The sequence below is a fragment of the Paenibacillus sp. 1A_MP2 genome (assembly GCF_052244825.1).
Taxonomy (GTDB): domain Bacteria; phylum Bacillota; class Bacilli; order Paenibacillales; family Paenibacillaceae; genus Paenibacillus; species Paenibacillus vandeheii.
In genome coordinates, this window is the sequence record NZ_JBQQCS010000001.1 from 3861633 (window position 1) to 3919303 (window position 57671).

At 47.9% G+C, this 57671-nt stretch carries 52 protein-coding genes and 5 pseudogenes (2 of these 57 cut by a window edge); 12 read left to right on the top strand and 45 right to left on the bottom strand.

What is annotated here, in order from left to right; genetic code table 11:
* The 5 genes and pseudogenes from ACTWJ7_RS19000 to ACTWJ7_RS19020 form a co-directional block, all read left to right on the top strand.
* Positions 1–33, top strand: a pseudogene (locus tag ACTWJ7_RS19000) (GntR family transcriptional regulator); it begins 646 nt to the left of the window's first position.
* A gap of 52 nt (positions 34–85) precedes the next feature.
* Positions 86–1153 carry a mannonate dehydratase gene (gene uxuA, locus ACTWJ7_RS19005; RefSeq protein ID WP_079344667.1) on the top strand — a complete coding sequence of 356 codons (1068 nt, stop codon included), beginning with the start codon at positions 86–88 and terminating at the stop codon, positions 1151–1153.
* Positions 1150–2013, top strand: a complete 864-nt coding sequence (locus ACTWJ7_RS19010) for an SDR family oxidoreductase (RefSeq protein WP_079344665.1) — start codon at positions 1150–1152, stop codon at positions 2011–2013. Before uxuA ends, ACTWJ7_RS19010 begins: the two co-directional genes overlap by 4 nt.
* A 245-nt stretch (positions 2014–2258) precedes the next feature.
* A complete protein-coding gene (locus ACTWJ7_RS19015) occupies positions 2259–2987 on the top strand; it encodes a DUF421 domain-containing protein (protein ID WP_079344663.1) in 729 nt (242 codons plus the stop codon).
* Positions 2988–3013: 26 nt separating this feature from the next.
* Entirely contained in the window at positions 3014–3385 is a 372-nt protein-coding gene (locus ACTWJ7_RS19020; protein ID WP_079344661.1) for a DUF4363 family protein, read from the top strand.
* Positions 3386–3476: 91 nt separating this feature from the next.
* Here ACTWJ7_RS19020 and ACTWJ7_RS19025 read toward each other — a convergent pair whose 3' ends face one another.
* The 7 genes and pseudogenes from ACTWJ7_RS19025 to ACTWJ7_RS19055 form a co-directional block, all read right to left on the bottom strand.
* The gene (locus ACTWJ7_RS19025; RefSeq protein ID WP_079344659.1) at positions 3477–4184 is read right to left on the bottom strand and encodes a M50 family metallopeptidase; all 708 of its coding nucleotides are present in this window, start codon (positions 4182–4184) and stop codon (positions 3477–3479) included.
* A 47-nt stretch (positions 4185–4231) separates the two neighbouring features.
* Positions 4232–4708: a hypothetical protein gene (locus ACTWJ7_RS19030; RefSeq protein ID WP_301878513.1), complete on the bottom strand. Its 477-nt coding sequence runs from the start codon at positions 4706–4708 to the stop codon at positions 4232–4234.
* A 200-nt stretch (positions 4709–4908) separates the two neighbouring features.
* On the bottom strand, positions 4909–5982 hold the full coding sequence (locus ACTWJ7_RS19035; protein WP_301878514.1) for a metal ABC transporter substrate-binding protein: 1074 nt from the start codon (positions 5980–5982) through the stop codon (positions 4909–4911).
* Entirely contained in the window at positions 5972–6862 is an 891-nt protein-coding gene (locus ACTWJ7_RS19040) for a metal ABC transporter permease (protein WP_301878515.1), read from the bottom strand. The genes ACTWJ7_RS19035 and ACTWJ7_RS19040 overlap by 11 nt, the downstream gene beginning before the upstream one ends.
* Positions 6808–7515: a metal ABC transporter ATP-binding protein gene (locus ACTWJ7_RS19045; RefSeq protein ID WP_079344651.1), complete on the bottom strand. Its 708-nt coding sequence runs from the start codon at positions 7513–7515 to the stop codon at positions 6808–6810. Before ACTWJ7_RS19045 ends, ACTWJ7_RS19040 begins: the two co-directional genes overlap by 55 nt.
* A gap of 49 nt (positions 7516–7564) precedes the next feature.
* A complete protein-coding gene (gene rpmG, locus ACTWJ7_RS19050; protein WP_024631975.1) occupies positions 7565–7714 on the bottom strand; it encodes a 50S ribosomal protein L33 in 150 nt (49 codons plus the stop codon).
* Positions 7715–7788: 74 nt separating this feature from the next.
* Positions 7789–8987 (bottom strand): annotated as a pseudogene (locus ACTWJ7_RS19055) (GTP-binding protein).
* Between the two features lie 271 nt (positions 8988–9258).
* On the opposite strand from ACTWJ7_RS19055, the gene ACTWJ7_RS19060 reads away from it, so the two are divergent.
* Positions 9259–10302: a permease gene (locus ACTWJ7_RS19060; protein WP_301878517.1), complete on the top strand. Its 1044-nt coding sequence runs from the start codon at positions 9259–9261 to the stop codon at positions 10300–10302.
* 82 nt (positions 10303–10384) lie between these two features.
* Positions 10385–11368: a TIGR03943 family putative permease subunit gene (locus ACTWJ7_RS19065; protein ID WP_301878518.1), complete on the top strand. Its 984-nt coding sequence runs from the start codon at positions 10385–10387 to the stop codon at positions 11366–11368.
* Positions 11369–11453: 85 nt separating this feature from the next.
* Here ACTWJ7_RS19065 and ACTWJ7_RS19070 read toward each other — a convergent pair whose 3' ends face one another.
* The 6 genes and pseudogenes from ACTWJ7_RS19070 to ACTWJ7_RS19095 form a co-directional block, all read right to left on the bottom strand.
* On the bottom strand, positions 11454–12755 hold the full coding sequence (locus ACTWJ7_RS19070) for a pyrimidine-nucleoside phosphorylase (RefSeq protein WP_024631978.1): 1302 nt from the start codon (positions 12753–12755) through the stop codon (positions 11454–11456).
* A gap of 317 nt (positions 12756–13072) precedes the next feature.
* Positions 13073–13780 (bottom strand): purine-nucleoside phosphorylase, encoded by a 708-nt coding sequence (gene deoD, locus ACTWJ7_RS19075; protein WP_024631979.1) that lies wholly within the window; start codon positions 13778–13780, stop codon positions 13073–13075.
* Between the two features lie 146 nt (positions 13781–13926).
* On the bottom strand, positions 13927–15105 hold the full coding sequence (deoB, locus tag ACTWJ7_RS19080; RefSeq protein WP_079344643.1) for a phosphopentomutase: 1179 nt from the start codon (positions 15103–15105) through the stop codon (positions 13927–13929).
* A gap of 30 nt (positions 15106–15135) precedes the next feature.
* Positions 15136–16326, bottom strand: coding sequence for a NupC/NupG family nucleoside CNT transporter (locus tag ACTWJ7_RS19085; protein WP_024631981.1), 1191 nt, complete (start codon positions 16324–16326; stop codon positions 15136–15138).
* A 281-nt stretch (positions 16327–16607) separates the two neighbouring features.
* The gene (deoC, locus tag ACTWJ7_RS19090; RefSeq protein ID WP_079344641.1) at positions 16608–17282 is read right to left on the bottom strand and encodes a deoxyribose-phosphate aldolase; all 675 of its coding nucleotides are present in this window, start codon (positions 17280–17282) and stop codon (positions 16608–16610) included.
* A 229-nt stretch (positions 17283–17511) separates the two neighbouring features.
* A pseudogene (locus tag ACTWJ7_RS19095) lies at positions 17512–18449 on the bottom strand (sugar-binding transcriptional regulator).
* A gap of 184 nt (positions 18450–18633) precedes the next feature.
* Between ACTWJ7_RS19095 and ACTWJ7_RS19100 the strand changes: the two are divergent.
* Positions 18634–19260, top strand: coding sequence for an FMN-dependent NADH-azoreductase (locus tag ACTWJ7_RS19100; protein WP_443145767.1), 627 nt, complete (start codon positions 18634–18636; stop codon positions 19258–19260).
* A gap of 115 nt (positions 19261–19375) precedes the next feature.
* On the opposite strand, the gene ACTWJ7_RS19105 is transcribed toward ACTWJ7_RS19100, so the two are convergent.
* From ACTWJ7_RS19105 to ACTWJ7_RS19120, 4 genes are all read right to left on the bottom strand, one after another.
* Positions 19376–19726: a hypothetical protein gene (locus ACTWJ7_RS19105; RefSeq protein WP_094939639.1), complete on the bottom strand. Its 351-nt coding sequence runs from the start codon at positions 19724–19726 to the stop codon at positions 19376–19378.
* Positions 19727–19908: 182 nt separating this feature from the next.
* The gene (locus ACTWJ7_RS19110) at positions 19909–20571 is read right to left on the bottom strand and encodes a class II aldolase/adducin family protein (protein ID WP_301878523.1); all 663 of its coding nucleotides are present in this window, start codon (positions 20569–20571) and stop codon (positions 19909–19911) included.
* 80 nt (positions 20572–20651) lie between these two features.
* The gene (locus ACTWJ7_RS19115; protein ID WP_443145768.1) at positions 20652–22010 is read right to left on the bottom strand and encodes a rhamnulokinase; all 1359 of its coding nucleotides are present in this window, start codon (positions 22008–22010) and stop codon (positions 20652–20654) included.
* Between the two features lie 183 nt (positions 22011–22193).
* Entirely contained in the window at positions 22194–23984 is a 1791-nt protein-coding gene (locus ACTWJ7_RS19120) for an L-fucose isomerase (RefSeq protein WP_301878525.1), read from the bottom strand.
* A 411-nt stretch (positions 23985–24395) separates the two neighbouring features.
* On the opposite strand from ACTWJ7_RS19120, the gene ACTWJ7_RS19125 reads away from it, so the two are divergent.
* Positions 24396–25406 (top strand): LacI family DNA-binding transcriptional regulator, encoded by a 1011-nt coding sequence (locus ACTWJ7_RS19125; RefSeq protein WP_301878526.1) that lies wholly within the window; start codon positions 24396–24398, stop codon positions 25404–25406.
* Positions 25407–25552: 146 nt separating this feature from the next.
* Here the strand turns inward: ACTWJ7_RS19125 and ACTWJ7_RS19130 are convergent, their stop codons facing one another.
* The 3 genes from ACTWJ7_RS19130 to ACTWJ7_RS19140 all read right to left on the bottom strand — a co-directional run bounded on the left by ACTWJ7_RS19130 (position 25553) and on the right by ACTWJ7_RS19140 (position 28268).
* Positions 25553–26446, bottom strand: coding sequence for an NAD-dependent epimerase/dehydratase family protein (locus tag ACTWJ7_RS19130; RefSeq protein ID WP_443145769.1), 894 nt, complete (start codon positions 26444–26446; stop codon positions 25553–25555).
* A gap of 100 nt (positions 26447–26546) precedes the next feature.
* The gene (locus ACTWJ7_RS19135) at positions 26547–27263 is read right to left on the bottom strand and encodes an SAM-dependent methyltransferase (RefSeq protein ID WP_301878527.1); all 717 of its coding nucleotides are present in this window, start codon (positions 27261–27263) and stop codon (positions 26547–26549) included.
* Positions 27264–27287: 24 nt separating this feature from the next.
* A complete protein-coding gene (locus ACTWJ7_RS19140) occupies positions 27288–28268 on the bottom strand; it encodes a Gfo/Idh/MocA family protein (RefSeq protein WP_301247027.1) in 981 nt (326 codons plus the stop codon).
* A 184-nt stretch (positions 28269–28452) separates the two neighbouring features.
* Here ACTWJ7_RS19140 and ACTWJ7_RS19145 point away from each other — a divergent pair, with 184 nt between their 5' ends.
* The 3 genes from ACTWJ7_RS19145 to ACTWJ7_RS19155 are packed head-to-tail and all read left to right on the top strand — an operon-like array spanning position 28453 to position 29854.
* A complete protein-coding gene (locus tag ACTWJ7_RS19145) occupies positions 28453–28950 on the top strand; it encodes a bifunctional transcriptional activator/DNA repair enzyme AdaA (protein WP_443145770.1) in 498 nt (165 codons plus the stop codon).
* Positions 28896–29039 carry a helix-turn-helix domain-containing protein gene (locus tag ACTWJ7_RS19150; protein ID WP_443145771.1) on the top strand — a complete coding sequence of 48 codons (144 nt, stop codon included), beginning with the start codon at positions 28896–28898 and terminating at the stop codon, positions 29037–29039. The genes ACTWJ7_RS19145 and ACTWJ7_RS19150 overlap by 55 nt, the downstream gene beginning before the upstream one ends.
* Positions 29036–29854 (top strand): SPL family radical SAM protein, encoded by an 819-nt coding sequence (locus tag ACTWJ7_RS19155; protein ID WP_301878532.1) that lies wholly within the window; start codon positions 29036–29038, stop codon positions 29852–29854. The genes ACTWJ7_RS19150 and ACTWJ7_RS19155 overlap by 4 nt, the downstream gene beginning before the upstream one ends.
* 78 nt (positions 29855–29932) lie before the next feature.
* On the opposite strand, the gene ACTWJ7_RS19160 is transcribed toward ACTWJ7_RS19155, so the two are convergent.
* The 25 genes and pseudogenes from ACTWJ7_RS19160 to ACTWJ7_RS19280 all read right to left on the bottom strand — a co-directional run.
* The gene (locus tag ACTWJ7_RS19160; protein WP_301878533.1) at positions 29933–31039 is read right to left on the bottom strand and encodes a Gfo/Idh/MocA family protein; all 1107 of its coding nucleotides are present in this window, start codon (positions 31037–31039) and stop codon (positions 29933–29935) included.
* Between the two features lie 109 nt (positions 31040–31148).
* Positions 31149–31876: pseudogene (locus ACTWJ7_RS19165) on the bottom strand (ThuA domain-containing protein).
* 162 nt (positions 31877–32038) lie between these two features.
* Positions 32039–33211 carry a Gfo/Idh/MocA family protein gene (locus ACTWJ7_RS19170; RefSeq protein ID WP_079344613.1) on the bottom strand — a complete coding sequence of 391 codons (1173 nt, stop codon included), beginning with the start codon at positions 33209–33211 and terminating at the stop codon, positions 32039–32041.
* Between the two features lie 36 nt (positions 33212–33247).
* Positions 33248–34294 carry a LacI family DNA-binding transcriptional regulator gene (locus ACTWJ7_RS19175; protein WP_301878535.1) on the bottom strand — a complete coding sequence of 349 codons (1047 nt, stop codon included), beginning with the start codon at positions 34292–34294 and terminating at the stop codon, positions 33248–33250.
* Positions 34295–34514: 220 nt separating this feature from the next.
* Positions 34515–35591: a class II fructose-bisphosphatase gene (gene glpX / locus ACTWJ7_RS19180; RefSeq protein ID WP_024631999.1), complete on the bottom strand. Its 1077-nt coding sequence runs from the start codon at positions 35589–35591 to the stop codon at positions 34515–34517.
* Between the two features lie 678 nt (positions 35592–36269).
* Positions 36270–36812, bottom strand: a complete 543-nt coding sequence (locus tag ACTWJ7_RS19185; protein WP_443145772.1) for an EVE domain-containing protein — start codon at positions 36810–36812, stop codon at positions 36270–36272.
* On the bottom strand, positions 36805–37377 hold the full coding sequence (locus tag ACTWJ7_RS19190; protein WP_301878536.1) for a DinB family protein: 573 nt from the start codon (positions 37375–37377) through the stop codon (positions 36805–36807). The genes ACTWJ7_RS19185 and ACTWJ7_RS19190 overlap by 8 nt, the downstream gene beginning before the upstream one ends.
* Before the next feature lie 66 nt (positions 37378–37443).
* Positions 37444–38391 (bottom strand): helix-turn-helix transcriptional regulator, encoded by a 948-nt coding sequence (locus ACTWJ7_RS19195; protein ID WP_301878537.1) that lies wholly within the window; start codon positions 38389–38391, stop codon positions 37444–37446.
* Positions 38392–38725: 334 nt separating this feature from the next.
* The gene (locus ACTWJ7_RS19200; protein ID WP_301878538.1) at positions 38726–39082 is read right to left on the bottom strand and encodes a hypothetical protein; all 357 of its coding nucleotides are present in this window, start codon (positions 39080–39082) and stop codon (positions 38726–38728) included.
* Positions 39083–39375: 293 nt separating this feature from the next.
* Entirely contained in the window at positions 39376–39906 is a 531-nt protein-coding gene (locus ACTWJ7_RS19205) for a (2Fe-2S)-binding protein (protein WP_301878539.1), read from the bottom strand.
* Positions 39903–42236 (bottom strand): xanthine dehydrogenase subunit D, encoded by a 2334-nt coding sequence (pucD, locus tag ACTWJ7_RS19210; protein ID WP_301878540.1) that lies wholly within the window; start codon positions 42234–42236, stop codon positions 39903–39905. The genes ACTWJ7_RS19205 and pucD overlap by 4 nt, the downstream gene beginning before the upstream one ends.
* A gap of 69 nt (positions 42237–42305) precedes the next feature.
* A complete protein-coding gene (locus tag ACTWJ7_RS19215) occupies positions 42306–43220 on the bottom strand; it encodes an FAD binding domain-containing protein (RefSeq protein ID WP_301878541.1) in 915 nt (304 codons plus the stop codon).
* A gap of 304 nt (positions 43221–43524) precedes the next feature.
* Positions 43525–43836 (bottom strand): NTP transferase domain-containing protein, encoded by a 312-nt coding sequence (locus tag ACTWJ7_RS19220; protein WP_443145773.1) that lies wholly within the window; start codon positions 43834–43836, stop codon positions 43525–43527.
* Entirely contained in the window at positions 43836–44168 is a 333-nt protein-coding gene (locus ACTWJ7_RS19225; protein ID WP_443145774.1) for an NTP transferase domain-containing protein, read from the bottom strand. Before ACTWJ7_RS19225 ends, ACTWJ7_RS19220 begins: the two co-directional genes overlap by 1 nt.
* Positions 44134–44952: an XdhC family protein gene (locus ACTWJ7_RS19230; protein WP_443145775.1), complete on the bottom strand. Its 819-nt coding sequence runs from the start codon at positions 44950–44952 to the stop codon at positions 44134–44136. Before ACTWJ7_RS19230 ends, ACTWJ7_RS19225 begins: the two co-directional genes overlap by 35 nt.
* A gap of 5 nt (positions 44953–44957) precedes the next feature.
* Complete coding sequence (locus tag ACTWJ7_RS19235; protein ID WP_443145776.1) at positions 44958–45239, bottom strand: XdhC family protein; 282 nt, start codon at positions 45237–45239, stop codon at positions 44958–44960.
* 28 nt (positions 45240–45267) lie between these two features.
* On the bottom strand, positions 45268–46590 hold the full coding sequence (locus ACTWJ7_RS19240; protein ID WP_301878545.1) for a 5'-deoxyadenosine deaminase: 1323 nt from the start codon (positions 46588–46590) through the stop codon (positions 45268–45270).
* 91 nt (positions 46591–46681) lie between these two features.
* A pseudogene (gene ggt / locus ACTWJ7_RS19245) lies at positions 46682–48276 on the bottom strand (gamma-glutamyltransferase).
* The gene (locus tag ACTWJ7_RS19250; RefSeq protein ID WP_301878547.1) at positions 48270–49511 is read right to left on the bottom strand and encodes a pyridoxal-phosphate-dependent aminotransferase family protein; all 1242 of its coding nucleotides are present in this window, start codon (positions 49509–49511) and stop codon (positions 48270–48272) included. Before ACTWJ7_RS19250 ends, ggt begins: the two are co-directional and overlap by 7 nt.
* Before the next feature lie 6 nt (positions 49512–49517).
* Complete coding sequence (locus ACTWJ7_RS19255) at positions 49518–50819, bottom strand: Zn-dependent hydrolase (protein WP_301878548.1); 1302 nt, start codon at positions 50817–50819, stop codon at positions 49518–49520.
* On the bottom strand, positions 50816–52222 hold the full coding sequence (allB, locus tag ACTWJ7_RS19260; RefSeq protein ID WP_301878549.1) for an allantoinase AllB: 1407 nt from the start codon (positions 52220–52222) through the stop codon (positions 50816–50818). The genes ACTWJ7_RS19255 and allB overlap by 4 nt, the downstream gene beginning before the upstream one ends.
* A gap of 38 nt (positions 52223–52260) precedes the next feature.
* A complete protein-coding gene (gene uraH / locus ACTWJ7_RS19265) occupies positions 52261–52641 on the bottom strand; it encodes a hydroxyisourate hydrolase (protein WP_367620520.1) in 381 nt (126 codons plus the stop codon).
* Positions 52638–54143 carry a factor-independent urate hydroxylase gene (gene pucL, locus ACTWJ7_RS19270; protein WP_301878551.1) on the bottom strand — a complete coding sequence of 502 codons (1506 nt, stop codon included), beginning with the start codon at positions 54141–54143 and terminating at the stop codon, positions 52638–52640. Before pucL ends, uraH begins: the two co-directional genes overlap by 4 nt.
* Before the next feature lie 255 nt (positions 54144–54398).
* Positions 54399–56021: a PucR family transcriptional regulator gene (locus tag ACTWJ7_RS19275; RefSeq protein ID WP_079344592.1), complete on the bottom strand. Its 1623-nt coding sequence runs from the start codon at positions 56019–56021 to the stop codon at positions 54399–54401.
* A gap of 254 nt (positions 56022–56275) precedes the next feature.
* Positions 56276–57671, bottom strand: the 3' portion of a protein-coding gene (locus ACTWJ7_RS19280) for a CHASE3 domain-containing protein (RefSeq protein WP_301878553.1). It continues 1349 nt past the right edge of the window; only the last 1396 of its 2745 coding nucleotides appear in the window; the start codon falls outside the window, past its right edge; it ends in the stop codon at positions 56276–56278.

A 57671-nucleotide genomic window follows, 5' to 3' on the forward strand; every position in this document is an offset into this window, starting at 1 on the left:
CTGCGGCATACATACCCTTCCTATTTTCAATGATGATGGATGGATCTGTTCTGTTCTTTAAACTAATCTTGATGAGGTGAATGTGATGAGAATGGTTTTTCGCTGGTTTGGTGAAGGCAATGATACCGTAACGCTTGATCATATTCGGCAGATTCCCGGTGTCGAAGGCATTGTATGGGCACTGCACGATGTTCCGGCAGGTGAGGAATGGCCCCTGGACAAAATTCTGGCCGTCAAAGCTGCAGCGGACAAGGCCGGGTTACATCTAGATGTTGTTGAGAGCGTTAATATTCATGAAGACATCAAACTCGGTCTGCCTACACGTGATCAATATATTGAGAATTACAAAAAAACGATGGAAAAACTCGCCCAGGTAGGCGTTAAAGTCATCTGTTACAACTTCATGCCGATCTTCGATTGGCTGCGTACCGATATGCATAAGGAGATGGAAGATGGCTCTACTGCCCTCTTCTACGAGCACAAGAAACTCGCCGATATTGAGCCTCTTGAACTGGTGCGCCGGATTACCGAGAATTCAGCATTAACCATGCCTGGCTGGGAACCGGAACGATTGCAGTATTTAACAGGTCTGTTCGAAGCATATAAGGATGTAACAGAGGATCATATGTGGGAACACGCCCGTTATTTCCTGCAGGAGATCATTCCAACAGCTGAACGACTAGGTATTCGAATGGCTATTCATCCGGATGATCCGCCATGGCCGATCTTTGGTCTGCCCAAGATTATTACGAGCCAAGACAATATTCGCCGATATCTGAACCTGTATGATAGCCCTTATAACAGTGTAACTCTGTGCAGCGGCTCGCTTGGAGCCAATCCGAATAATGATATTATCGGCATGATTCACGAATTCAAGGATCGTATCCCTTTTGCCCATATCCGTAATGTCAAAATCTACGATAACGGGGACTTTATCGAGACCTCTCATCGCAGTCAGGACGGAAATGTCGATATTGCAGGTGTTGTGGAGGCCTATCACGATACTGGATTCGAAGGTTATGCACGACCGGACCACGGACGTCATCTCTGGGGAGAACAATGCAGACCGGGATATGGACTCTATGATCGGGCTCTGGGAATTATGTATCTGTGGGGCGTCTGGGATTCCCTGCAAAGGAGGTCAAAAGCATGAATGATTTTGCCAAAGAAAAATCAACCCGTCTGGAAGCCAGAACAGCCGTAATTACTGGCGGAGCAGGTGTTTTGTGCCGTTCTATGGCTGAAGAGCTCGCACGGCATGGCGCACGTGTAGCCATCCTGAACCGCACGGTATCCAAGGGTGAAGTAGTCGCTGCGGCTATACAGGCAGCAGGAGGCCGGGCCATAGCCGTAGCCTGCGATGTGACCCAGCCCGATAGCGTTAAAGCGGCTGCGGCATCCGTTCAGGAACAGCTCGGGCCCTGCGACATCCTTATCAATGGCGCAGGCGGCAATCATGCCAGTGCCAACACAACGAACGAGATCTTCAAGCTGGATGATCTGGAACAGAGCGGCGTCACTACCTTTTTTGATGTAAGTGTCGATGGTTTCCGCCAGGTCATGGATTTGAACTTTGTCGGGTCTCTTATCCCCACCCAGATCTTTGCAAGACAAATGGTGGAACGGGATACTCCAGCTACCGTCATTAATATTTCGTCCATGAGTGCCCCATCACCCATGACCAAAGTACCGGCTTACAGCGCGGCCAAAGCGGCCATTAACAATTTTACCCAATGGCTTGCTGTTCATCTGGCCGAATCCGGTATACGGGTCAATGCAATTGCACCAGGATTTTTCCTGACTGAGCAAAATCGCAATTTGCTGCTTCACCCCGATGGTTCGCCAACAGAGCGTTCAAGCAAGATTATTGCGCATACTCCGATGCGTCGTTTCGGGAAACCGGAAGACTTGCTGGGCACACTGATGTGGCTTGCCGATGAACGGCAATCCGGTTTTGTCACAGGTACGGTAATTCCTGTGGATGGCGGATTTATGGCGTATGCAGGAGTGTAGTGGTTCAATTTTTTAAACATTGTGCGTGAGTAACCTCGTATCTCCAATATCATCCTGTTAACGTCTATCCGAAGCCTGGGATAATCATCCCCGGTTTCGGATTTTTGCATTCCCGAATAAGAATCGCCAGCATAGGTAAAGCTTGTTAGAGTAACAGAAAATGCATAACAGTACTGCGTGTTGATCCATAGGGAGACTTGACATTTTCTGAATCGTTCTGTTAAGCGAAGGAAGGTGATATATACATGATGGAAGAAACTTGGGTTGTTGCTGTTCGATCTGTTATCGCCTTTTTGACCCTGATCATCTATACAAGGGTACTTGGCAAACAGCAAATGGGAAACCTGACGTTTTTTGATTACATTAACGGCATTACCATCGGTTCCCTCGCAGGTACATTTGCGACTGATTTATCAACCAAGGGATGGGTTCATTTCGTCGCCTTGACCATTTTCACCATCGTGACAATCGTCTTTCAGTATGTTACCCTCAAAAATCGCACTATCGCCAAACTGCTGGATTCCGATCCTACCCTGATTATCCAGAATGGTAAAATTCTTGAACAAAATCTCCATAAGATGCGTGTCAAGTTTGACGAACTGACCATGATGCTGAGACAAAAAGATGTATTTGATATCACTACGCTGGCCTATGCCATTCTTGAACCGGACGGCAATCTCTCTGTTGTCCTGAAACCCGAAAACCAACCGGTTACGGCGAAGGACATGAATATGCACCCTCCCAAGAGCAAGCTGATGACCGAGATTATTATCGACGGTGTTCTGATCAAGCAAAATCTGGAGGAACGAAACAAGGATATCAACTGGCTTAGTGAACAATTGAAGAAGAAAAAAATCACGATTCAGGACATTGCCTTTGCCGCCATTTTGCCCAATGACAAACTATATGTGGATCTCTTCGAGGATAAATTTCCGGAGAAAACCGATATGGGAGATTATGAGGGACCTTTCTAAAACCTTAAATTGCAGGAGGCGTATGAATGAAAACTCGTTTCTGGTTGCTGTATGTGCTTCCAATTTGCATGATCCTTTTGTTCTGCGCGATTCTTGCGAGTGGAACGTTTCTCAAAAAGCCCTGGGGTACCAATGATCGCTTGCTTGAGTCTGTTCAAACGTTGGAGAAGCAAGTGCAAGCCAAAAATTGGACAGAAGCCAAGACTCAGGTGGATTATGCGTTGCAAGCCTGGGATCGCATCGTCAACCGTATTCAGTTCAGTGTCGAGCGGGAAAACATCTACAATATTCTGGGTGCCCTCGCGCGTATGAAGGGTGGCGTCGTTGCGAAGGATGAGAAGATGATTTTGGCAGAGATTTATTATTTTTATGTCCTGTGGGACAACCTTGGGGATTGAACAGTTCCAGCTGAATTCTTGTGCAAGGATCACAAAAGACGGAACAAAAAAGGCACTCTCTTTAATGAAAAAGAGGAGTGCCTTTTTGCTTCTACACGTTACGCTGGCGCAATCTGCGGGATCGTGACCCTTGCGCTGTACTTTCTTTGCGGAAAAAGAGAGCCAGGGCCCCTCTGGCACACCACAGTGCAAACAGGGCGAAAAGCGTTCCCCAGAACAGGGCAGGAAGGAATGTCTGCTGAGCCAGATTGGCAGCATCGCCTGCCCGGGAAGGCTGTGTCCAGGACATCAGTCCGACATACATCGCACTTATTACGGACTCTTCAAGTGTAAGGAAAGCCAGTAACAGATAATAGAACTTCATGATTTTCGCACCAAAAATCATAATCACGACATTCAGGACAATGAAACCTGTGAGCCACAGCATGCCGAACTCTCCCCTTACATAGAAGAGTAGCGACACAAGAGCTACAGCCGTCATGATGCCAAGCCCCCACAGGTGCCGTCCTTTTCGGTATAGATAGAATAGCAACCAGGCAAAGAGGGATGCAGTAACATAGCCCGCCAAGGAAACCAAAATGGATCGGCCTGGTGTCAGCATGGATGAATACGTAACGCCGCTGTGATCAGCATATAATTCAATGCGTAATACTTTGCCGGATAACACCAATGTCATCAGCGCATGGCCAAATTCGTGAATCATCGTATCCAGGTTACGGAACAATGAAGAAAACGGGATAAAGCGGGTCAGTATCGCTGAACCCATCAGAAACAGTATGGTTTTGAGCCATTTATTCAATCCGGTCCTACCTCCCTTGCCTCCGAGTAAAACTGCCTATCACTATATTACGTGGCTACGCTGTGTTCGTTTCGATCCATGAAATGTGCGGCGCAATATTGTATCCACCAGCAGAAACTCCGGTTATGTCCGATGAAAAAAGAAGACAGATCATAACGCCCCGTTCCTGTCTCCAGTGTAACCAGCAATCTGTTGCGCATCTGCGTCAGCGCATAAGTGACAAATTGATCTGCTGCTTCATTTTGTACTAGTGTAACATAGGCATAGAGGGAATGATCCACCGGTTCATCGAGTGGGCTTACACCAGCGCAAGAAAATTCGGTACGTACTCCCGCCCTCTGAAGCAAAGTCAAGGCATCGACCAGCTCAGCATCCACTTCAACATCATTCCAAATCTCCGTTCTCTTCGCTGCCATCGTCTGCTTCTCGCGTTCCGTCCACTGCATTAACTCCTGTTTGCGTCTTCTCCATAGATGGGCAGACTGCTGGCTTAACAGCACTTCTTGTTCTTCAGGTAAATCCATTACATTTCCTCCCGTTCCCCGCATAATCTCCGTCACCTTGAACAACGAAAAGAGCACATCCCTGTGCTCTCTGCGTGGCAAAAGGCAAAGGAATGGCACAGCCATTCCTCAGCATGTTGTATTATTGTACCTTTTTCGATGACTGGCATCAAATGGATTATCTTTTTCGTGAATTCAGCTTGTTACTGAAGCATAAAGTGCTATTCATTCAGGGCTAGTTTCAGCGCCTCCAAATTCTGCCGCATTACACCGATGTAGTCCATTCCTGCCGCGATTTCCTCTTCCGACAACCCTTCGATCGGGTTCAATACGGCCGTTTTGGCTCCTACTTCATTGGCGATGGTCTCTGACACTTTGGATGAAACCAACGTTTCAAAGAAAATCGTCTTCACCTGATGCTCCTTGGCAAAATCAATAACGGCCGCCATTTGCGCTGCGGAAGGCTCTTGTTCTGGAGACAGCCCGGCAATTGGTACTTGCTGCAGACCATATTCCTGTGCAAGATAGGCAAATGCAGCATGCTGTGTGATGAAATCTTTACGTTTGCTGTCCGTTACAGCCGCTTTGAAATCCTGATCCAGTGCTTCCAGTTTGGCAACGTAGGCGTCGGCATTTTGCTTGAATTGCTCCGCATGTTCCGGTGCAGCCTGTGCCAATCCAGCCTCGATATTACGTACTTCCTTCACGGCAAGTGCAGGTGACAGCCACACGTGGGGATCAAGTCCGCCGTGGTCATGTGTATGTGCCTCTTCTGCTTCGGCATCATGATCGTGATCATGCTCCTCTGACGTGGCTTCATCCGCATGATCATGGGTGTCTGTTGTGTCGGCATGTTCGTGTTCATGCTCATCTTCTTCTGAGCCTTCCAGCAGATCAATTCCATGGCTCGCTTCCACTTGAATGAGTTTGGCATTGGCGAGACTGTCTGTAACTTGATCGATCCAGGATTCCATACCCGCCCCATTATAGACAAGTACATCCGCTTTCTCAATGCTTGCAATATCCTGTGGTGTCGGCTCCCAGTCATGCGGCTCCGTACCTGCAGGAACGAGTGTATGAACATTAGCCAGATCGCCTGCCACATTTTTGGTGAATTCGTACATCGGATAAAAGCTGACTTCAACATTTAGTTTGGCCTCTTCGGTCTCCGCCGAAGCTGGCGTGTTAGCCGAGTTGGTACTGGAATCGGAAGCTGCCTGGTTCTGTCCACAACCGGAGACAATGAGTGTAAGGCTGAATAACAGTGCGAGTGCTGATCTTTTATTAAATTTCATGTCGTGTATTCTCCCTTGAATGTATGAATAGCGCTGCGCGTTGTTGTGTTCTTGCTTTGCTATGGCGTTTACGGTTATATCTTGCAATCAGCTTTTGTGCTGATATTCCAATCAATAGAAAGACCAGCAGGATGAGAGCAATGGTTCCTCCCGGTGGTGTGTTTAAATGGTAAGAGGTGGTCAGTCCACTAAAAATACCGAGTAATCCGGTAACGACGGCGATAACAATCGCTGCTGCAAAACTGCGTGACAATCTCAGTGCTAGGGCAGCAGGAAGCACGATTAATGCTGACACGAGCAACACGCCGACAATCGGCATGGCTGAAGCAACGGTCATTCCTGTCAAAACAGCAAATGCAAATGATATACCTTTAACCTGAATGCCTCCGATGGAAGCTGTCTCTTCATCAAACGTGAAATTGTACAATGGTCTTCTGAGCACGATGAAAAAAATCAGACCGATAACACACACAGCTGCCATAATCCACAACTGCATATCACTAACTGCAACGATGGAACCGAACAGATAAGAGCTAAATGTCTTGGACAGACTCGTTTTCAGACTCATGAGTACCACAGCAAGGGCAAGCCCGGATGTCATAATGATCGCTACAGGCACCTCGCTATACGTCAGGTAATTTCTTCGGAGTTGTTCCACCAGCAATGCACCGATAATCGCAATCGCAAATCCACAGATTACCGGATCCAGGTTCATCACGGAACCCAGGGCAACTCCAGCCAATGAAACATGGGATAACGTATCCGCCATCAGCACCTGGCGTCGAAGCATCAGGTATACTCCCAGAATCGGAGCAATGACTCCAATCAGTCCGCCTGCCCAGAAGGCACGCTGCATGAATTCGTACTCAAACACTGCCATTCCTCACTTTCTTGCCGTTCCAGGATAATGGTTCGGTCCAATCGATCGCCCATCTCTTCCAGTCCGTGGGTTACCATAATAATGGTCAGTCCATGGACATCAGTATAATGGCGCATCAGATCATAGAACCCTTCACGGCTTCGTCGGTCCATCCCCGTAGTCGGCTCATCCAGCACGAGTACCTGGGGCTCGCCTGCCAAGGCTCTGGCAATGCAGATTCGCTGCTTTTGTCCACCCGACAGTTCACCAACTCGGGCGTTGCGGTAATCCCACATACCAACTTCCCGCAAGCTGCGTTCCACAACAGCTTCCTGCTCGGAAGTGAATCTGCGGAACAAGCCGAGCTTACGGTAACATCCGGATCGCACCAGTTCGATCACCGTACTGGGAAAGCCACTATTAAACGATGCGACCTGTTGGGGTACATACCCGATGTTCAGCTTGCTGCCACGTTCGGACTGTGCATCCATATGTACCGTGCCGCTCCAGGGCTGTAACAGCCCCAGCAGCAATTTCAGGATAGTTGTTTTCGCAGAACCGTTGGGTCCTGTAATGCCCACGAACTCCCCAACATGGATATCCAGCGACAGTTGGTCAATGACAGGCTCTTTGCCGTATCCGAATACCACATCACGCATGGAAGATAAAATCATGGTTTTTCCTCTTTTCGTAAATATTACGATGTAAAAATGACAAAAAAATTTATCTTGTTTCCCGGTGAATCGTCATCTTCTTCAATCGTGGAGAATACTTCTTCAATTCGATCCGTTCTGGATGGTTACGCTTGTTCTTGGTTGTTGTATAGTTGCGATCTCCGCACTCGGTGCAGGCTAAAGTTACAATGACTCTCATGGATATGGCCTCCTTCAATTTATCTAATCGTAATGATTACTGTTTAATGATATTAGCCCATGCTTTTTCTTTTGTCAACTCCACGCTGGAAATGGATCTTTCAATTCTCGCCAATTCATCAGCATTTCTTCTTCTGTAAGAAGTGTCTCATCCAGCGCTTGTTCGATCTCCGCGCGGTCCATGTCTATCCCGATGAACACCAGTTTCGTTACCCGATCTCCCCACTGCTCATCCCAATCCGGAATAGGTGGAAGTGTATCACCAAAATGCATTTGTCGCTCTTCTTCACTCATCGCACCCACCCATAATCCGGCAGGCCCCAACTGCTTGGATGTTCCTGCGTGACTAAAAGACACCGCCATATGATTACGTGTTGCCAGCCACATTAAGCCTTTGGAACGTACGATACTTTCAGGCCACTTCGCAATCCAGCGCAGCAAACGTTCCGGATGAAACGGTCGTTTCCGGTGGTACACAAACGAGTGAATGCCATATTCCTCTGTCTCGGGTGTGTGTTCTTCCTTCATTAATTCGCGGATCCAGCCCGCAGACTGGCTTGCTTTTTCAAAATCAAACCGTCCGGTATTCAATATCTCCCTCGGGTCAATCTGTCCATGGGTTGTACGAATAAGTCGGGCCTCCGGCTGCATCGCATGTAATGCTTTCTCAAGCTTGATCAGCTCGTCTTCCGATACCAGGTCACACTTGTTCAAAATCAGCACATCACAGAATTCAACCTGATCCGTCAGCAGATGAACGATTCCCCGTACATCGTCCTCTCCGGCTTCCTGCCCCGGTCCCTTAACGTTTCTTTGGAATAGAAATCGCGCCAGAACTGGGCAGCGTCCACTACCGTTACCATCGTATCGAGCCGCGTAAATTTCGTTAAATCAATCCCCAGTTCTTCGTCAATGTACGTAAATGTCTGGGCAACGGGTACAGGCTCCCCAATGCCTGTAGATTCAATCAGTATGTAATCAAAAGAACCGTCCAGCGCAAGCCGCTCTACCTCTTTCAGCAAATCCTCACGCAGCGTGCAGCAGATGCAGCCATTGGACATCTCCACCAGCTTCTCATCAATGCGTGACAATCCACCGCCATCCCGGATCAAGCCAGCGTCAATATTAACTTCACTGAGGTCATTTACAATTACAGCAACTCGCATGCCCTCCCGATTATGGAGTACATGATTAAGCAATGTCGTTTTGCCTGCACCCAGATATCCACTTAATACGGTCACCGGAACTCGGGGTTGTACCTGTTGTTCTGTCATTTCAATGACTCCCTTCTATTTATCCTCTCAAAACTAATGACGGAATGCTATGTAGCTTCCACTCGACCCATAGGCTGAATGTAACAATTTCTTAATGGTAATAATTACGATTAACAACTCAAACTATACCTGATCCTTGTTTCTTTTGTCAACATGTTGGCATCCTCAGACATCTAAATCGTAAGAATGTTGATTAATTAAAGTGAACGAGTATGATGCGGACGGTACAAGCATATATTTTACCAAAGTCCCGGTTCTGGAGGTCTATCCCATGAAAATGGCAGCTAATCTAAAGCTCCTGTCATTCCTTATACCCTGTGCATTTCTTGTTCCCGTATTGATTACGATGGCTCCCGATCTGCATGAGGCATGGAACAGCGAAGCCTTGCAAAATATGAAAACCATATTCATAAGTATTTTTCTCGAAGCGGCTCCATTTCTGCTCATCGGGGTGTTGTTATCTTCATTTATGCAATGGTTTGTATCTGAAGAAATGGTGAGAAAACTTACTCCCAAAAACCCCATCGGTGGTGTTCTGGTAGCGGGTCTGCTGGGTATTATCTTTCCCATCTGTGAATGCGGCATGATTCCGGTTGTCCGCCGATTAATGAACAAAGGCATGCCCGCCTACATCGCGGTCACGTTTATTCTAAGTGGTCCTGTCGTAAATCCAATTGTATTTACCGCAACCTTGCTTGCATTTCCGTCCCACCCGGAAATTGTGATTGCCCGTATGCTGCTTTCTTTTGCCGTAGCTGCCTTTATAGGGATGCTGACGTATATGTTCGTTCATTATAATCCTTTGAAAATGTCAAAACGACGTGGATCAGCCATCGTGCAAACTCATCCGGGATTTAAAATGGCAAAGCCTCATTCACATTCAGTCGATCATGATCATGATCATATTCATGACAAAAACTGGCGCAGCTTTTTCATCCATGCCGGAGACGAATTCGTCGATATGAGCAAATATTTGGTGATTGGCGCTCTCATTACTGCCTGCATCCAGACTTTTATCAGCCGCAGTGATCTCATCTCTTTGGGTAACGGGCCTGTCGCCTCTTATGCATTCATGATGGGCTTTGCGTATGTATTGTCTCTCTGCTCGACATCCGATGCTTTTGTAGCCTCTGCCTTCTCTCACACGTTTGCGTTAGGGCCGCTGTTATCCTTTCTCGTCCTCGGTCCAATGCTTGATTTCAAAAGCACACTGATGCTGCTCTCCACCTTCCGCACCCGGTTCGTTATTGGCTTGAGCCTGGCCATTATTATATTGGTTTTCGCCGGGTCGTGGTTGATTAACCTTCTGGCATGAGCATTTAAGAGTATGTTTAATCCCGCTTATCCGGGAAAGCATTCACGAGGTCACGATTTGATCAAAAGAGGTGATTGATTACATGAACCATCCTGGTTATACGATGTCCAAGGCTCCTGTTTCAAAATCTCCCTCCATCCACTGGCATAACCTAATTCGTGCGCTGTGGATCGGCGGGTTGGCTGTATACATCATTCATTTGAATTCAAGCGATTCTCTTCATTATTATCTGGCACCAACGATGCAACGATTGCTTCTCTGCTGCCCTGTTCCCTTTTTGTTTATTGCTGCTATCATGGCCTGGCACGGACTGTTTGGCAATAGTCAGCTCCATTGTGATTGTGAGCACCCGCCTCCTTCGGGATGGATACGCAGCTCGCTGATTTATGGCTTGATTGCCATTCCCTTAATCTTAGGTTTTCTTTTGCCGGATCAGGCGTTAGGTAGTTCCATGGCCAGTCAAAAAGGTATGTCACTATCCTATGGAACTCCAGAGATTCGTCGAAAAGAGCCTTTGCCTGATGCAGCAGAACTGGACGTTAAGGATCTTTCAAAAAAAACAACGACTGTTGAATTACCAACGCCTGCCGCGAAAGTACAATTCGTACCCCCGGATGAGTACAGTCGAGAATTTGCTGAACTGGCAGAGAAGTTATATGCGGAATCGGTCATCAAGGTATATCCCGAAATCTTCTCCGAGACATTGGGTTCCATTGATATGTTCCAACGGCAATTTGCAGGCAAGGCTATCTCCCTTACCGGGTTTGTATACCGGGATAAAAGTATGGATCATGAATCGCATTTTGCATTAGGACGATTTCTGGTCATGTGCTGCCCCGCAGACGCGGCACCCTTTGGTGTGATGATTCATGTCCCAAATGCAGACAGCTTCCCAACAGACAGTTGGGTACAAATTGATGGCACAATTGGATCGGCTCAAGTGAACGGCGAGGACACCATTGAGATTCGTGCAACGAAGGTAACACCTGTCGATCAGCCATCCACACCATATATTTATACCAATGCAGATTCCGTTATGGCATATGATATGTTGAAGAACAAATGAGAAAAGACCCGAAGCTAAGGATGCATAGCTTCGGGTCTTTGAAATTTCATTCAGACATAAGGTTAAATCTTGTCTGACTTGTGTATTATTCCGTTACGATATCATGTACCAGCACAGGTGCATCGGCATGATCCGAAATCGTAATGTTTTCTTTGATCTTCGCGATCACGTCTGCCACGTCTTCACGATTCGCATGGATCGTTACGAGGGATTCGCCAGCTTTAACCTGGTCACCCACTTTTTTGTTGAGCATCAGGCCCACAGCGAGGTCGATCTCCGATTCTTTCGTTGCACGGCCTGCGCCGAGCAGCATTGCAGCAGTACCGATTTCGTCAGCGACGATACCAGCTACATATCCGTCTTTATCCGCTGGCACTTCAACCAGATATTTCGCTTGTGGCAAGCGATCCGGATGATCTACAACCGAAGCGTCTCCACCTTGGTTTGCCAGGAAGTCCTTGAATTTCTCCAGTGCTTTACCGTTCTGGATCACTTCTCTCAATTTCTCCTCAGCATGCTCCAGGGAGTCTGCTTTGCCAGCAAGGAATACCATTTGACGTCCAAGTGCCAGACAGAGTTCTTCCAGATCTTTCGGTCCTTTACCTTGCAGTGTGAGAATGGCTTCTTTCACTTCAAGCGCGTTACCGATAGCCAGACCCAGTGGTTGGGACATATCGGAAATAACAGCCATGGTTTTGCGGCCTACATTGTTACCGATGCTTACCATGGCATGTGCCAGTTCTTTTGCATCTTCCGTAGTCTTCATGAATGCACCAGCACCTGTTTTGACATCCAGTACGATGGCATCGGCACCTGCTGCAATTTTCTTACTCATGATGGAGCTTGCGATCAGTGGGATGGAGTTAACGGTAGCTGTAACATCACGCAAAGCATAGAGCTTTTTGTCTGCCGGTGTGAGGTTGCCACTTTGACCGATAACCGCGACTTTATGTTCGTTAACGAGTCGGATGAACTCTTCTTTCTCCAGCTCTACATGGAAGCCTGCAACGGATTCCAGTTTGTCTGTTGTACCACCAGTGTGACCCAATCCACGTCCGGACATTTTGGCAACAGGAACATCGAGAGCTGCAACGAGTGGTGCCAGTACCAGTGTTGTGGTATCGCCCACGCCTCCCGTGGAGTGCTTGTCTACTTTGATGCCTTCAATTGCGGACAGATCAATCGTCTCGCCCGAGTTCACCATGGACATGGTCAAATCTGCGCGTTCCTTGTCTGTCATATCCTTAAAGAATATGGCCATCGCCCAAGCGCTGACTTGGTAATCCGGGATTTCTCCTTGTGTATATCCTTGAACAACAAAATCAATCTCAGCTGTAGTCAGTTCTTTTCCGTCGCGTTTTTTGGCAATAATGTCTACCATTCTCATGATGATCTCTCCTTCGTTGTGGTGTTTTACACGGGTCACTTCGATGGCAGAACAACCTTCCAACCGCTGTTATCCCCAGATTTTTCTGATTCCCTTTTCTAAGGGGAAAATCCGGTGATAAAGGCGGACGCTTCGCTTCTTCAGGTTTTTTCTGCCCTCTTCGTTATCGTGTAAATTTTATGGTTTTTGTAATTTGGAAACTTGGAGACAAAGGCGAACGCTTCGCTTCTTCAGAATCGATTCCGTTTCCTTCACTACGTGCTCAAAACAAAAGTTTCGATCAAAATCAATTGATTATTGAATATAAAATGCAACAATTACAGCGTAATTGCTGTTTCCAGTGCTACCACCATCATGTCGTTGAACGTTTTTTGGCGTTCTTCGGCTGTAGTTTCTTCACCTGTCAGCAAGTGATCACTTACAGTAAGGATGGTCAGTGCATTTACGCCAAATTTAGCAGCGAGTGTGTACAGTGCTGTTGTTTCCATCTCCACGCCCAGTACGCCGTGCTGCATCAATTTCTCAGTAACAGAGCGGTCGTCACGATAGAAGGAATCGGAGCTGAATACGTTACCGACATGGATTTTCATGCCTTTAGCCGTTGCACGATCATACGCTTCTTTCAGCAGGGAGAACGTCGCGATTGGGGAGAAATCATATCCACCAAATACAAGCTTGTTCATGCTGGAATCGGTACATGAAGCTTGAGCAAGGATAACATCCCGAACACGTACATGCTCTTGCATGCCTCCGCAAGTTCCGACACGAATCAGGTTTTTTACGCCATATTCGCTGATCAGTTCGTTGGCATAGATGCTGAACGATGGAATCCCCATGCCCGAGCCTTGCACCGAGATACGGTGTCCTTGATATGTACCCGTGAACCCGAGCATTCCGCGAACCTCGTTGTAACAAACAACATCTTCAAGGTACGTATCCGCAATAAATTTTGCACGCAACGGGTCTCCTGGCAAAAGGATTGTTTCTGCGATATCTCCGGGTTTAGCTCCAATATGTGTACTCATGATTAAATCTCCTCCAGTTATCCATCAGTTTGAATGAAGGCCAGGGACCGGAGCAGCTGAAGCTGCCCAAATGGTTGTCCTGTCCAATTGTATGTTCTAAGAAAATAAAAGCTTTCCCCAAGTTCAGTTAAAGATAAGAATTCGGACTACTTCAAATCCTTCAGGAAGCTTGTACCGTATTCCGGCAGTTTCACGCCGAAGTTCTCAGCTACTGTTGCACCAACGTCTGCAAACGTGCTGCGCAGTTCAAGCTTTTTACCCTCGCTGAAGCGCGGAGAGTACACAAGCAGCGGAACATACTCACGGGTATGGTCCGTGCCACGGTAGGTTGGGTCATTACCATGGTCAGCTGTGATGAGCAGCAGATCCTCGTCCGTCATTTTGCTAAAAATCTCAGGCAAACGAGCATCATACTCTTCCAGTGCTTGAGCGTAGCCTTGTGGATCACGACGGTGTCCGAACAAGGCATCGAAGTCAACCAAGTTCAGGAAGCTGAGTCCAGTGAACGCTTCATCCATTGTTTCAGACAGTTTGTCCATGCCATCCATGTTGGAAACGGTACGTACAGATTTCGTTACGCCTTCTCCATCGTAGATATCTGCGATTTTACCCAAAGCGATTACATCAAATCCACCATCTTTGAGTTCATTCATCACGGTACGGCCAAACGGTTTAAGTGCGTAATCATGACGGTTAGCTGTACGCTTGAAGTTACCCACTTCTCCTACAAACGGACGGGCAATAATGCGGCCCAGCATGTACGGATCGTCGAGAGTAATCTCACGACAGAACTCACAGATTTCATACAATTCTTTCAGTGGAACAACATCCTCATGGGCTGCAATTTGCAGAACCGAATCTGCGGATGTATATATAATCAGGGCACCTGTTTTCACATGCTCTTCGCCCAATTCATCGATGATTTCCGTGCCGCTAGCCGGTTTGTTCCCGATCACCTTGCGGCCTGTTTTTTCCTCAATGCGCTGAATCAATTCATCCGGGAATCCGTCTGCGAACACACGGAAAGGAGTATCAATGTACAGGCCCATCAATTCCCAGTGACCCGTCATGGTGTCTTTCCCTCTGGATGCTTCCTGCATCTTGGTATAAAAGGCTTTTGGTGCATCCGCTACAGGGACACCCTCAATTTCCTTGATATTGGACAGTCCAAGACTGGCCATATGAGGCATTTTCAGCCCTCCGCGTTCACGTGCAATGTGTCCAAAGGTGTCGACATCGAAATCATCGAATTCTGCCGCATCCGGCGCTTCACCGATTCCCACTGAATCCATAACGATCAGATGTACTCTTTTGAATGTTGACATAACTTAAGCACTCCTTCCAATAATCCGGCTTTACAAGAACAGTCCGGCGATGATCGCAGACAGCACGCTGACAAGCGATGCACCGTAAAGCAGTTTCAGACCGAAGCGGGCCACCACGTTACCTTGTTTCTCATGAAGTCCCTTCACCGCACCGGCAATAATACCGATCGAAGAGAAGTTGGCGAACGATACGAGGAAGACGGATACGATCCCTGTTGTTCTGGCAGACAATGTAGTCTGTTTGGTCAGATCAAGCATGGCAACGAATTCGTTGGATACCATTTTGGTAGCCATAATACTTCCCGCTTGAATCGCTTCTTTCCAAGGAACACCCATAATGAAGGCAAATGGTGCAAACACGTAACCAAGCAGTTCCTGGAACGAAATACCGAGTACTGCACTAAAGATCCCGTTAACAAGTGCGATCAAAGCCACAAAACCGATCAACATCGCTGCTACAACGATCGCAACTTTGAAACCATCCAAAATGTACTCGCCCAGCATTTCGAAGAAGGATTGTTTTTCCTCTTCCTGTACTTCCAATATATCTTCTTCCTCGGTAACCTCATATGGATTCACGATGGAAGCGATGATAAAACCGCCAAACAGGTTCAGCACAAGTGCCGTAACCACATATTTCGGATCAATCATGGACATATAGGCACCGACAATCGACATCGATACTGTGGACATCGCCGAAGCACACAAGGTGTACAGCCGATGTTTTGGCAGCAACCCAATTTGTTTCTTCACAGAAATGAACACTTCAGATTGCCCCAATACAGCCGAAGCAACCGCGTTATATGATTCCAGTTTGCCCATTCCGTTGACTTTGCTTAATACCAGACCAATATATTTTATAACAAAAGGCAAGATTCGGATATACTGCAATATACCAATGAGCGCTGAGATGACAACGATCGGCATCAATACACTGAGGAAGAATGGCGCGCCCCCACTGTCTGCACCAACGGTAGTCAAGCCACCGAATACAAACGAAATACCGTCATTAGCATAGCCAAGCAAACTTTCAAATACGTTTGCGAAACCGCTAATCAAAAAGGTACCCACTCCTGTGTTTAACAATGCGTATCCCAATATAACTTGCAGAACAATCATGATAATTAGTGGACGATATCGGATCTTCTTCTTACCGTTGCTGACCAGATAAGCTAGTCCAAATACAACAAGTATACCAAGAAGGGCAATTAGGAATTTCATTCTATCTCTCCTTTGAAGGTAGTTAAGCCGGATGTTCATTCAGCTCAAAGGTTTCCCATAAATGTGAAGAATTAACCTTTCAGAAAACGGTTGAAGCGCTTACAATAAATTCGGTCTTTTGTGATCCTGTTATAATCAAAAAAATAGAAAAGGAAAAATCAGAATCAGATTTAAAACTTGTTCTTCACATCCGTCCAAAGCGAGATATGAAGAACAAGTTACCTTTTAAATCATCCAAGCATTCCATCTGCTGGAATTTATCGTGCTAAGTTACTCACGAATTAATAATTAGATGTAGATTGTTCGCCTTGCATGATTTTCACACCGGAACTTGCGCCAATGCGAGTTGCTCCTGCATCGATCATTTTTTGCATATCTTCCAGACTGCGCACGCCGCCGGAAGCTTTAACGCCCACATCCGGACCAACGGTACGACGCATCAAAGCGATATCTTCTGGCGTTGCTCCACCCGTAGAGAAACCTGTGGACGTTTTGACAAAGTCAGCTCCAGCTTTTACTGCTGCTTGACATGCACGTACTTTCTCTTCATCCGTTAACAGACAAGTTTCAATAATGACTTTCACCAAAGCTTTACCCGCTGCTGCTTCAACAACTGCACGGATATCCTGTTCCACAACGTCATCTTTGCCGTCTTTCATCGCACTAATGTTGATAACCATATCCACCTCAGTAGCTCCTTTGGAGATAGCGTCTTTGGTTTCGAACACTTTGGTTTCGGAAGTGGAAGCTCCCAGAGGGAAACCGATAACGGTACAAATATCTACGCCAGTACCTTGAAGTTGTTCAGCAGCATAAGCTACCCAGCCCGGGTTAACACATACAGAAGCAAACTGATATTGTTTCGCTTCTTCGGTCAATTTTGCCATTTCACTTTGTGTTGCATCTGCACGAAGCAAGGTATGATCTATCATTTTGGCTAATTGTGGTGTAGTCATTTGAATCTCCCCTTATCTGAACTAGTTATTTTCTATATCCCTACCCTAACATGAACATATGTAAAAATCAATATGAACTTTTGTTCATCGTTGAAATCTTAATACATTCCATGAAAACTTCATTAAACAAAAGACTTCCCTTACCGGGAAGAAATCGTACAGTATAGCTTTTGTCTAAGAAAGCAAAACATCCGCCCATGTCGCGTGGCAGATGTTGTCATCCATTGAATTATAATCGGAGCAGAGCCTGAGCTGTGTATTGATCTGTTACCAAAATGTTGGCGTAATGACCTTTGAGCGCAGCATGAATGGCCTCTATTTTGCGCTTTCCCCGGCCACGAGAATGGATTTCTCCTTATTTCGCAGCTCGGCCAGATCAATTCCGACGGTTCTGTTGTTAATTTCTTCACTGATCAATCGGCCCTCGGCATCAAAAAAACGTGAACAAATGTCACCCGCACCGGAATGCATCAGCAATTGTTGTTCTTCATCATTAAAATACCCCAGCCTGAACAAAAGTGCATCTTCCTTCACGGTACCTACCGTAAACATGGCAATATTCGCCTGTCGGCCAAGCTCCACAATTCTGCCAATATGTCGGTCTGCTTCCACCATTTTTTTGACTTCAATATTGTCGAAGATCACTGGCAAAGGCAAATATCGGGGAACTGTATGGAACGCTTCCGCAAATAAATGAACAATTTCTGCCGCATACGTATTCACATGGGAATGGCTTACGCCTCCCTTAAGTTGAACCACTTCCACGCCTTTAACTTGCTTGGGACGAAGCTGACGGGCTACGGCGTTCATCGTTGTCCCCCAGGTTACGCCAATAATATCCGCATCCTGCACCGTATCCTGTAAGTAATCTGCTGCTCTCTTGCTAATATGTTTCAAAATTTCTTCATCACTCTTCAACGGGGCAAAACAAACAAGCGCAGTATCCAGATTATACTTGGTCTTGAGCTCCCCGGCGATAATGTCGATATCCTCCAGGGGGTCCATAATTTCAATGCGAACGTAACCGCGATCTTTCGCATACTGAAGTAACCGCGATACGGTTGGACGTGACACACCCAGCCTTACCGCAATATCCTGCTGGCTGTAATCCGACTGATAATACAATTTCGCTGCTTCAATGCTTAATCGTTGCTTCTCCAGATCCATTCCCATATGCGCTCATCTCACTCATTCCTGTTATCGTTCGGATTTCACCTACACCATTATATTATACATGATTGAGTACCAGGTCACTATCCAGGTATAAAACGTTACTAACGATGCATACTACATTGGTCGCTTGTTAATGTGAGCCCTTTGGGGCAAAAACATCATAGAGAGGAAGAACCGCATGTCTACATTATTGTATATTACTGCCCATCCTCATGACCATGAAACGTCCTTCAGTATGGGAACAGGTAAAGCGTTTGTTGATGCATATCGTGAAAGCCACCCTTCGGATGAGGTCATTCATCTGGATCTGTATCGCTCAGATATTCCTCATATTGATGCTGATGTGTTCAGTGGATGGGGTAAACTTCAATCCGGCAGCGAATTGACTTCTGGAGAACAGGCCAAAGTTCAACGTTTGAATGAATTATCAGACCAATTCGCTTCTGCTGACAAATATGTTTTTGTGACACCGATGTGGAACTTCTCCTTTCCTCCAATTATGAAGGCGTATATTGACTCCATCTGCGTGGCTGGCAAAACGTTCCGCTATACGGAGCAGGGCCCGGTCGGATTGCTTTCCAACAAAAAGGCACTGCATATTCAGGCCCGTGGCGGCATTTATTCTGAAGGACCTGCGGCCCAAATGGAATCCGGCCATCGTTATTTGAGTATTATTATGTCTTTCTTGGGTGTTCCGAAGCTTGAGGGGATTTTTGTGGAAGGACATAACCAGTACAAGGAACGCGCTGAAGAAATCAAACAGCAAGCCATAGATGAGGCACGTACGCTCGCCAAACAGTTTTAATGCTTAAATAGAACAAGTACAGCAACAAACACAAAACCCGCATGCCAACCCATGGAATATTAATTCCATAGGGCGGCACGCGGGTTTTTATTTTTTTATAATAAACGTTAGAGCTTTAATGTTGTCCAGCACTGGAACGGCTCATGGTTTCAAGTTTACGAGTAATGGCATTGCGGTCTACCTTCAGTCCCCAGATGGCTTCAATAATCTGTTCTTTCTCTTCAGGACGATCAGCGTGTTTGAGTTGCATTAACAGATCATGCATCTGTTCGTTAATTCCTTCAAATTGATTCCAAAGATCCTGTCTAACCTCGGTTGAATCCAAATGATGATTAGCATCCACTTCTTCTTTCAGTGCCTGCAGAATGGCCTGTTTCCACTCCTCATCACCCAGTTGTTTTGCTATGTTCAGGAGATCCAGATAATCGTCAACAAGAAGTGAGTTCAATTCAGCATGTGTTTTCATCGTTTATTGCATCCCCTTTTCATCTATTTACCCAGTATTATACTCGGTATTTCGGGATATGCAATACTTGTCGAAAAAAATTGTGGTCCTTTGTGCTTAACCTGAATCTCCAAGTTTTACTGGAAGTAGCGGTTTACATTGATGAATAAGCATTTTCATCTCGCTCACTTCGCTATAATGATTTAGGACTTTAGTTGTTGCAATAGCTGCACGCGGTAGGCTTCACTTTCAAGAGACTGAATCTCTTTGTATTGTTCCGCAGTAAGCACTTTGGGCTCCCCTGCTGCCTTGGCAATCATATACACCTTGGCACTTTCCTCCACTACCTGGGTGCGGTAGTAGGCTTCGCGCAGGTTTTTACCTGTGGTCACCAACCCGTGATTTACCAAAATAAGCGCTGTGTGCTCTTCAACCTTTGCAGCCACCGCATCGGCAAGAAGTTTGGTCGTTGGCAGAACATAGGGGACGAAGCCAATATCGCCTACAAGTGCGGACTGATCAGGGAACAAATGTGGCAATTCATTGAAAACGAGACTTAGTGCGATGGTGTATGCCGGATGTGTATGCACAATGGCCTGAATATCAGGATTTACACGATAACTGTAGAGGTGCATTAATACTTCGGAAGAAGGACGTGTCGATCCGGCACGTGTCTCTCCAGTCGCAATATCAATTGCAATCCATTCCTCGGGCTCCAGATCCTCTAGTGCATAACCACTCGGGGAAAGCAGCATCGTTCCTTCGGAACGAGCGCTCAGATTACCCCCTGGGCCAACCACCAATCCCTGAGCAACTGCTCTGCGGGCATATTTGGTCAATTCTTCCCTTACCTGTTGTTCAGACATGTTCTGCTCCACTCCTTTGACTTTTTCTATTTCAGCAGTTTGCAGAATCGATTTTTATCGTTCTAGCGCAAAATGCTCTTCTAATTGAATCTGTTCGCCAAGGTTTGATTCAAGTTCTGATAGATTTCGTAAGCTTCCTTCCACCTTGTGGTTTCTTCTGGCTCATAGGTCTCGGGAGAAAAGGAAGAAGCCATAATCTCCCGCACCTCGGACAAGCTGCTCATTTCACCATGGGCCAGGAATTGCAGCATGCAGTTGCCAGCCGAGGTTGCCTCTGCTGGGCCGGCTACCACCGGAACACCTGCTGCATTCGCCGTAAATTGGCACAATAAGCGATTATGCACGCCGCCACCGACCATATGAATTACCCGTGGCCGCGTACCTGTAATGAGCTCCAATTCATCCAGAGTCTGTCTGAACTCCAGCGCCAAGCTTTCGAGAATACAACGCACAATGGCTCCGGTCGTTTCAGGTATGGTTTGGCCGCTGGAACTGCACTGTTGCCGGATTCGCTCGGGCATGTTACCGGGTGCCAAATACACTCCATCTCCAGGCGATACATAACATTCATGAGCGGTTGCCGATGCAGCAAGCTGAACGAGTTCCTCATGGCTAAAACATTGATTCTCCCGTTCCCACTGTCGTTTGCACTCCTGCAATAACCACAGGCCTGAGCGATTCTTCAAGGTTCGCACTTTGCCATTTACCGTGCCTTCATTGGTGAATCCCAGTTGGCGGCTGCGATTATCCAGTACAGGGGTGTCACGTTCCACGCCCATGAGTGACCAGGTGCCACAACTAATAAAAGCAAATTCCGAATCTGTCGCTGGAATAGCTGCCAGCGCGGATGCTGTATCATGTGATCCTACAGATATCACTTGCATCGGTCCAGTTCGCAACTCCTCACACAAGTCATCCGTTAACTGCCCCAGCACCGAGCCGGGCTGTACGAGAGGTGGGAATAACGTCTCCGGGATACCCAGTCGGCCAATCAGCTGTTCATTCCACCGGGCCTCCCCGGCATGCAGCAGTCCGCTTGTACTCGCAATGGTGTACTCACAGGCCTGCTGACCTGTTAGATAATAGTTAAACAAATCCGGCATTAACAACATGCGCACACCCTGCCGGAGATCTTCAGGGTGCTCGCGTACACTTCCAAGCAGCTGAAACACGGTATTGATCTGTTGTGGCAGGACGCCAGACATGGAATATAGCTCTTCTTCATTTACCATGCGCAGGACTTCTTCCATCCACTTTGCATTACGTGATTCCCGGTAATGACGCGGGTTAAAACACAATCTTCCCGTCCCGTCCACCAATCCATAGTCGACTCCCCACGTATCCACAGCAATGGAACGGACAGGATGCGAGGTTCCTTGCATGCCTTTCACAATACCTTGTTTTAATTCGTGGAAAAGTCGCAGGAAATCCCAATACAATCCCTCCCCAACTGCACGGGTTCGTTGCTGAATCGATGCATTTCCTGTAACGAGAGCTTGCTCCCGTCAAAAGTCCCCGGACTACCCGACCGCTTCCGGCGCCATAATCAGCAGCAAGCACATGTGTTGTCTGAATCCCCATTTCTCCTGCCTCCTTCGCTTCAGCGTCAAGCCGTTTGGATATTATCGATACAAAGGTCCAAAGACGCTGCATGCTCGGTAATCGGCATTTTCCGGTTCACTTGTACCGAATAGTCCCCAGGCACGCGGACGGAAAATCTCGGATTCCGGCACATTATGCATACTTACAGGGATACGAAGCATGGAGGCCAATGTCAGCAGATCCGCTCCGATATGTCCATAAGAGATGGAGCCATGGTTCGCGCCCCACTGATTCATCACTTCATAGACCGAGGTGAAGGCTCCTGATCCCGTGAGGACAGGCGCAAACCAGGTGGATGGCCAAGTCGGATCTGTACGCTGATCCAGCGTATCATGAACTTCCTCAGGCAGATCAACGGTGTAACCTTGAGCCAATTGCAGCACTGGACCAAGTCCTTTGACCAAATTCAGACGTGTCATCGTAACAGGCATACCGCCCTTGGTCAGAAAATCAGCCGAATAGCCGCCGCCCCGGAAATATTCCACAGATGCTGGCCGCCAGGAGGTAGCTTTCAGGCAGTCCTGAACCTCTTCGTCTGTAATTTCCCAGAAAGGCTTGAGCACAGGTTCACCCGCTCTTGACTGTTGCCCCGTACCATCCAATGCTGCAGAACCGGAGTTGATCAAATGCAGAATACCGTCCTTTGCGTTTCCTTCCAGCTGATGTCCGGTCACGCGTTTTACCGAATCCGGACTCCAATAGGTTCGTACATCTGCGAAGATCTGCGCGGTATGTGTAAGCAGGGAGCCGAATAACATTGACACACCATTCAGGCTGTCGTTCTCCGTTGCCACCAGATAAGGTGATCGTTTGCCATTCCAGTCAAAGGAAGAGTTCAGGATGGACTCCAGAAAATCTCCGTTGGGTGAATGATCAGTCCATTGCCGTTGTCCCTGAAATCCCGAGACAATCGCGTGGTGGCCCATGGATTCCTCAGTGAATCCCAGCTCCGCCAGCTTGGGATTACCAGCCATCAGATCCCGTACGATCTGGGTCATTTTCACAACCGTTTCCCATTCATACTCTTTGCGTATGCGATCTGTCTGCAGATGGGCAGGATTGTTATCTTGTCCTTCACTGCAGTTCTCCTTCACCCAGGCCAGTGCCAGTTTATACTCCTCGGGATCGTAGATCTCCTCTTCTATCCGACGAGTCAGTTCACTCATATCCACATATTCGTTCCGCATGCCCAGATACTCCTGGAAAAAAGTATCGTTTACGATGGAGCCAGCAATGCCCATGGATACCGATCCGATGGAGAGATAGGCACGTCCCTTCAGGGTTGCAGCGGCAAGCCCCGCACGGCTGAACCGTAGCAATTTCTCACGAACGTCATCAGGAATCGTCGTATCTCCTCCATCCTGAACATCCTCGCCATAGATGCCAAAAGCCGGAATTCCCTTCTGTGCATGGGCAGAGAGTACCGCTGCCAGATATACTGCACCCGGACGTTCAGTCCCGTTAAAGCCCCAAATGGCCGTAGGAATGGAAGGTGACATATCCATCGTCTCTGTTCCATAACACCAGCATGGGGTAACGGTAATCGTCACACCCACGTTTGAACGACTAAATAGTTCTGCTGCTGCCGCTGCCTCGTTAACGCCGCCAATACAAGACTCGGCCACAACGCATTCAACCGGCGATCCATCGGGATAACGAAGTTCTGCTGCGAGCAGCTCGGCAACGGACGTCGCCATACGCATCGTCTGCTCTTCCAATGATTCGCGAACACCCTTGCGTCTTCCGTCAATCGTGGGACGAATACCAATCTTCGGAAATGCCTGTTTATAACGGTAATCCTGATGTGTCATACTAAAACGTCCTCCTTCAATGGGTTCATGGATTAGGTACGAATGACTTCTGACTTGTCCGTGTGCAGTTGGATGGGGCCAATTAAGGATTCTCTTCCTACAGTTCACCGATACCCGAGGTAACACATTACCGTTGGATGCCACAACGGCCACTTCTCTTTCTTGTTATGAATGCGTTTACAAATACTTTTTTAAATAAACCGCTCTATATTATTGACTCCGTTATGCTGTCCTCTTATTGAGTATGAAGGAAGCGATGTGAGCAAAAATGAAGAGCGGTTAGACTGAAATAAATCAACTTTTTTATGATTAGGGTTATCGGTAACCCTAAGATAGCATGAGCTTATGTTGCTGTCAATTGGCATTATCCTATAGAATGGAAAGACTATGTTGCGGAAAGGTTAGATTCCATTGATCACCATTTATGATATTGCCAAAAAAGCCAACGTCTCCGCCATGACCGTCTCCAAAGTCATTAATCAAACAGGCCGCATCAGTCCGGCTACACGAGAGCGTGTGCAGCAGGTCATTGAAGAACTTGGTTACATCCCCAACTCCAATGCACGAAGTCTCGTGCTGCAACGGACCCAGATGCTGTCACTGCTGATTACGGATATTACCAACCCCTTCTATACGACTCTGGCCCGAGGGGCTGAGGATGCTGCCAATCTGCGCGGTTATCGCCTTTTGTTCAGTAATAGTGACGAGGATTATGACAAGGAGAAAAATTATGTGGACACGATCTTGTCAACCCGTGTGGATGGTGTACTGTTTGCACCTGCAGGAGATCGCTCGCTGAATCACTTGAAGCAGCTGCAGGAACGCAACATTCCGTTTGTCATTTTGGACCGTACTGTCCCGGGAATCACATCGGACGTTATCGCTGGAGACAGCCGAGACGGTGCGCTTCAGCTGATTCGATATCTGACGAATCTGGGGCATCGCTGCATTGCTCTGGTCAATGGTTCTTCCGAGGTTTCGACTGCACGGCTGCGAGAAGAAGGGTATATGGAGGGACTCCGGGAAGCCGAGCTGCCCTTTGATGAAGGCTTAATCCTTCGAACAGGATATCGGGATTTCAGCGATGAAGAGGGTATCGACCGTTTGCTTGCACATCAGTACAAACCTACAGCCATATTTGCAGCAAACAACATGCTCGCCATTGGCGTCATTCGACTTTTACGTAAACGGGGGCTGCGTGTGCCTGAGGACATCTCGGTCGTCTGTTTTGATGATCTGGATCTGGCATCCGTCTTTGATCCATTTCTCACTGTTGCTGCACAGCCTGCCTATGATTTCGGTGCCATCGGCATGCAAATGCTGATCGATCGAATTGAAGGCAAGGCTGCTGAGGAGCCACAGAGCGTCATTATGCCGTCTGAACTGCGCATTCGCGCGTCCGCCTCAGTGCCTTCCAAATAAACAGGAGAGCATTTTAAGATCACTCCTGACTCGCGAGAAAAATAGTAGGTTGAAGCAAATACAAACAGGACGCATCGGAGAAGACTTCTCTGACTGCGTCCTGTTTGTGTTTATATTAAAAGTATTTCTAATACATATTTTGGATTCTAGCCCTCGGATTGAAGTGCCAGAGCCACTTCGCGAACCAGACCTGGGAACCAATCCATTAATGCTTCGAACGTATATCCTGCCTGCTCTGCTTTGGAAGTATCCATTGTCCAGGATTCCGAAATTCCAAAGGGTGACATATCTTCTTTGATCGTTTCGGACAGTACCTGGGATTGCATGCCGGTTACCGTTTCAATCAATTTCATCATGGAAGAGAGTGTTATAGCCCCTTTGGATGCTGCATTCACAGGTCCAGTAATGGATGAATGTCCAAGCCAAGCGAGAAATCTTGCGGCCTCCGTGGAATTAATGAATCCAATCTCGGCTTCCGGATTTGGCATGCCGATAGGTTTTCCTTTTTGCACATGTTCAATATGAAAATGAAGTCTTCGCGTGTAATCATCAATTCCGAGTACAATCGGAATACGCATCGCTGCCACCGGGAAATCCGCTTCCTGGAAAAACACAGCTTCCGCAAGACGTTTGCCCTCTCCATACGAGAAATCCTCATGGCTACCATATTGCACCGGATAGGTGTACAGATCAAAATCAGCTTCCGTAAATCCAGGTTTGGGATCTCCATATACCGAAAGAGTTGAAGTCAAAATGTATCTTTGGGTACGTCCTGCAAAAGCTTCGCATGCCGACTTCGCCGCATCTGGCGAGTAACAGATGTTGTCATAGACAATATCCCACATGTCGGTCTGCGCAACCTCGGCGAGAGATTTCGGATCTTCACGATCCATTTTAATCCGGTTAACCTCAGGTCCAAAGTCTACATCCGTTTTGCCGCGAGTTGCGACGGTGATCTGAGACTTACCTTCCCAAAGCAAATGATCAACCAGACGTTTGCCAAAGAAACGTGTCCCACCAAGTATAAGTACTTTTTTCATCCGATAAAACCTCCTAACCTGTTCTGGTCATACGTATCTTAATCTTTATTGAAACCTTCATGAATGAAGTGCTAGCTGTGTTGTTGCAACTCGGGTATTTTTACCGGGATTTCACAATATGGAGCATCGTATGTGCTCCCCGCTGGAATTCGTATGAAGTTTTCTCTTCACAAGTTATATATCCGCGTTCTTCCAGTATAGCCTTTAGTTCATCCATATGCTCATAACGTTTGCCAGACAAGTCTACCGTAGGAAAAATCCGCAGCTCCCGCTTGGTCACACGCAACAGCTCAAGAATCGTCTGAAGATGGAAATCGGCATTCAGGCGATCTGCATACGTAAACAGAAAATGCGCAGACAATGTCAGATCGAATTGTTCATCGACAAAAGGCAACTCCGGCAGTATAGAAGCCACATAACGGTCAGGAAAACGTTTCATATCTGCTACACAATCGATGATTGCACGTCTACGCTCTTCTTTCAAGCCCTGGATCGAACCGAAATCATCCCATCTATATTTTTCTTGTACCTGTTCCATTTGTTTCATCGTATGCTCTATGTCCTGAAGTCCCTTCGCTTCCAGTTGGCCGCTCTCGTATTCATAAGCAATATCCGCTGCCATAGGATCTACACCCCACTCTCGCGCATGGCTACTGAAAGAACAAGCCCCGCCCGGACAATCAAGAATGGACTTGCCTTTAATCTCATCCACAGTCAGGTTGAACATCTTCATATATTCCTCGAAGGTTCGCCCGATAAAAATAATCTGTGCCAGCTCCAGGCCGGCTGCTCGGCTCTTCTGCTCATCTCTGCTCATCTCGTCTCAGCTCACTTTCCAGAATTAATCGTTAGGAAAAACAAGACCAATCTGCTGCCGGATCTGATCCATCACCTGCATGGTAACATAGGAACGTTCATAGGTGTTCATGTCCGATTCCCTTTTGCCCTGCTGAATCAGATTTACAAATTCCTCTACCTCATAATACATCGATGGGTGAATTTGCTCGGCAGTAAGTTTCTCTATCGTACCATCATTGTAGCGTATCTCTGCATGTTCAGGTGAACCAATTTTGTCAATAATGATGCTGCCACGTTCGCCCATAATTTCGCTTGGAACATGAGAATTGGAGATTTTGGAGTACGTCACTACCGCTTCCATCTCATCATAATTCAGGATGACACTGCCTTGTCCGTCTACCCCGGATTCCAGCATCATCGCCTGGGATTGAACTTGGTTAGGCTCACCAAACAGTGTTATCAATGGATAGAGACAATACACACCAAGATCCATTAACGCACCGTTAGCGAGATCAGGTTTGAACGCATTCAGGACGATTCCTTCTTTATACTTGTCGTATCTGGAAGAGTACTGGCAGTAACTCGCCACATATTTACGTACCGGGCCAATCTTATGTAGGTGAGACTGTACCATTTTGAACGAGGGAACAAGGGTTGATTTCATGGCCTCCATGAGCAGAACTTCATGTTCTCGCGCTGTATCAATCATACGACGAACCTCTGCCCCATTGGCTGCCAAAGGCTTCTCGCACAAGACATGTTTGCCGTTTCTCAGAAACAACTCTGCCTGTTCGGCATGAAAGGTATTCGGTGTAGCAATGTACACGGCATCGAACCCATCACTCGCCGCCATCTCTTCCAGATTGGTGAATCGGTATGCAGCATCATATTGATCTGCGAATGCATTAGCTTTATCTTCAGTTCTTGAATACACGGCGGTCAATTCGAATCCTTCGACTTGTGCAGCGGCCTCAAGAAGCCTCTCTGTAATCCAGTTGGTACCTACCACTCCGAAACGAACCATTCAATCTACCTCTTTCGTAAATAAATTACACACTTAAAACAGCTTGCCATCCTGTACATTGTAGCCTATATTTCATTCAGATTGAAGGGAGGCAGATTTCCAACATATTGATATCTTGCTTTTATGTATGATAATCCCTCGATTTCAACGAATCAGGGGTATAATGAGAGTTGAGGTGATCTCTATGGAAAGTTATAACCCCTATCAAATAGATCCTGTTCCTATAGACGACAAACAGTGGAAAGCCATTATCCACAACGACAGCAACTTCGACGGCAAATTCTATTACGGAGTCAAGACAACAGGCATCTTTTGCAGGCCTTCCTGCAAGTCGAAAGCACCGAAATATGCGAATGTCTCTATATTTAATAACCCTGAAGAAGCATTGGAACGACATTTCCGTCCATGCAAACGATGCAAACCAACAGGTGAGCGAGTCCCCGATCAGGAGTGGATTTCCGTTGTAACAGACTATATTGAGCATCATTTTGCCGAGTCCCTGACACTTGATATTCTTGCAAACGTTAGTCACGGCAGTCCGTATCATCTGCATCGTGTGTTCAAACGGATTACCGGCCAAACGCCTGTGGAGTATATTCAGGAAAAAGAGTCACCGAAGCCCGCAATTTGCTCGAAAGCACCGGGCTTACGGTCACCGATATTGGCCGTCAGGTCGGCATAGCCAATCCGGCATATTTTATTACGGTTTTTCGAAAACATACTGGATGCACACCTGCAAATTACCGTGAACAGAGGCGTGATGAATCATGAAGACCAGCCTATTATACAAATTACCCAAGACGTTGCTGAACAAAGGAACCGGGTTCCTTAATGGCTATACGCATACACTGAATCCCTACACAGGCTGCGCTTTTGGCTGTTCCTACTGTTACGTAAGGCAAATGCCAGTATCTTTATTTCGCAATGAGCCTTGGGGAAGCTGGGTTGATGTGAAACAGGAAGCCGCCAGTGTACTTGTCAAAGAGATGAAACGTGCGAAAACGAAAGGTAAAGTCACGATCTTTATGTCATCCAGTACTGATCCGTATCAGCCTGTTGAGTATAAGGAGCAAATCACGCGTTCCTTGCTGGAAGTTATGGTTGAACAACCGCCCGATTTTATATTGGTTCAAACCCGAAGCCCACTCGTGACTCGAGATATCGATCTGCTGCAAAAGTTGGGTGACCGTGTGCGTGTAAGCATGACCGTGGAAACGGACCTGGACGATATTCGCAAAAAGTTCAGTCCGGCAGCTCCACCAATTGCAGGCAGATTGCGAGCTTTGGAACAACTTCGGGATGCCGGTATCCCCACACAGGCTGCTATTGCACCCGTATTGCCCAGCAGCGAAAACTTTGCAGCCGTCCTAAGACCGCTTGTCCAGCGGGTATGCATTGACGATTATTTCATGGGGGATGGCAGTGAGGGCAAGCGAACACGGAGACTTGGCATGGAATCGCTCTACCAGCAAGTAGGTAAGGAAGATTGGTACAGCCCTGAAGCTTACAAAATTGTAGCTCAACGAATGAAGGCGCATTTTGCGGAACATGAAATCTGGATTAGCCAGGCTGGATTCGAACCTTAATCATGCTTGAACATAAAATGAAAAATAGCCCTGCTTCCCACGTATTGGGAGTCAGGGCTATAGCTTTATCTTGATCGATTATTGATCGAGCGTGTACAATGGTAGATTTGCAGGCAGTGCAGCCGGGCGCTGACACGTGCTATCCATTTTATAGAAAGTCTGTTCATCCGAAGAGTCATGGAACGCCCACATGGCTTCGAGCACATGATAGGCTAATTCTCCACTCGCCCGGTGATCGCGACCGCTGTTCACTGCATAAGCCATATCAGCGACACCGATACCGCGTGTATTTTCCTGATATCCCGGCAGAAGTGGAACTTCAGTCCACTCCTCATCACCCAGCAAACGGTAACGAACCGGACCGCCGAATGTGTTTGGATCAGGAACCTGGAGGGTTCCATGGGTGCCATATACTTCAATTGGTGGCAGTACACTGCCGCCAAATACGTCAAAACTCGTGATCAGCGTACCGATCGCTCCCTGTTCAAATTGCAATAATCCAGCTACATGTGTTGGGATTTCGACAGGTACGGTTTGACCTCTCTTCTTCTCACTCGTAATCGTCCGCTGTTCCATCGCTTTGCCTGTCATGCCAGCTATCGACTTGATTGGCCCAAGCAACTGTACGAGCGCAGTCAGATAATAAGGCCCCATATCAAACATCGGCCCGCCACCGGCTGCATAATAGAACTCCGGATCGGGATGCCAGTGCTCATGCCCACGGCTCATCATGAATGCAGTGGCTGCCACAGGTTTGCCGATGACACCATCCTCCACCACTTTGAGAGCAGTCTGAATGCCCGAACCGAAGAACGTCTCCGGCGCACAGCCTACGAGCAGACCTTTGCGCTTGGCCGTTTCCAGAACTGCCTGACCCTCTTCACGTGTAACAGCGAGTGGTTTTTCCACGTAGACATGTTTGCCTGCTTCGAGCGCTCGCAAGCATACATCCGCATGAACGGCAGGAATCGTCAAATTAATGATCAGATCGATCTCGGGGTCTGCCAAAATTTCATCAACCGTGTACACGTTAGGAACATTATAGGCAGCTGCCTGCTCCTCAGCCCTGTTCCGGTCAAGATCTGCAACCGCAACAAGATCGAGCACCTCAAATCGATGACAGTTCTCCATATAAATACCGCTGATTTTACCACAGCCTATAATGCCTACTTTCATTGTTTTCATGCCAGGGCTCCCCTCGTTTTCCACTTGATATGGCGCTTCCAGAACGATTCTCAGATCGCTGTTATGTGGGCAAAAATATTTATCTCAACGGATACCTTTTAGAATTAAATCAGTTATTTTGATTATCTGCCATTCCTGTGTATACCTCAGCGACTGCATCCGTGCGGCTTTGGGCGAGCGCTTTGCCTGCTGCAGTCCATTTGAAACCACTGCGCATCATTTCAGTAACTTGCTTCATTTCTACGATGTCTGCATGGTGTCCGAGCGAGTTGTAGAATACACGACCAGCGCCCCAGCGTTTGGTCCAAACAACAGGCATATCCACCGGGCCATTCGCTGCATGAGGGCCGTTAACGACTGGAAAACGAGTCGTTGCCAGTACTTCCACAGCAGGGTCCACATGCAAATAATACTGTTCACTTTTCACCTGGAAATCTTCAATATGATCCAAGAGCGGACTGGAACCACGCTTCATGTTTACCGTGTACTCCACGCCGTCGTTCCCCGGATGCGCAACCCACTGTCCCCCGTCATGAACTGCCAGTCGACGTTGTTACGGAACGCATCACACATCCCGCCATGAAGACCCGCAAGGCCCACGCCGCTCTGAACAGCCGCAGATACGTTATTGACCAGTTCCTGTTCAATCTGCCCCATCGTCCACAGGGGAACGATCAGATCCAGACCCAACAGTTTGTCTGCGTCCGCATAAGCATTCAGTGTATCTGAAACCTCGACCTCGAATTGTTCTTCCTTCAAAATGCGTTCAAATATCGCTGCTACCTGCTCCGGTTCATGTCCATCCCAGCCGCCCCATACGATTAGTGCTTTGCTCATCACCGATCACTCGCTTTCCGGAAGTTAAGTTATTGTTATTCTATCGGACCTTGCACAAAATCAAGACCTCTCAGAGGCCAAAACATCCAGGCTTATATCTAGTTCTTATTTCAAATGAGTGCCAACATGACGTGCACTTCACAGTTCCAGTGGTCGGACCACTTACATTTCTTCTAACGATACCCAGCGGCGCTCTGTAACGGAACGTTCAACCGCTTCCAATACCGCTTGACAGGCAACGCCATCGTGAAAACTTGGCTCAGGCTGACGTCCTTCGGAGATTGCAGTCACCAGCTCCAGCATTTCATGCGTAAACGTATGCTCGAACCCAATCGTATGACCTGCAGGCCACCAGGCCTCTGAATATTTGTGTGCCGGATCGGTTGCCAGAACACGGCGGAAGCCCTGCACATCTTCCTCGTCCTTTGTAAAATACACTTCCAGTTCATTCATCCGTTCAAAATCAAACCGGACACTGCCCAGACTGCCGTTAATCTCAAACGAGTTAGTACTGCGGTGACCTGCTGCAAAGCGTGTAGCCTCGAAGCTGCCCAGCGCACCATCTGCAAACCGCGCGAGGAACAAAGTGGCATCATCGACCGTCACCTCACCCTTTGGAGCATCTGCGTTCGAGCTGCCTTTGGCGCTAAGTCCGGTCATTTCCGAAGCAAGCGGCCGCTCCTTAATGAACGTTTCGCTCATCCCGATCACTTCCTTGAATTCGCCGACCAGGAAGCGTGCCAGATCAATCAGGTGTGCGCCGAGATCGCCATGCGAGCCGGAACCTGCTACTTCCTTTTGCAGACGCCATACCAGCGGGAACGAAGGGTCCATAATCCAGTCCTGAAGGAAAAATGCGCGGAAATGATAGATTTTGCCCAGACGTCCGCTTTGCACCAATTCTTTAGCCAGCTGCACAGCCGGAGAGAAGCGGTAATTGAATCCAACCATGTGCGCAACTCCTGCTTCTTCTGCAGCCTGGAGCATTTCACGCGAATCAGCGAGCGATAGAGCCAGCGGCTTTTCGCAGAACAGATGTTTACCCTGACGAGCGGCTTCCAGAGCGATTTCCTTATGAGCATCACTTGGAGCATTAATATCGATCAGATCGATATCATCACGTCGTACCAGCTCACGCCAATCCGTTACACTTTCAGACCAGCCAAACTGGCTGGCAGCCTCCTGAACTCCCTGCTCGTTGCGTCCACAGATTACCGACATCTCGGGCTGCAACGGGGCAGACGGGAAAAACATCGGCAGGCTACGATAAGCATTGCTGTGGGCTTTCCCCATAAATTTGTATCCAACCATTCCGACACGAAGACGATTTGACATGGTCATTTCCTCCTTTGGGATAAAGCTTGTAATGTATTAATTGCGGATTGAAGATGCACGGATAATCAGCTCCGTAGGCAACAACTGCCTTGCAGTTACTGGGGTGACTTCAGGACTGGCAGTTGAAGCTCTTGCCCCCAATGATCCATGAATCAGCTTGGATGCAGCCAGTTCTCCCATTTCATAAAAGGGAACCCTGACGCTGCTCAGCGGTGGAACCGCCATCTCCGCAGCATCGGAGTCATCGTAACCCACGAATGCGGGGAAATCCTGAACCTTGATTCCGCGCTCGCGCAAACCATGCATAACACCGATCGCCATCCGGTCATTCGCAGCAAATACAGCATCAATCTCGCTAAGCCTGGCTGCAATGGTGGCAGCAGCCTCCACCCCGCTTCGTCTGCCGTAATTCCCCTCCAGCAGCAGGCTGGAATCCATATTCATTCCGGCCTCATTCAGTCCGATCTGAACGCCCTGAAGCCGCTCCTGACTGTTGGAATAACTATCCGGACCATTGAGAAAGGCAATATTCCGGTACCCCTGATCGGTTAAGTGGCGTATTGCCAGCCTGCTGCCCTCCACATGATCAGCATCCACTTCCATGAATGATTCGCCTGCAAAGTGCTGATTCATGACGCAGAACGGATGCCCCTCCTGCTGAAGCTGCTGCATGGCTGCCAATTCCCCGTGATCATCTCGCGCGCCGAGAATGATGCAGGCATCCACTTTCTGACGGCGGAACAGATCCGTATAATTCATCACTTCACCCGGTGTCCTGAACATGACCAGCAGGTCCATGCCGCTGTCCCTGGCTTTGCTCCCAATGCCGCTCAGCATTTCCGAGAAGAAATATGCCGAGAACAAGTGCGCCTTCGGAACGTAGGGCAACACCACGCCAAGGTTACCGCTTTTACTTCTCGCAAAGCTGCGGGCCAGTGCACTGGGCACGTAACCCAACTGCTCGGAAGCTTCGAGCACCTTGCGACGGGTCTCTTCTTTAATAGGACCAACGCCATTAAGAACTCGGGATACTGTAGCTTCCGAAACACCGGCAAGATCAGCCACTTCTTTACGGGATGCCATGGATCTCACCTCCTTCATGTTTCCTGAACACATGCAAAACCGATGCAATCTATAAAATATGATATTTATGTACGCGCGTACATCTTCTCATGTGTTGTAACCGTTGTCAATGCTTTTAACATAAAAAAAGATGAGGATTTGTGTAAACAAATTCCCCATCCTTTTCTTATGTTATTCTCCTGTAACTTGTCCCATATTCACAGCCGAGAACAATTTTAATTTAGGTCGTCACACCGTTACCAACGGATGATTGACTGAACTCCGCCTGTTCCAAAATGGTGACCTGACTCTGAATGCGATCCGAAGGTTCAGGTGTCGATTGAAGCTGCCGCACTTTGTGCAACACTTCTTTATTCGGAAGGAAATGCTGAGAACGGATGAAACGAATGGTTTTAGTTTTGGCACGCATAACGATGGAATCGGTCTCAGCCCGGTCATCTGCGAGGTAACGCACACCGCCTAAAATCTCACCCGGGGTCACACCCGTTGCCGCAAAAATAACATCCTCCGTGCCGATCATATCCTGCATCGTTAATACTTTGTAGGGATTGTCGATCCCCATCTGCAAGCAGCGCTGGAATTCATCTGCGTTGGCAGGCATCAGGCGACCTTGAATCTCTCCACCCAGGCAAGACAGTGCGGCTGCAGCAAGCACGCCTTCCGGCGCTCCACCTGATCCGACATACAGATCAATTCCCGCCTCCGGGAACGCAGGTGCCATCGCACCAGCAACGTCACCATCACTAAGGAACTTGATTCGCACTCCAACCTTTCGTAAAGTTTTGATCGTGCTCTCATGCCGGACACGGTCAAGAATCATGACAGTTAGATCTGAGATGTTTTTGTTCAATGCTTCTGCGGCTTTCTCCAATGTCACCTCAACCGGGTCTTCAATACTGACCTTGCCGACTAGAGCCGGCCCAACTGCCAGCTTCTCCATGTACATATCCGGTGCGTGGAGCAGGTTGCCTTTTCCCGCCACTGCAATAACCGATAAAGCGTTGTTGAGGCCCTTGGCTACAATCTCTGTACCTTCCAAAGGATCTACAGCCACATCAACCTCGGGTCCCTCAGCGTTGCCGACTTCCTCGCCGATATACAACATGGGTGCTTCATCCATTTCTCCTTCACCGATTACCACCGTGCCGCGAATGGACACGGAATCGAACATGGCGCGCATAGCCAAAGTAGCTGCCTCATCTGCACTATTCTTGTCGCCCCTCCCCATCCAGGGAGCTGAAGCTAACGCAGCCAATTCTGTTACTCGGACAATTTCCAACGCCAGTTCGCGTTCCATTTTTCCCACTTCCTTTCCAGTTTCCAAAAGCATACATTGAAAGCGGTACTAAATCCATCGCAAATCCATATGAAATTGATCTAAAACAGGCGTAACAGCTCGCTTTTGGGAAAACGACCCATTCGTTCTCTCCTCAATAAATACACACAGTTTTACAACTTTGAACAAGCTATTTTACACTTCTAATCCACCGAATAACACTGGTTTGAAGCGGTCGATTCATTTTATATTTTTTGAAACTCCATATTCATCGCGTTGAGAGTGTAAAAAGGCAAATCCGAACAAATTAATGCAGATAACAAGGTGTTTATTATATGAAAACTGAATCTACTGAGAAAAATACTAAACGTTCTCACATTCATCGAAAACGATTTTCGTAGGCTCATTTACAGCCTTGATGCACTGCCAAAGGAACAATATTGATGAGGTTATGTGCAAGGTATGTTCTTCAAAGATTCGACCTGAAAAACCACCCAAATCCAGCTCTATACGCCCTTTGGACATGACTATCAATATAGATACAGCTTATGGAGGTCATCGAAAATAATAAGTTTACATAATAATTATTACGTACAATAAATCCTTCGATTTTTAATGTTTTCCCTCAAAAGGTCCATTTTTTCTACATTTTTATTCATTACACACATATGATCTGAATTTTTGCCCAAACTTTGCAGGTTAGGAGCTTTCTATCTCAGTCCCCAACATGGCAACTGCAATTTTCAGGAAATCCTCTCTTTGAATCTGCAAATGCCCATATCTAAAATGATATCCCCAACGTGCCTGTCCTCGAGTAAGGATCAGTTGGTCCAGCAGATCAGCGATCTTCACCTGCTGACAAGGATAATACTGGACATTCCTCCGATATGGCACAAAGGAATCCGACATGCGGTAGGTGTACACCTGATTGTCTGCTACACGTCCTATGGCGGTAAATGCTTGAAGCACTTTGCCCCCATGCAAGCTTGTTCGAGGCGAATAATAGATCAGCCAGTCGCCTGCATTCATTCTACGCAGAGGTGCTGCCTTGCCGTGACAGAGCTGAGCAAAGCCACCTTCTACGCCTTTCTCCACATGAGAGGCTGACACAACGCCGATCCAGTAGCGGTTTCCTTGTTCAGATTTCGCCTCGACCTCTAACTGAGAAGCCAGTTCACTCGTATAAATCTGCTTTATTTCTTTACTGGTGATCATCAAATTATGTTTTTCCAGTTCATTCATCCCTCTGCTCCCGCTCTTCCCATGCTGTCTTCAGACGTTCAAGCTGCAAAAAATGATGACGATAATGCATCTCGACCAATATAAACCAATCGTCTGCATTCAAACCGCCGAATCTTGGATGTGGCAGCGTACATTCCGATGTTTTTCCTTCCAGCAGCAGGTCCATTTTCCGCATTTCATCCCTTACTTCAACCAACCCTTGAATTATTGATTCTCTTCCATCCGGTTGAAGCGGAGTATACTCCGGAGAAGCCGGGACGTGAATACGGATCGGCGGAAAACTCGCTTGTGCAAAAACAGCTTCGCCTGCTTCTGTTTTGCCCTGGTTTTTCTTCTTATCAGCGTCCTCGTCTGCACTTATACAAGTTCGAACATTGGCTAAATGCATTTTCATCGCAGACTGAATTAAATGCTGGTACATCTGGCCGACCGACCACTCCATATCACTGGGTTTGTATCTTAACTGAGCATCACTCATCTTATCCAGTTCTTGTAAATAACGTTCCAGCGTCATCTCAAAATGACGTCGAATCTCACCTTTGTTCGTTGTTCTTGGCGTATTCATACAAATAAACAGCTCCTTCAATCGGTTATAAACCGATCATACACAAACACTACTGACAGCGTTATGTCAGTAGTGTTTAAGAAGATTGCTTGCTTCCTCGCGAATACGTATCCTCAACGATTCGGGCTCCAAAACCATAGCTGACGCTCCCCAGCCAAGTATCCAATGCAGAACGTCTTCTGGATGCCTTACACGAAAATCTGCATATAATCCATCGGATTGCAGATCTGCTTTCTCCATGTAGAAATTGTTCGCTTCAATCACCCTGTCTGCAATTCGACCATGAAACCATACACGGACATGAACATCACGATTGTCAGGTGGTGAGTAGCTATGAATATCAAAACCCGAAGGAAGTTCGAACGGATCAGTGCTGATCTCCAGATCGCTCATGCGGGATATACGAAAATGACGAATCTCTTGTCGCAAATCGCATCGGGCAATCAGCATCCATGAGCCTTGCATCCAAAGCATCCCGTAAGGGGAAGACATACGAGCCGTCTTTTGCACGCTCTCATTAACCGTTCCAGGCTTATGATAATGAAAGCGGATTTTGAGCTTATGCTGCATTGCGGTTCGGATGACACCCATATGTTCGATTTCACGCTCGCGTGCATCACTGTCCGCTGAACGAAGTAGACGGATACCCTGTCGTATTTGTCCAACCTCTTCTCGAAGAGGGCCGGGCAGGATGGCCTCAATTTTGGAGCGGGATGTGAGGGATGTGCTCTTGTAATAGCTATCGAAGCGCTGCTCAACAAAATCAAGTCCGATCAGAAGAGTTACCGCTTCTTCAGCGGTCAAGCTGACCGGAGGCAAAAAGTATCCTTCCATAAGAGAATATCCTACTCCGGGTTCTCCCACTATAGGAACACCTGCCTCACATAACGCCTGAATGTCCCTGTATATGGTACGAACACTAGTTTCAAACAAGAGGGCTAAATCTTCCGCTCGTTGCACCTTCCCACGCTGCAGCTCAAGAACGATGGCCAGCATACGATCTGATTTGTTCAAGAACACACCTCCTTGTGTGTAATATCAATTACACCCTCTTCATTGGACATTTATTATAAGTAACATATGGACAAATGAAAAGCATACGGACTGACAAGTCCTCACTGTGCCCGAGTTGACCTATTTTCGTAAGATGTTTCATTGAACAACAAAGACCAACCCGCAGAGCGTAAGTTGGTCTATAAAAATTTTTATGATACAGAAATTCAGATACAATCTTAGTCCCCCACTGCCATCACATTGTTCTATCCGCCACTTAGAGATAGTTAGCAAGCAATAAGTTACAGCTTATGGAGGTCATCGAAAATAATGAATTTACATAATAATAATTACGTTATTTTAAGTTCAATTTTTTGATATTTTCTTTTAAAAGGTCGATTTTTTCCCCACCTTTATTCACCACATAAATATGGTCTGGCTTATTGTCCAGACTTTTACCGCTAATCATCAATTGATGACAGCCTTCTATGTTGTATTTTCGAATATATAATCCCGATCCTTCATCTTCATAAGGGTACGCTGCAAAATCATTCCATGTCAGGCTGTCTCCTTTCTCAGCCAGAGTATTCAGTTCTTTTAAGGGAATGGATGAACCCGACTCCTCATGATCATTATTTGCCTGACATCCTGAACAAAACGCAACCAAAAGCAACAATACTAAACTGAGTTTTCTAGGAATAAGTTTTTTCATTATTGTTCCTCCTTAAAACAAAAAAAGATATTGGAATTATTTGTAATAAATATCTTGCTTTCTTCAACATTGTACCAAAACATAATTACCTTATATTACATTTTTTTGGAATCATCTTAAACACATCCACGTATTCTGGACATAAATCAGCTGATCGTAATTATGGAAATGGCCTTAATTATTCCACTTGGGGCGGATGGTACATTATCAAATATTAATCGTTAACAATAAAGACCGAGCGAAGGAGGAGATATGCCCTCCTTCGCCCGGTCTTCTTTAATTCCGTTTTTCAATTACAGGTCATTCACTTTCTTCTCTTCCGTTGTTAAAAAGGATGTTGATAAACAGGTTTCTCGTGCAGTTCTTACCGCACGAAGTATTCCTCCATATCCGGTGCAGCGGCACAGATTGCCGCATAAACCCGTTTCAATCTGTTCCTGACTAGGCTGCGGATAGCGGTCCAGGAGCGCCTTGGTGGAAATCACCATTCCGGGAGTACAATACCCGCATTGGAAGCCACCTTCCTCGACAAAAGCCTGTTGAATCGGATGCAGCTCGCCTTCCTTTTCACCATGTAACCCTTCTATTGTTATGATCTCGCTGCCAATACATTGATAAGCCATAACGAGACACGAATTGACCGGCTCTCCATCCATTAGCACCATACATGCACCGCAGCGGCCTACTTCGCAGGAAACCTTTGTTCCGGTCAGATTCAAATGCGAGCGCAGTATATCCACAAGGCGGGTTGTTTGGGCGATCTGCAATGGCTTCTCTTCCCCATTCACAACGGCTGTCCAGAAATTGTCCAACGGCTCAGTCATGATGGAATCACTCCTTCCCGAAGCGGTACGTCCAATGGTTGGATCAATTGATCTCTCGGAACAGGCAAACGATTAACCCACACCCCTGTAGCCTGATGAATTGCAGCAGTTATGGCTGGAGCAAGCGCCACCGAACCGATCTCGCCAATCCCCCGCGGTCCAAACTGATCACCCTCGGGTAGATCTTCAATGGCCTCAACGTCCAGGTTCTTGTGAATATCTCGAATCGTCGGAATCAGGTAGGTGTCCAGATTGGTTGTCATATAGCGGCTGTCCTGCATAACGGCGTCTTCGGTCAATGTAAAACCAAGAGCCATTACACTTCCGCCTTCGATCTGTCCGATGAATCCCATTGGATTGATGACAGGTCCAGCCGCCACTACATGCCTTGTATCCAGCAATTTGGCTTCCCCGGTGAGCGTGTTTACCTCCACCTCTGCGGCTACTGCTGCATACGTGTATAGATAATGCCCGCCCACAACATTGTCCGGCGTGGTCGGATATTCGAAATGAGTATCAAAAGTCCATTCTTCCGCTTCTCCATGCTTCGCCAAATCTACGTAAGAAATAACAACTCTGGTATCAAGCGTCGTATCATTCGCTGTACGTTCTGGAGGAAGCTGTCCCTTGCGCCATACTCCCCCTATTCCAGTAATCAGTTCGTCAACCGGAATTCCTGACAAGGTAGAGGCTACCGACAAAATTTTTGAACGAAAAGGACCCTTTAATCGCTGAAGAGCCATCCAGGCCATCGTTGTTGAACGCGAAGCGGTACTTGAACCACTGTGCGGAACTCGATCCGTATCCCCAATGATGATGCTCAGATCGGATGTGGAGCACTGGAACAGATCGTAAAGCATCATTTCAAGAGTGGCAATCAGTCCCTGACCGAATTCTTCGTAACTAAAAGCCACTTCAATTTTACCATCGGCATTCAGGGACAGCCGGCCCCCGGCCGGATCGGGAATGCCATAACCCAGACCTGCCCCGTGCATCGCGATGGCTGCACCCACACCACGTTTGATCCAGGGAGGCAGAGCAAGATCTGCCGGGGGATGTTTATGTTTCTGCCATAACTCAGAACGGTCCACTGCCTCCCAAACTTGCGACAGTCCACCCGTGACCAGAATCCGTTGATTCAACGGTCCAGGATCGGTCTTTTCCCTCATGTTGCGTCTCCGAAACTCCCAGGGGTCCATATCCATAATCTCGGCGAGTCGATCCATCTGCCCCTCCATTGCAAAGATCGCTTGATTACCACCAAATCCGCGAAACTCTCCCGACACCCCATTATTTGTATACACCGATACACCTTCCACATCCACATGGGGAATGGAATATGGTCCAAGACAATGCTCTGTGCAGAAATTCAGGACAGGTGCTCCCAGCGTGGCGTATGCCCCCGTGTCTGCGGTAATCCGGACACGGTGAGCCTGAATCATGCCTTCACGGCTGATACCTGTCTGCATTTCAATTTTCATCGGATGCCGTTTCAGGCCTGCACGTACAGATTCTTTGCGGGAGTTGTGCATTTTCACGGGACGTCCGCTTCGTAAAGCAAGAAGTGCACCATACGGCTGCACATTCAGCTCATCTTTTCCACCAAAGGAACCGCCAATCGGAGACGAGACAACCCGAATATTCTCTTCGGGACAACCGATGATTCGGGCAAGCTGCATTCTATCCTTGTAACCATGCTGTGTAGCTGCATAGACATGAAGTCTCCCACTTTCATCAGGCACAAACAACCCGCCTTCAGTCTCCATATACGCATGCATCTGGCGAGGGGTATAATACGTTTCACTCACGATATGTTCGCATGCAGCAAACCCCTCATCCACATGACCTCGCTTGATTTCGGTACGGTGCAGTACGTTGCCGGGGCCATGTTCATGGAGCTCTGGAGCACCAGATGCCAGTGCAGCCTCGGGGCTGTCCAGCGGAGTCCATTCCTCATACTCTACCCGGATTGCCTCCAAAGCGAGTGCTGCACGTTCCGGGGAATCCGCAGCAACTGCGGCAATGGCATCTCCGACATAACGAACGACATTCTCGCAAAATACAGGCTGATCCGGAGTGGCAATGCCGAAACGGTTCAAGCCGGGTACATCTTTGGAGGTAAGTACGGCAAATACACCCTCCATAGCCGCAGCTCCCGTAATATCAATAGACAATATGCGGGCATAGGGGTAGGCGCTTCGAAGGACCCTTCCGTGTAACATACCAGGCAGCGTCATGTCTGTCAGATATTGAAGCTGTCCTGTCACTTTGCCAACCCCATCTGGCCGCAGATGCCAGCGTTTTCCACTACTCTCCCGATTCAAGAGCATGATCTCTCTCCCCTTTTTCTTCAGAAAGCGGTTAGGTTCACGCTTCGCTTCTTCAAATTGTTTTTTCTCCTATGAGCGAAGAGCTTCCCAGAGTCCGGCACCGAGCATATTACCTGCTGTCTGCTTACGGTACTGTTCTGTAGCGAATGCATCACGATAAGTTACGAATTCCGGCACGACTGCGGCAGCCAGAGCTTGAGCCTGCATGATAGAAACCTCGCTGCCAAGAAGCAGCTTTTCTGATTCGGGAAGCCGCATGGCCGTACCTGAACCTCCACCTGCAGCGATCGCGATCTTATTCCAGCGGCCATCTGTGCCCACTTCTCCGTGAAATGCAATCGTCACCAGTGATGCTGTAAAGGTCTCCCGTCGACCCAGCTTGCGGTAAAATGAAATCTCACGCGCTCCACACATCGGTTCACTAATGCTATCAGGGGAAGGTATATCTTTCATTGGAATATGAATGGCGATTAACACATCATTCGGGTTGCGACTACCGTCACGGCCACCATTCAACCAGGATGAAAGACTGTGCATCTCCATACCATGGTCCGTCATCCAATATAACTGTGCATCGTATACGAGGAGTGCAGGGATGGCGTCCCCCACTCCGGATACAATGTTTCCGCCAATCGTCGCCAAGTTGCGAATAGAGGGAGCTGCTATGGAATTCATTGCAGACTGTACTAGGGGCAGTTGTTGCAGATGAATGTCTGTAGCACATTGATTCAATCGCGTCAGTGCTCCAATGACCAGGTTATCTCCATCCACATATACGCCGCTCACACCTGGAATTCGAGCTAGGCTTATCATGTGCTCAGGTACAGGAATAAGTCCGCCTTCCCACTGAGTACGCAATAATGTCGCCCCTGCTGCAAAACAATACTTTCCTGACAGCTCACTCTTTAAAGATTGAAGTTCGTCCAGACTAATTGGCTGCCAAACCGTTGGCTGCGCTCCAGACCCGTATGCCGGCATAACCATCCTTCCATCTCCCTTCTCTACCTAGAATCTGCGGGGTGTTGGATACGACCGAATGATCCAAATAATTCTTCAAATCATATGGGACTGCAACCATAAGGTCAATTATCTTTACATCATTTTGGATAAATGTATAAATCCATTGTTTGATTTGTGCCTGATGCATGGTTTACTCTCGAAAGCTAACACAAGCCAATTCATAACTAACCGGATAAAAATAATAAAGAGGCCAACCAGATGGTCTGGCTGACCTCATTACTTCAAGAAATAATACACTAGGAACCGCTCCTTCTGCCGTAATCTCCACTCATCTTATCCCATTCACATATTCCAAAATGCGCTCCAGCTCTGGTTCGGTATCTGCATCCCAGAAGCTAAAATCAGATAACGATACATGCTTGCCCGCATATTTGCCATTGCGCATGATTTTTCGTGCTCCCTCATCCCCACTGAGCGACAAAAGAGCCCCTAGCATATGCACACGAAAGGCTACCGGAGGCTTGCCTCCACCACCATCCGTAGCTGCTGCATAATCACACAGCTTGTTGGCGGTTAACACCTCAGCAACCCTGTTTATATCCTGTGCCTGCAACAGCGGTTGATCCGCCAAAATCATCATCACACCTTCTGGTCTGTATGCCATTGCAGATAGAATGCCACAGTGAAGGGACATGGCCATACCGTATGCATAATCTGTACAGATTGCAATCTGAAGCCTATTCCCGTACCTGGAGTACCGCCATAGGATGCCCCATGAAGCCATACGGACGGGATCCATGCCAATGAATCCTCAGGTTTGACCACACAGATGACCTGCTCCAAATCGGAATTCAAGGCAGCTTCCAGGGTCCATGCCGCCAAACATCTTCCATCAGGCATGACAATAGACAGTTTATCCCTCCCCAGTCGGCTGCTCTTACCCGCCGCTAGCACGATGCCCGTCAGTCGCATGCCTAATCCCCCTCTGTACATTGCGACGCTCTGCAGCCGCCGCCGCACGTTTACAGGCAATAAGTTCTGCTGCGATACTGATCGCGATCTCTTCCGGCCCATCGGCACCAATGGTCAAGCCGACAGGTGAATGCAGATGTTTTAGTGGAGGGAGATCATTCAGCAAACGTGCTGTCCGCGTTCTGGAGCCCATAATGCCAAGATAGGCATAACTCCGACCCTCAAGTAATTCAAGAAATTCCCGTTCTCTCGGAAATTGATGACTCATCAATAGGATATAATCCCCACTTTGGATATCCAGTACAGGCATAACCTCATGAGGAAAACCGCAGACAAGCTCAACATCCGGAAACCGTTCAGCAGTACACAAGCTTTCTCGCCAATCAGCCACCACCACACGAAATCCTGTTGATTTGCCCAGACGGGCGACAGGAATCACATCGTTTCCGGCTCCAATAATAATCAGACGGGGTTTGGGTGCAAATTGGGCAGAGATCTGTTGTGGGATACCCCAGCGATTAGCCTCTGATAAACTCTCTCTCGGAGGCACATTCTCTCCAGAAACAGATGCAACAATAGCAGATTCAGATGGATGAATAGCGACCAAGGAATGGCGTAATACGGTCTGGCGTTCTGCATCCTCAGCGAGCTTTATCTCATAACGAATCCGCGAATAATGATTGTAGAATGAACGGGTTAGCTCCACAACTGATCCAGATTGAAAATACGTATGCATATGGGACAAGATCGACCTAAGTTCACCACATACCGGCTCTATAAGCACTATAATTAACCCGCCGCATCCAATCGTTTCCCCCAGGACAGATCATCTTCGGGACGCATATCATACTCCACGAATTCCAACTGCTGCGAATTCAGCACACGGACCACCCTGTCCTGCAGATCACTCTCCAGACAACCCGGACTGATGCTGCCATACAATGTACCTTCTTCGGTTAAAAGCATAGAGACTCCCTGCTTACGGTAAGCATGACCTTCTACCTTAACCGCTGTTGCGAGTACACAACGCGGTTCACGCGCTGCAATTGCACACAGATCATGCATTTCCATGAATGTCTCCATCCTTTCAGGGATTTAATTAGATGCGTTTCATCAATCTTGCAATACTTTTATCCGATTCACGAAGCACGATGCCACGATCAATCGTTTGAATCTTCCGGTTTTTGAGCACGATGCTTCCATCAATAATAACGGTATCCACACAGCTGCGAGTTGCGGAATAGACTACACGGGAGTACACATCGGTCTCATAGGAAGGATACGTGTGGAAATCATCCAAATCCAGCAGCAGCATATCTGCCTTTTTACCTATTTCAAGACTGCCGATCTCCTTGGACATACCGAGTACTTCTGCTCCACCCATTGTAGCCATGCGCAGCACCGTCCGGGCATCCATCACTGTTGGGCCATGAGGTACCTTTTGAATAAGCGCGGTCAGGCGCATTTCCTGAAACATATCGAGGTTGTTGTTACATGGCGCACCATCGGCACCTATTCCTACCGCAATCTGGCGATTCAGCAGATCAGGAATATCTGCTATACCCGAGGAAAGTTTCATATTTGACCCAGGACAGTGGGTGACTTTCACGCCGCGTTTGCGAATAATCTCCTTCTCTTCCTCACTCAGCCACACACAGTGTGCAAGCACAAGTCTCGGGGTAGCCAAGCCAATATGATCCAGATAGACGATGTTGCGCATGCCGCGTTCGTGTTCAACCAATTCGATTTCGCCACGGTTTTCGGAGGCATGGGTGTGCACTTTCACATGGTATTTATTCGACAGGTCGCGTACCTCAACCAATAATTCCTCGGTGCACGAGACGACGAAGCGTGGACAAAATGCATACTGAATGCGGCCACCGCCGAATCCGTTCCATTTCTCCAGCAAGTCCACACTCTGCTGCAGCGAAGTAGCTGTATTTTCTCGCAGCGGTTCAGGAACTTCATCCCCATGATCCATCATTACTTTGCCGGAAATCACCCGAATGCCGCTCTGTGCCATCGCCTGAAAAGCCGAATCGGTATGATGCACCGTCTCCATATCCAGAATGGTTGTTGTACCGCTGGAGATCAATTCACCCAAGCCGAGCATCGCAGAGTAATAGACAGATTCCTCATCATGCGCTGCCTCAAGCGGCCAGATGCGTTGACGAAGCCAATCCATCAGCTCCAGGTCATCCGCACGTCCGCGGAACAAAGTCTGACATAGATGAATATGTGTCTGGATAAATCCTGGAAGCAGCACTTTGCCCTGAGCATCAATGACCTGATCTGCCTGAACATCAATATGCTCTGCGATCTCTTTAATTTTGTTGTCCTCGATCAGCAGATCTCCCGTAAATACATCCTCTTCTGCATTCATTGTGACGAGCTGAGCGCCTTTCAGCAGGATTGTTCCCATGATAATCTCCCCTATCCGTATCTATCTGCGTACATTTTATTATTTCGACGATCCGCACATTAAAGTTTCTCTTCACACTCCCTCAGGAACGTTACCAGCCGATAGCCATGCCATCTCCTCTGGGGTCTGCTGCGCCGCTGATCATGCCGTCTTCACGGATGACGATGCCCTGCGACTGTCCCATGATCCCGTCCCACGGCGCTCTGGATTCGACGTTATGCCCCCATTGTGCTAAGGTGATACATACGTCGTCATGATAGCGGTTCTCCACTCGCATCGTGTCGCCTTCCTCGCCCCAGGTGCGTCCGTACACCCAACGTGGGAGAGCAATCGCTTCCTGAATGGTCAGTCCATAATCCAACACGCCCGTAAGAACCGATAACTGTGTCTGAGGCTGGCCCTCACCGCCTTGAGTGCCAACAAGCATATAAGGCTTTCCATTACGTGTGACAAGACCAGGCATTAACGTGTGAAAAGAGCGTTTATTCGGCTCCAGCACATTGGGATCCATTGGATCAAGCGAGAAAAAGGACCCCCGGTTCTGCATAATCACCCCAGTATCCCCAGGCACATAGGCAGCCCCAAAATCAAAATACAGGCTTTGAATAAACGAAACAGCATTGCCTTCATTGTCCACAATCGCCGCATATGCCGTATCCTGACCCATCGTTTTGGACAGAAAAGGCTGCGCCACAGGGGGAGCGGACTGAATCTCGTTCCACAATTCATCTCCATAAACCTTGGATAACAGATCCTTCACCGGAATATCCCTGAACTCCGGGTCTGTGAGATAACGATCACGGTCACGAAAAGCTTTTTTGACCACTTCAGCCATCAGGTGATAAAACTCGGGGGACGTGCGCGCCACGGAAGATAGATCAATATGTTCCAGCATATTCAACATCATTAGCATCGAGAAGCCCTGTGAATTGGGCGGCATCTGATGAACTTGATAGCCACGGTAATCGGTAGTGATTGGCTTCACCCACTCTCCCTTGTGAGCAGCGAAATCCGCTGGGGCAAGCATGCCGCCATCTTCACGAATAGCCGAAGTTAGCTGCTCCGCCAAGTCCCCGGTATAAAAACATCGCGTCCACCTGCCTGAATCAGGCGAATGGAGGCGGCCAGCTCAGGCTGCAAGAGCAGATCGCCTTCCTGCAAAAGTGTACCAAAAGGGGCAAATACCGCTCGAAGCGGCGTATGCCCCATAATGAAATCCTCATCACGTTCCAGCCACAGGCGCAGATTCCGGGATACAGGACATCCCTTTTCCGCATACTGCGCAGCTGGTTCAAGCAGCTGCTCCCACTTCAACTTCCCGTAGCGGGACCAGACCTCCCACCATGCATCCACCATTCCCGGAACGGTAATGGCACTGAGCACGCCTCGTTGAGGAATGGTGCTCATCCCCATCGCTTTGAACGTATCAGCATGAATGCCTGCTGCGGAACGGCCGCTTCCGTTGTAGGAAGTTATATCACCACTTGCTCCGTCGTGGATCAGAAAAAACGCATCTCCGCCAAGTCCTGTCATGTGCGGGTAGACTACGCCTAATGCGGCACTTACAGCAACAGCAGCATCATAAGCGTTACCTCCCTGCTGTAGGATTGAGCTGCCCACCGCGCTCGCCAAATAATGCGGGGAGGTGACCATCACCTCTCGGGTTATCGGCATTTGATTCAGCATAAGGCCTCCTCCTTCCAGGCATATACATCCAGCGCTGCCTGTACCGCATCCCCTGCCGGCAAGGCGTGACGATGACGCAATAGCACTGCTTCCAGTGCACCTAGTACATGCAGTACATTTTTGCGCTGGCAGCTGAATCCCATCGTACCGATACGCCAGATTTTGCCCTTCAACGGTCCGAATGAACTAGCTATCTCAATACTAAAATCATTCAGAAGCATGCTGCGAACCGATTCTCCATCCACACTGTCTGGAATTTCAATACAAGTGACCACCGGAAGTTTACTGGACATATCCCCATACAGTTTGAGCCCCATTCCCTGAATCCCTGCAACCAACGCTCGTTCATTGATCCGATGTCTCTGGAAACGGGTCTCCAGCCCTTCCTGAAGCAGAATACGCAATCCTTCGTGAAGTCCGTAAAGCATGGAGGTGGCTTCTGTATGATGATTCAATCGTGCTGAGCTCCAGTAATCCTGCAATTGGCTCAGGTCAAAATAGTTACTGGCAATCGTGCGACCTTCAGCCCGAGCACTAGTTGCATCCCGCAGTCCGCGCTCAACCGTTTTACGGCTCATGAGTTTCTTCTCCACACGGCTGTTATACGTTAAAGGCGCCATCCCGGATGGAACGGACAGACACTTCTGTGTTCCGCCCATCACTGCATCCAGATGCCATGCATCTGTCTTGACCGGTGTACCGCCAATGGTAGCAACTGCATCTACAACGAGTAAAATATCGAGTTCACGACAGGCTTTGCCAATCTCGGCGAGAGGCTGCATTTGACCGGTTGATGTCTCGCCATGAACCATCGCGACCAGACTTGGCTTATGTGCATGGATCGCCTTCATTACCTCTTCCGGATCAAATACCTTTCCCCATTCTGTTTCAAAAAAAATAACTTCGGCACCACAACGTTCCGATATTTCCACAAGTAAATGCCCGAAGCGTCCATAGATCGGGACCAGCACCTTGTCCCCTGGCTGGATCAGACTGACCAGCACGGCTTCAATACCTGAGCGGGATGTACCATCTACTGGATAAGACCACTCATTATCTGTCATGTATAGTTCACGCAGCATCGCCATCGTCTCATTCATCAGGGAAGTGAACTCCGGATCAAACTGCCCCAGGATCGGGAAGGATAATGCCCTCAGAACTCTTGGGTCGACTTCAACTGGCCCCGGTGTCATGATCGTCCGCAAGGAAGGGGACAATTCTTTATAGTTGGACATCTTCACTCAACTCCCGTAACCGTATTTATAGAGTAGCTGCACCAGGACCCGGAAGCCTCTCATCAGGTCCTCTTCAGCTGTATATTCAAGGGGATTATGGCTAATGCCATCTTGGCTGGGCACAAAGACCATCGCTGTTGGGCAAGCCGGCTGAAAGATCTGCGAATCATGTCCTGCGCCGCTTGGCATGTGTATATAGGACAGCTGCTCCACTTCACAGATAGTACGAATGTCTGCAGTAATCTGTTCGTTCATCGGAATAGGCGTTACTGATAAGTGTTCTTCCCAGTTCAGTCCGAGCTGCTGCTCGGCTGCGATGCGGCTAAATGCCTGAAGCATATCCTGCCAGCATCGGTCAATGCTCTCTTGCCTGATGTGCCGGATATCCAGTGAGAATACAGCTCGTGAAGCAACAACGTTGCCGACACCCGGTTCTGCGATTACTCGTCCCACGGTGGCTACAAGCGGTTCTCCTGCTTCCAGCGCGATACTTCTTACAGCTGTAATCATCTCGGCTGCACCTGCAAGTGCATCCTTGCGCCAGAGCATTGGTGTAGTTCCGGCATGATTGGCCTCACCACTTACCGTAATGCTAAAGCGTTTCTGACCTACAATATCGGATACAATACCAATCGAGTGGCCCAATCGTTCAAGGACTTGGCCTTGCTCAACGTGAAGTTCAATAAAGGCACCGTACGTGTGTGAAGCCGCTCTATAACAACTATCTGGTCCAAAGCCTGCATCACGCATCGCCTGTGCAAAGGTGATGCCCTCTTGATCCTTCAAATGCTGGACATCTTCCAAAACGGAGTCGCCCGTTATACTTCGCGATCCCCAATAAGCAAACGGAAATCGGCTGCCTTCTTCTTCACAGAGCGAGACCACCTGAAGTGTTCGTTTCGGGGCACCGAAATGGTTTTGCAGATACTCCAGTGCAAGAACTCCCGCAGCTACGCCATAAGCACCATCATACTTTCCGCCATGTACGACAGTATCGATATGTGACCCTGTAACAATTGGCGCATCTTCCATTGCTGTTAATGAACCTGTTCCCTTCAATGTGCCATACAGGTTGCCAGATTGATCGAATTCGGGAGCCAACCCTTTCTGTTTCATTTTTGCCGCAAGCGCATGCTGCGCTTCACACCATGCTTTGTCATACAACAGACGTGTAACTCCTCCCTGGGAATCAGCACCATATGCGGACAACCAGTCCAGCATGCTTTGCATCTTCACCTGCTCCAATTCCGGCAAAGGCTGGATGGCACATTCCGTACCAGACGGCGTGTGCATTTCAAAGTCCGTCATGATAACCCCTCCGTTCCTTCAATACCAGCTGGAACAGATGAGTTGCCACGGACAAACCGTCCTACAGGTGGATCGGATAATCCTGTTTTTGAACTGTATACTCGCTCACCCCGGCAGAACACATCTGCAATGCAGGAAGAAAACGTGCGTCCCACATAAGGACTCTGTTTATGGGTGTAGAGCAGGTCATCCGTATTCAGGGTTGTAGTCTTCTCCCAATCAATAAGTACCAGATCCGCATCCTTGCCGATGGCAATTTCACCTTTACTCTCCAGCCCAAGCCTTCTGGCAGGCTGCAGAGCCAGAACTCTTCCAAGTAACGGAAGGGCTATATTTCGCCGAAGATGTCCTTCCTCCAGCATAAGCAGCAGCGTACTTTGCGCCCCGGAGATTCCACCCCAGATTTCGAAGAAATGATCAGATTGTTTCATCGAGGGAGGACAGGGTGAGTGGTCGGAAGCAATAACATCTATCAGGCCCGCTGCAAGGGCATCCCATAACTGATCTTGCTCAGCCTGACTCCGCAATGGTGGCGCACATTTGGCTACAGCACCCAACCGGACAACATCCTCATCAGTCAGACTTAGGTAATGCGGACATGTTTCGGAAGTTACATCCTGTCCGCGCCGTTTCGCCTCTGCTATCAGATCAAGCGCTTCCCGTGTACTAATATGAACAAAATGCAGTGCACATCCGGTCTGCTTTCCATATTGCAGCGCTCGGGTTACCGCTCGAACTTCTGCTTCAGCTGGACGAGATTGCACGTAATCCATCGGGCCAGTTCGTCCTGCTGCAATACTTCTGGTCGCAAGTTCAGCAACCATCGCTTCGTCTTCGGCATGGAGCGCCAGCACGCGGTTTAGCTTTGCAATCTCGTACATGCCATTCAAGAGTGTGTCCTCATCGGCTCTGGTGAAGATGTCTTCCCCCTCTCCGCCGGGTTCGGACATAAATGCCTTGAATCCAGCCGCTCCCATATGGGCCAATGGAGCAAGCTCGGCCCGATTACCGGGAACAAGTCCTCCCCAGAACGCATAATCAACATAGGATTGACCGTCGGCTGCTTTCATTTTCATCTCCCACGCATTCGGTCTAATTGTTGGGGGGACACCATTGAGCGGCATATCAACATACGTCGTAATTCCGCCAGCAGCCAGCGATGCTGATCCCGACTTGAACCCCTCCCAACTCGCGAGTCCGGGCTCATTGAAATGAACATGAATGTCCACTGCCCCTGGCATTACAGTAAGGCCAGCCGCTTCTATCATTTCCGTATCTTCATCACCCACCAGCTGTGGGGACAAAGCGATTATTTTTTCACCAGCAATCCCAATATCCAGTTCTTCTACGTTATCTCTCAATACAACCCGGGCCCCCCGGATGATCGTATCTAATTTTGCCATATGGATGCCCTCCCTGATCAGTACCGGATTCATGCATTTCAGCTTCCCCGGTATGTACTGTAACCTCCTGGAGCAATCAATAAAGGTATGTGGTAGTGGCTTGCAGCATCGGATACGGCAAACCGAATCGGCACAACTGTCCATAACGCTTGACCTAGTTCCTCAAGAGATCGCTGTGCATAATAATCCTCAACGTTGAACTGAAGCTCATACACCGCCTGCTCAAGCCTGCCGCTGTCCAGCAATGGCGCATTCAGACGCCCATCGGCATTGGTCACCGATTCAGCTACTTTTATTTTGGTTTCTTTTTCACCATCTCTGCGCAGTACATACAGTTCAACCCGCACATCTGCAGCCGGAACGCCCTTGGAAGTATCCAGCACATGCGTAGTAATCCGTCCTCCAGCCACTGACATCATGCCTCCCCTTCTTTCTTAGAGCCACCGATGTCATTCGCCAGATCATCCCTTGTCATCGAGAAGCCTTGGAACCCATAAGGGGGTCTGGGCTCGGTAAATACTTTGCCCTCTCCTTCTTTTACTTCCTCCAACACCGTCTCCCACGTCCGATTGTTGGATTCGAATGAAACTTCATTGAGCTGTCCAAATCGACGCAAGAGCCTTGATCCAATCTGATAAATCAGATGCTGAATGGATGCGGAACGACACGTATGGAACACTGCAGCAGCTACATCTCTTACCTGCTCTGCCGCTACATAACGCCCGCGCTGATCATCCATGCCATCTCTCGGATTTTCATAACGCCAATTGATATTCAGGAAAATGAATAGCGGACGGTCCCACGTCTCTGGTAAGGTGGTGTATTCATCCTTGACAAAACCGGCAAATTCACTGCCCTTGACCTTAATCAGTCTGATATCTGCAACACCACTGAAATGATTGCTAAGCTCAATCCGACTTCCTTTTCGCTGCGCTTCAATGGCAGCCGTCGCTCGTTCATTCTGGGAATAACGGAATACCAGCTCGCTTGCGCGAAGGCTTCCCTCTCTGCGAACAGGCACATCCTCAAAAGGGATCTGATCTGCGGTCATCTGAACTTTGCTCATCTGCGGATAGGTCTCCAGAAAACGTTGGCTGACGTAAGCGAGGAAGCCCTCCACTGTAGCTCCGGTGTAATCCGCAGCATGTACTAGAATGAAATTCTTCATTGAATCCGTGGCAACAACACGGGAATTATCTCCTTCTATAAAAGAAGGCAGAAATTCGTCACCTTGGACGGCTACTTTTATGTTCAAACCGAACAGGATATTATTGCGTCCGGTAAATGGAGATTCCGGAATAGGCTGGATGCCCGTCAACGGTTTGGCGTATGAACGGTACACCCATACATCACCTTTGCCGTAATACATCGTCCGCTGCTTCACTTCGGATGGTTTAAACTCACTTTCATGTTCATGACCAATCTGTACCAACCACTGCTCCAATCGAATGGAAGCAATCTTGAATACCTCTTTCAGAGCGGTTTGGAATTCTTCCTGCCTGCCACGCTGATTGCGTCTACGCATGGACTCCAGGATAGACTGAGCCGTATGGCCTTTCACGGCTAATATAAAAGGAAAGCCGAATTGGCTTGTATATTCTTTATTTAACTTACGAAGTTCGTTATACTGCTCCGGCAAGAGTGAATTAAGCCCTGCACCAGCTTGTTCTTGCACGGAATTGCTGCTCATACTGATTCGCGCCCCGAGATCCGGGTGATTGCAAAGCAACTGCAGCTTCATCTTTTCATCGGATGTCTGAACCACGTTCTTCATCACATTTATCATTTGTTCGAAAGAGTCAAATGGCCGTAAAGGCCAGGAACGCTCCGCTACCCAGGGTGATTCTTCGAATAGTCCGCCAAACGTATGTACGAACTGTGTGATAGACCAGCTGTTAACGAGTTTAATGAAGTCGCTCATGTTAGAACCTCCGGTCTTCAGTAGATTATTGTTCTTCATTTTAAGTGTCTCTCTGTATTGCGACAACAATATTTACGCAATTTTGTAATATAACATAACATCAGATATGTGATTTGTTTGCAATGCACGGGATTTGATTCATTGAATGCAGTAAAACCCAAAAAACCGCACTTCCTCAAGGGAAATACGGCTTTATCTGACAAACCAACTTCATTGTTATGCTGCACAATGCTTTTTCTATGGCCCAACTTTAGATTAATGATGCTGCGCCTGAAGTCTTGCTGCTGTTTTGTCCCGCACAAACTTGCGGAAGGTGAACACCAGTTTTAATTTCAGCAAATCATTGGTCTTCTTAAAGTCCATTTGCAGCAAACTTCCGACTTTCTCCATCCGATAGGTGACGGTGTTCCGATGCACAAACAGTTGCTTGGCAGCTTCGTTAATAAGTCCATCATTCTCGATAAAAGATTCCAACGTATTCATCAGCACCTGATTGGGATCGCCATCCCTGGCCAGTAAAGGTTCAAGTACTTTATTGCAGTAATTCTCCATGATGTTATCCGGTACATGTTGGAATACATAGGCGAATTCCAGCATCTCGAACTGGAGAGCCCGATCCTTCATTCCAAAACGGCGAGCCAGTTGGCGGGTATCCAGACATTCCTGATAGGCTTCACGCAGCGACTTCGGCTCATGCTTCATTTTACTGATCCAGAATCTTGGTGCGGATTCTCCCTTGGCTTCCTGTGCAGCAAGCACATCTCCGAATCGACTCAGCAGGAAAGCTGACAATTCCTCACCGTAATCTCGCCCCGTTGGACAGGTGTAAATGGACAATATGCCATCTTCGATCTGAAAATGCTGAGAGGCCGTGAATTGCATAAGCGGATTGTACTGCAATTCACGGTGGATCTGCTTCAACAGCTTCCCTTCTGCAAAAACAGACGGCTCCAAAGTGATTAACACGCATTGATAGGTTCCCTGGAACAGGTGAACACCTTTATTCTCGCTAAGTCTCGTTAGTTCATCTACTGTCATTTTGTTATCCAGATACTGGCTCAGCAAAGTACGCATCTCATCCTGAACGGTCGGGTTAATGTGCTCCCGATAGGTCATATCCATATAGAATGCCAGGACATCCGCAGCCTGCTGAAACAGTTCTTCTTCCGCTCTAAGTGACAGCGCCGAGTCTGTAAAGACGAGCAAAAATCCGTATTCTTCATCATTCTGCTTGATGGGTACCCGGTGGCAGCTTCCCTGATTCCATTTCACCCGGTGCATGACGGATTTCCAGGGCCAGCCCTGCACTACCGAGTCTCCGGCAATGCCTTCACTGCCATATAACACATGTCCACGGGAGCCAATAACTGCAAGGGGGTAATTCAGTACGGTGGCAAGCTCGGCAAATACATTCCGATGCTGTTGTTGTTGCAGTGCAAACTGCATCAATTTTTTCTGTTTCTGCACCACTTCATGCAATAAACGATTGCTGCGTTCATGTTCTGCCTTGAATAACGCATTCATCTGGTCGGAAAAGGTGAACTGAAATGGCAGTTCGAGCAGCGGTAGGCGCAGCCGGTCCGCTTCTTCAATAATCCCTTGGGGAATGGACTGCCAGAAACGTCCCAATTTAATGCCGAGTCCGGCACAACCTCGTTCATTCAGACGGCGCATCAAACGAAGTGCATCGGTCTCATTGTCTTTCATGATGAACGCGGTTGTGAACAGCAGTTCTCCGGATTTAATCCAATCCGCTATATCTGGAGCGTCCATGACATTAACGGATTTCATCATCCGTGAAGTCCCTTCCCCACCTGCAACCAGTCTGGCCTCAGACAACGGGTATACCTGTAAAGCCTCTTTAACCGTAAGCTGCATGGACATTACCTCCCATATATATAACGCATAAAGCGGTTTTAATCCTTGAATGGACATGAATAAAGGATAAACTCTTGATTCGTCCCCATATTTTTGAAATTCGCCTTGAATGTTGTTAAGTATTATAACATCATTTTCAATTGAATAGCTTACATGAAAAAAAATAAAACCCATGACATCATTGCAGCAATCGTTGCGCAACTGGCATAGGTTTTATTTTAGAGTTGATACATGTTGAATTCCCAAACGAAAGATCAGATTTCCAATGTTTCATGACTCAACCACAGTTTCATCCGGGACAGTACCTCTTTCATATTCAGCGGTTTACTAAGATAATCAGAGGCTCCTGCCGCGATACATTTATCGCGATCCTCTTTCATGGCTTTGGCAGTCAGAGCAATAATAGGGAGCTGCTTGAGATTTAATCTCTCCCGGATCTGACGAGTGGTTTCATAACCATCGAGCTCTGGCATCATGATGTCCATCATAATAATATCCGGCTTTGCTTCCCCACGTTCCAGCATCTCCAGACATTCGTATCCATTCTGTGCGGTGATTACATTCATCCCATATTGCTCAAGGGCATTCGCCAAGGCATATACATTTCGAATATCATCATCCACAACCAGGACTTGGCGCCCATTTAGTAACGATTTTTCCAGTGGAGTCAGCAGCATCTCGACGTTTGTTGAATTCATTCCTGTCGTGCTGTGTACTTCAGGAACAGTGACAGCAACCTCTTTCAAGAACAATCTGGAGTTCTGCATAACCTCAGGCTCTTCCCTTCTAAGCGGGAGGAATAGGGTGAAGACACTTCCTTGTCCCTCGCGGCTCGTTGCCGAGATTGATCCACCCAGCAGATTGGCAAGGGATTGAGATATCGACAGTCCTAGTCCGGTTCCACCGTATTTTCGGGCTGTGGCTCCATCTGCTTGCTTGAACGCATCAAAGATCTGCAACAACTTGTCTTCAGAAATGCCAATTCCGGTATCACTAACCGAGAAGGCAATGACTTCAGCCTCTACCCCGTTTTCTTCAGGGTTGGGCAGACCGACTCTGGAGATCGTTAAGGCCACTTCACCTTCATTGGTAAACTTGAATGCATTGGAGAGTAAATTCCGCAAAATCTGGTGTAAGCGCATCTCATCGGAAACAATCGTTTCTGGCAAAGGACTTTGCAGCTGAATCCGGAAATCAACTCCTTTTTGCTCAGCCGTTTTCAGGAAATATTGATTCATCGCTTCGGGCATGCTTCCAAGATAGACATCATCAAAATCCACTTCCATCTCCCCGGCTTCCACTTTGGAAAGATCGAGAATATCGTTAATCAGGTTGAGCAGATCCTTGCCTGACGCATGGATCACCGAAGCATATTTTTGTTCTTCACTATTTAAATGCTGATGCTTGTTCTCAGCCAAAATCTCAGACAGAATCAGCATACTGTTCAGCGGAGTACGCAGTTCATGTGACATATTCGCCAGAAACTCAGACTTGTAACCAGAACTTGTCCGCAGCTGATCAGCTACTTCTGCAAGCTCGCTGGCAGAGGTCTCAGCCACATCTTTTTGCAATTCCAAACGCTCGTTCAGCATGTGCAGTTCTTCTGTCTGCATATGTAACTCTTCTGTCTGAGACATCATCTCTTCAGTC

Excerpts from the sequence above, each read along its gene's own strand:
- uxuA (WP_079344667.1), top strand. The coding sequence starts at position 86 with ATGAGAATGGTTTTTCGCTGGTTTGGTGAAGGCAATGATACCGTAACG.
- ACTWJ7_RS19010 (WP_079344665.1), top strand. The coding sequence starts at position 1,150 with ATGAATGATTTTGCCAAAGAAAAATCAACCCGTCTGGAAGCCAGAACA.
- ACTWJ7_RS19015 (WP_079344663.1), top strand. The coding sequence starts at position 2,259 with ATGATGGAAGAAACTTGGGTTGTTGCTGTTCGATCTGTTATCGCCTTT.
- ACTWJ7_RS19020 (WP_079344661.1), top strand. The coding sequence starts at position 3,014 with ATGAAAACTCGTTTCTGGTTGCTGTATGTGCTTCCAATTTGCATGATC.
- ACTWJ7_RS19030 (WP_301878513.1), bottom strand. The coding sequence starts at position 4,708 with ATGGATTTACCTGAAGAACAAGAAGTGCTGTTAAGCCAGCAGTCTGCC.
- ACTWJ7_RS19035 (WP_301878514.1), bottom strand. The coding sequence starts at position 5,982 with ATGAAATTTAATAAAAGATCAGCACTCGCACTGTTATTCAGCCTTACA.
- ACTWJ7_RS19040 (WP_301878515.1), bottom strand. The coding sequence starts at position 6,862 with ATGGCAGTGTTTGAGTACGAATTCATGCAGCGTGCCTTCTGGGCAGGC.
- ACTWJ7_RS19045 (WP_079344651.1), bottom strand. The coding sequence starts at position 7,515 with ATGATTTTATCTTCCATGCGTGATGTGGTATTCGGATACGGCAAAGAG.
- rpmG (WP_024631975.1), bottom strand. The coding sequence starts at position 7,714 with ATGAGAGTCATTGTAACTTTAGCCTGCACCGAGTGCGGAGATCGCAAC.
- ACTWJ7_RS19060 (WP_301878517.1), top strand. The coding sequence starts at position 9,259 with ATGAAAATGGCAGCTAATCTAAAGCTCCTGTCATTCCTTATACCCTGT.
- ACTWJ7_RS19065 (WP_301878518.1), top strand. The coding sequence starts at position 10,385 with ATGAACCATCCTGGTTATACGATGTCCAAGGCTCCTGTTTCAAAATCT.
- ACTWJ7_RS19070 (WP_024631978.1), bottom strand. The coding sequence starts at position 12,755 with ATGAGAATGGTAGACATTATTGCCAAAAAACGCGACGGAAAAGAACTG.
- deoD (WP_024631979.1), bottom strand. The coding sequence starts at position 13,780 with ATGAGTACACATATTGGAGCTAAACCCGGAGATATCGCAGAAACAATC.
- deoB (WP_079344643.1), bottom strand. The coding sequence starts at position 15,105 with ATGTCAACATTCAAAAGAGTACATCTGATCGTTATGGATTCAGTGGGA.
- ACTWJ7_RS19085 (WP_024631981.1), bottom strand. The coding sequence starts at position 16,326 with ATGAAATTCCTAATTGCCCTTCTTGGTATACTTGTTGTATTTGGACTA.
- deoC (WP_079344641.1), bottom strand. The coding sequence starts at position 17,282 with ATGACTACACCACAATTAGCCAAAATGATAGATCATACCTTGCTTCGT.
- ACTWJ7_RS19100 (WP_443145767.1), top strand. The coding sequence starts at position 18,634 with ATGTCTACATTATTGTATATTACTGCCCATCCTCATGACCATGAAACG.
- ACTWJ7_RS19105 (WP_094939639.1), bottom strand. The coding sequence starts at position 19,726 with ATGAAAACACATGCTGAATTGAACTCACTTCTTGTTGACGATTATCTG.
- ACTWJ7_RS19110 (WP_301878523.1), bottom strand. The coding sequence starts at position 20,571 with ATGTCTGAACAACAGGTAAGGGAAGAATTGACCAAATATGCCCGCAGA.
- ACTWJ7_RS19120 (WP_301878525.1), bottom strand. The coding sequence starts at position 23,984 with ATGACACATCAGGATTACCGTTATAAACAGGCATTTCCGAAGATTGGT.
- ACTWJ7_RS19130 (WP_443145769.1), bottom strand. The coding sequence starts at position 26,446 with ATGAAAAAAGTACTTATACTTGGTGGGACACGTTTCTTTGGCAAACGT.
- ACTWJ7_RS19135 (WP_301878527.1), bottom strand. The coding sequence starts at position 27,263 with ATGAGCAGAGATGAGCAGAAGAGCCGAGCAGCCGGCCTGGAGCTGGCA.
- ACTWJ7_RS19140 (WP_301247027.1), bottom strand. The coding sequence starts at position 28,268 with ATGGTTCGTTTCGGAGTGGTAGGTACCAACTGGATTACAGAGAGGCTT.
- ACTWJ7_RS19145 (WP_443145770.1), top strand. The coding sequence starts at position 28,453 with ATGGAAAGTTATAACCCCTATCAAATAGATCCTGTTCCTATAGACGAC.
- ACTWJ7_RS19155 (WP_301878532.1), top strand. The coding sequence starts at position 29,036 with ATGAAGACCAGCCTATTATACAAATTACCCAAGACGTTGCTGAACAAA.
- ACTWJ7_RS19160 (WP_301878533.1), bottom strand. The coding sequence starts at position 31,039 with ATGAAAACAATGAAAGTAGGCATTATAGGCTGTGGTAAAATCAGCGGT.
- ACTWJ7_RS19170 (WP_079344613.1), bottom strand. The coding sequence starts at position 33,211 with ATGTCAAATCGTCTTCGTGTCGGAATGGTTGGATACAAATTTATGGGG.
- ACTWJ7_RS19175 (WP_301878535.1), bottom strand. The coding sequence starts at position 34,294 with ATGGCATCCCGTAAAGAAGTGGCTGATCTTGCCGGTGTTTCGGAAGCT.
- glpX (WP_024631999.1), bottom strand. The coding sequence starts at position 35,591 with ATGGAACGCGAACTGGCGTTGGAAATTGTCCGAGTAACAGAATTGGCT.
- ACTWJ7_RS19185 (WP_443145772.1), bottom strand. The coding sequence starts at position 36,812 with ATGAATGAACTGGAAAAACATAATTTGATGATCACCAGTAAAGAAATA.
- ACTWJ7_RS19190 (WP_301878536.1), bottom strand. The coding sequence starts at position 37,377 with ATGAATACGCCAAGAACAACGAACAAAGGTGAGATTCGACGTCATTTT.
- ACTWJ7_RS19200 (WP_301878538.1), bottom strand. The coding sequence starts at position 39,082 with ATGAAAAAACTTATTCCTAGAAAACTCAGTTTAGTATTGTTGCTTTTG.
- ACTWJ7_RS19205 (WP_301878539.1), bottom strand. The coding sequence starts at position 39,906 with ATGACTGAGCCGTTGGACAATTTCTGGACAGCCGTTGTGAATGGGGAA.
- pucD (WP_301878540.1), bottom strand. The coding sequence starts at position 42,236 with ATGCTCTTGAATCGGGAGAGTAGTGGAAAACGCTGGCATCTGCGGCCA.
- ACTWJ7_RS19215 (WP_301878541.1), bottom strand. The coding sequence starts at position 43,220 with ATGGTTATGCCGGCATACGGGTCTGGAGCGCAGCCAACGGTTTGGCAG.
- ACTWJ7_RS19220 (WP_443145773.1), bottom strand. The coding sequence starts at position 43,836 with ATGATGATTTTGGCGGATCAACCGCTGTTGCAGGCACAGGATATAAAC.
- ACTWJ7_RS19225 (WP_443145774.1), bottom strand. The coding sequence starts at position 44,168 with ATGCGACTGACGGGCATCGTGCTAGCGGCGGGTAAGAGCAGCCGACTG.
- ACTWJ7_RS19235 (WP_443145776.1), bottom strand. The coding sequence starts at position 45,239 with ATGGAAATGCATGATCTGTGTGCAATTGCAGCGCGTGAACCGCGTTGT.
- ACTWJ7_RS19240 (WP_301878545.1), bottom strand. The coding sequence starts at position 46,590 with ATGGGAACAATCCTGCTGAAAGGCGCTCAGCTCGTCACAATGAATGCA.
- ACTWJ7_RS19250 (WP_301878547.1), bottom strand. The coding sequence starts at position 49,511 with ATGTCCAACTATAAAGAATTGTCCCCTTCCTTGCGGACGATCATGACA.
- ACTWJ7_RS19255 (WP_301878548.1), bottom strand. The coding sequence starts at position 50,819 with ATGACGGACTTTGAAATGCACACGCCGTCTGGTACGGAATGTGCCATC.
- allB (WP_301878549.1), bottom strand. The coding sequence starts at position 52,222 with ATGGCAAAATTAGATACGATCATCCGGGGGGCCCGGGTTGTATTGAGA.
- uraH (WP_367620520.1), bottom strand. The coding sequence starts at position 52,641 with ATGATGTCAGTGGCTGGAGGACGGATTACTACGCATGTGCTGGATACT.
- pucL (WP_301878551.1), bottom strand. The coding sequence starts at position 54,143 with ATGAGCGACTTCATTAAACTCGTTAACAGCTGGTCTATCACACAGTTC.
- ACTWJ7_RS19275 (WP_079344592.1), bottom strand. The coding sequence starts at position 56,021 with ATGCAGCTTACGGTTAAAGAGGCTTTACAGGTATACCCGTTGTCTGAG.